This is a genomic window from Nonomuraea turkmeniaca, assembly GCF_005889735.1.
Lineage (GTDB): Bacteria > Actinomycetota > Actinomycetes > Streptosporangiales > Streptosporangiaceae > Nonomuraea > Nonomuraea turkmeniaca.
Genome location: NZ_VCKY01000039.1, coordinates 1 through 56,214, shown reverse-complemented (window position 1 = coordinate 56,214; position 56,214 = coordinate 1). Strand labels below are relative to the sequence as shown.

The following is a 56,214-nucleotide window of genomic DNA, read 5'->3' as shown; positions in this document are numbered from 1 at the left end:
GCCCACGACCGCCCGACCGCCCTCGATCAACCATCCGCCCCCGACCGCCCGACCGCCCTCGGAGGCTCGCCCGCGCGCGGAGGCGTGTCCGGCCTCGCGGGCAAGGTGCTGCCGAGCGACCTGGCCAGGCATGCGTACCTCGCGGGCGATCGCGTCGACCCAGGACAGGCAACGGACCTGCTGCTCGCCGCGGCCCGGGACGCGCGGGGCCGGATGGCGGGCGAGGAGCAGCTGGGCCACCTGCGGCGGGCGCACGAGCTGAGCGCCGCCGGGGACCCCCGCACCCACGCGATCGTGGCACTCGAGCTCGGCAAGGAGCTGCATCACATCGGCGAGGCCGACGAGGCGCGCCGGCTCTTCGAGCAGGCCGCCGCCATCGCAGCCGACCTCGACGACGCCGAGCTGCCCGCCCGCGTCGCGCTGACCCTGCGCTCCCACTATGGCCGTGACAAGGCGCTCGACCAGCTGAGACAGGCCCACGCCAGGCTGGTCGGGGGCTCTGCGCCGGACGACCGGCTCGCGCTCGACCTGGTCGTCCGCCTCGCCCAGCTGGCCAGGCAGGGAGGCGACGACGACGCGCTGGCGTTCAGCCTGTGGGCGCACCACGACATCATTTGGGGCCCGGGCACGGCCGCGGAGCGGGTGGCGCTGACCGGCGAGCTGGTCACCCTCGCCCGCCGCACCTCGGACCCGGAGCTGGAGCACTTCGCCCGAGCACTGCGCTGGGTGGCCATGATCGAGCAGGGCGACCCCCGCTACCTCGACCACTTCCACGACTACGCCGCCAAGGGCCGCCGCACCGAGCAACCGCACTTCGTCATGACCGCGGCGATCGACGCGAGCATCATCGCGGCCCTGACCGGCCGCTTCGCCGAGGCGGAGTCACTGCTGTCGGAAATCCGCCTGGACAGCCACCACGACCACATGGTCTTCATGCTCCAGCACCACCGCTGGGCCATGTCGTGGCTGCAGGGCAGGGTCGAGGAGCAGGAGGAGGTGCTCGCCGAGCTCAGAGACACCAACCACCCGTGCGCGGGACTGCTGGAGGCGCTGACGGCGTTCCAGAGCGGGGACGTCGAGATCGCCCTGCACCGCCTGGCCGAGGGCGAGCCCCACGACCGCATGTCCCAGCCGCTGTGGTTGCGCCTGCAGGCCGAGGCGGCGGCGGCCACCCAGGACCCGGAGACGTGCGCCACGGCCCGGGCCGCCCTGTCCCCGCATCGCGGGCAATGGGCGGTGGCGCTGCTGGGCTGGGACATCAGCGGACCCTACGACCTGTGGCTCGGCCTGGTGGACGCGGCGGAGGGCCGCTGGGACGCGGCCGTCGACAACCTCACCGCCGCTCACCGCTCCGCCGACCGCATGCAGGCTCGGCCGTGGTCGGTCCTGACCCGGGCCCACCTTGCCGAGACGCTGCTCACCCGCGCCTTGCCCGGCGACGTGGAAGCAGCGGAAGCGCTGCTGGACGGCGTCCGCAGGGACGCTGCCGAGCTCGGCATGCCGCACGTGCTGGAGTCCGTGCGCCCGGCCCCGCTGCGCGACGCCCCGCGGCAGCGGCTGCTCGCCACAGGCCAGGACGACGCGCTGGGCCGGCTCGGGAGCTCCTGGTCGCCCCGCCCCCGATCGCCACAACAATGGGCCGCTGAGGCGTCCGGCTCCGGGCCGAACGACACGAGCGCCGGCCCGGCCGTGAGCGAGTTCAGGCGGGAAGGAACGACCTGGTCCCTGGCGTTCGCCGGCCTGGCCGTCCACATGCCGGACGCGAAGGGGCTACGCGACCTGCGCACCCTCCTCAGCCGCCCGGGCGAGGACGTGCCCGCCGTCCGCCTGCTGGACCCGGAAGGCGGCGAGCTCGTCGTGGCCGCCCGCCGGATGGGCGGGGACGACGTGCTCGACGAGGAGGCCAAGACCCGCTACCGCCACCGCCTGACCCAGCTCGACGAAGAGATCGACCGGGCCGTGGAGCTGGGCGACGACGGGCGGGCGGCCCTGTTGGACAGGGAGCGGGCCGCGCTGCTGGAAGAGCTGCGGAGTGCGGCCGGATTGGGCGGCCGTACCCGCCGCCTGGGCGACGAGGCCGAACGGGCCCGCAAGACCGTCACGGCCAGGATCCGGGACGTTCTACGCAAACTCGACCATGCCCACCCCGCACTGGCCGCCCACCTGCGCGCGTCCGTCTCCACCGGCTCCACCTGCCGCTACCAGCCCGGCGAAGAGATCACCTGGCGCCTCTGAGCGTGGGCTTCGGCTGCCGGCAGACCTGGCTCGGTCGCGTCGCCGGGCATGGGGTATCACGGCCACGGCGCCTGCGCGAGGGCCGCATCTCCCTGGCAGGCAAGCCGCCCGCCTGTCGTTTTGGGAGACAATTGCCCGATATTGTGCGGTTCATGGCTCCACCTCCGCCCCTGCGTCTGCGTCTGCTGGGCGGGTTCGCGGCCGAGCGGCCCGGCACCGCGCCGTCGGCGGGCAGGTGGCGGAGGCCGAGCGCGAAGACCCTGGTGAAGCTGCTGGCCGTCGCCCCTGGGCACCGACTCCACCGCGACCAGATCATGGACGTCTGCTGGCCCGAGTCCGACGCGGAGGCAGCGGTCAGGAGCTTGCGGGTGGCGCTGCACGCTGCCAGGCACACCCTCGAACCCGAGCTGCCCGCCCGTACCCCCTCGTCCTATCTGCTCGGCGAAGGCGGGCTGCTCCTGCTCCACCCTGAGCTCGTCGAGGTGGACCTCGACCACGTCATGGCGCTGACCGGCGCCGCGCTGGCGGACGGCGGCCTGGCGGCCTTGGAAGAGGCACATGAGCGCCTGGCCGCCGAGCTGCTGCCCGAGGACCGCTACGCCGACTGGGCGGCCCCGAGCAGGGAGGCGCTCGACCTGCTCAGGCGCCGGGTGGTGCTCGCGCTGGCCGCCGCCGCGGTCGCGGAGGGGGCGGCGGGGCGCGCGGTCGAGGTGCTCGGTCCGGTGCTGAGCAGCGATCCCGCCGCCGAGGACGCGCACCGGGCGATGATCGAGGCCTATCTCGCGCTCGGTCGGCGGCGCAACGCGGTCGTCCAATATCACCGCTGCAGGGACGCGCTCGCCGCCGAGCTGGGCGCCAGGCCCGCGCCGGAGACCGAGCGGCTGTACCGGCGGGCGCTGGCCCAGCGCGTCAGCATGACCACCGCCCCGGACGCAGCCGCTTCGCTGCTGCCCGCGCAGGCTCGCCGCCCTTCCCGGCACAACCTGGTCGGCCGCGAGCATGCCGCGGAGCTCCTCGGCCCGGAGCGCTCGGCCACCGCCCGCCTCGTGCTGATCAGCGGCGAGGCGGGCGTAGGCAAGACGCGCCTGGTGATCGAGGCGGCCCGCAGGCACGCCGCCTCGGGCGCGCTCGTCCTGTGGGGAGCCGGGCACGAGGCAGAGGGCCACACCCCCTACGGCGCCTGGGTGGAGGCGCTCGACGGGTACCTGGCCGACAGGCCGGCCGCGGAGCGGGCCGCCGTCGGCTCGCAGTATCCCGAGCTGGCCACGCTGCTCCCCTCGCTCGGCCTGGTCCCGGCTGAGGACGGCGATCACGAGCGGGAGCGGGCGCGGATCTTCGGTGCGGTCGCCGCCCTGCTGACGGACCTGTCCGCCCGCCCGCTGCTGGTCGTGCTCGACGACCTGCACGCCGCGGACACGGGGTCGGCGCAACTCCTCTGCCACCTGGCAAGATCCACCGGCGAGCGGCCATGGCGGTTCCTCGCGACCTGGCGGGAGGAGGACCTGCCTGCCGACGACGGGCGGCGGCAGGCGCTGGAGGCCGTGCTCAGACACGGTCTGGCGCAGCGCCTGGAGCTGATGCGCCTGGGCAGGGCCGACTGCGAGCGCCTTCTCACCGAGGCGGTCGGCCGCCCCCTGACCCCGGCCGAGCTGGACTGGGCCTACGGCCTGTCGCTCGGCAACCCGCTGTTCGCGATCGAACTGGCGGGCGCCTACCTGCACGACCCCGCCGCCGCTCGTGACCACGGCGGCGTGATGACGACCGACGACGTGACGACGACCGGCGACGTGACGACGACCGGCGACGTGACGACGAGCGGCGTGGCGAGCGGCGTGGCGAGCGGCGTGGCGAGCGGCGTGGCCGACGCCGGCGTGCCCGTCGCGGTGCGCCGGCTCGTGGGCGGCCGCCTGGCACGCATGAACACGCCCGCGCGCCGGGTGGTGGAGGTGCTGGCGGTGGCGGGCGGCGACGCGCCGCTCGCGGAGGTGTTCGAGGTGGCGGCCTCGGGCCTGTACCCGCCCATGTCCAGACCCGCGGTCGCAGCCGCCCTGACGGAGGCGATCGAGGCGGGCGTCGTGGAGGAGCGCGAGGTGCTGCTCGACGGGCGGCACGTGCCCGGCCACGGTTTCCGGCATCCGCTGGTACGACTGGCCTGCGCCGAGCGCCTGAGCGGCGTCGTACGCACAGGGCTGCACGCCGCCTACGCCGACGCGGTCCTCATCCATCGGCCCGAGGCGGTGGACGCGGTGGTCTACCACCTGACGAGGGCGGGCGATCCGCGGGCGGTGCCGTACCTGTGGCGGGCGGCCAGGCGCGCGGCCTCCCTGCACGCGAACGAGAGCGCGGCCGGCTACCTGGAGCGGCTCGTCGGGCTGCTCGACGCGGCGGGCGCCGCCGGAGCGGCCGACGCCAGGCTGGCCTGGGGCGCGGCGCTGCGCAGCGTCGGACGATACGACGTGGCCGAGCAAGTGCTCTCCGAGGCGCTGGCCGCGTTCCGCGGCATGGAGGCCGCCTGCGTGCGGACGGGACTCGAGGGGGCGGGCTCCGAGCCACCCGCCGACCGCGTCTGCGCGACCGTCACTCTGCTGGCCGAGGTCCTGGTCGGCGCGGGGCAGCCCACCAGGGCCCGCGGCCTGCTCGCCGCCGCGCCGGCGACCGAGCCATCGGTGAGCGCCGCCACCAGGGCGGCCCGCCACTTGGCCGAGTCCCTGACCTGCTTCGCGACCGGCAGGTACGAGGAGAGCCTGGCCGCCGCCACGGCCGCGATGGACCGCGCCGGCGAGGCCGGACCGCTGCACGGGCGGCGGCTCCTGGTCAGGTCCCTGATCAGCCGTTCTGTCTCGCTGGCCATGCTCGGCAGGCTGCCGGCCGCGGAGGAGGCCGCCGGCCAGGCGCTCCGGCCCGCGGAGGCCACCGGCGACGCCGCCCTGGCCGGCACCGTCGTGGCCCAGCTCGGCGAGCTGGCATGCCTGGACGGCAGGCTGGGCGAGGCCAGACAGCACGCGCGCAGGGCGCTGGAGCTGGCCATCCAGGTCGGAGATCCCGCCGTCGTCGCCTTCCGCACCGGCAACCTGGGCAGGCTTCACCTGCTCGTCGGCGACTGGGCGGCGGGACTGCGCCTGGTGCGTTCGGCGGTGTCGCTGGCCCGGCCGCTCGGGCCCTCGTGGTGCCTGCCGTACACGCTGGTCAACCTGGGCACCGCCAGGCTCTGGACGGGAGACGAGAAGGGCGCGGCCGCGTGCCTGGCGGAGAGTGTGGAGCTCGCGGAGGCGACGGGCGACAGACAGGTGCTGACCGACGCCCGCACGATGCTCGCCGAGATCGCGATCCGTGCGGGCCGGCCGGAGGAGGCGTTGGTCGGCGAGGTGGAGCCGGCCGTCAGAGCACGTGCCCTGCTCGCCACGGGCGACGCCGAAGGGGCGGCGAAGGCGGCCGAAGCGGCGACGCCGGGGACGAACAGGCCGGCGGGGATCGAGGCCTCGCTCGTCCGTGGCATGGCGCTGACCGCCATGGGCCGCCGTGCCGAGGCGGTGGCGGTGCTCTCCGAGTCGGTCGAGCAGGCCGAGGCGATGCCCTTTCCGTACGGCCTCGCCCGGCTGCTGGAGGCCCGAGCGGCCGCGTCGGGCGGCACTTCGGGCGGCACGGTGGCGCGGCGCGACCTGGCCCGGGCCGCCCATCTGCGCGAGGGCTTGGCCGCCGCGGCGGGAGACCGGTAATTCCCCGGTAACGGCCGCGATCTAGGGTCCTCCCGACCCGAACACCTCGACCCAGGGAAACCCCGATGCCCGCTGACGTACCTCCCGCCGCCGTCGTCATCGACGCAGGCGGCGAGCCGTGGTCACGGGTCGTTCCCGTGCTGTCCGACCGCGTGGCGCACTTGCCGGGCGGCGGGCTCATCGATCTGGTCACCGACGACGCCGAAGTTCGCGCCGCGGCCACCGCCTGGTGCGGGCGGCGCGGTTACGAGGTGGAGGAGGCGGCCATGACCAGCGGCGCCAGAGGACTCCGCATCCGCACCGGAGATCCCCTGCCGCTGCCAGAAGACCTCTAGGGAGAGTCCGACAAAGGCCGGCCGCGCGCGGCAGGGCCTGATCTGTAAGGCACGACCTAGCCCCCCACACCCCATGGAGTTCCCTTGCATCACCCAGGACGCGCGCTGACGAAGGCGGCCGCCGCCGCTCTCGCGTTAGCGCTGGCCGCCACGCCTGGCACGGCGGCCGCTTCCGCTGCCACCCCCGAGACCGCTGCCACCCCCAAGGCCGGGTCCGCCCCGACGGCCCAGCTCGGCACCGGTCCCGCCACGGGCACGTTCACCTTCACACTGATCACCGGCGACACCGTCACCGCCACGGCGGACGCCTCCGGCATCGTCTCGTACGAGGTCAAGCACGGCCCTGGGCGTGACGACATCACCTTCGTCACCCGCTCCGACGGGCCGCGCGAACTGGCCGTCATCCCCTCCGACGCGATGCCCATGCTGGCCGCGGGCACCCTGGACCAGCGCCTGTTCGAGATCGGCACGCTCCTCGACTTCGGCTACGACGACGCCTCGCGCGCCGACCTGCCACTGATCGTGCAGGCCCCCGGCGGTCTGGCCAAAGCCCGGGCCGCGCTCGGCGCAGCCAAGGTCAAGAAGGACATCCCGCGGCTCGGCGTGACCACGATGACCACGGCCAAGTCCGAGACCGGCACGCTGTGGCAGCAGATCGCCGCGGGCGCGCGCCTGCGCTCAGGCCTGTCCAAGGTCTGGCTGGACGGCAAGACGCGGCTTACGCTCGACAAGAGCGTCCCGCAGGTCGGCGCTCCCACCGCCTGGGCGGCGGGCTACACCGGCAAGGGCGTCACCGTGGCGATGCTGGACTCCGGGTACGACTCCGACCACCCCATGCTCGCCGGGCGCGTGGCGCTCGCCGAGGACTTCACCGATGCGGGCAGCCCTGAGGACGATCACGGGCACGGCACCCACGTGCTCTCCACGATCGGCGGCTCGGCCGACTCCGGCTACCGTGGCGTCGCGCCCGATGCCACGCTGGCCGTCGGCAAGGTCTGTACGAGCAGCGGGGGCTGCCCCGACTCCGCCCTGATCGAGGGTATGACCTGGGCGGCCACCACCGCGGGCGCCAAGATCGTCAGCATGAGCCTCGGCGGGCAGGACTACGCGGGCGTCGACCCGCTGGAGTACACCATCAACCAGCTGTCCGCGCAGACCGGCGCGCTGTTCGTGGTCGCCGCGGGCAACTCGGGCGAAGCGGGCCTGTACACCGCGGAGAGTCCGGGCACCGCCGACGCCGCCCTGTCCGTGGGCGCCGTCGACCGCTCCGACGCCCTGGCGTACTTCTCCAGCCGCGGACCCAGGCTCGGCGACATGGCCGTCAAGCCCGAGATCACCGCTCCCGGCGTCGGCATCGTGGCCGCCAGGATGGGTGGCGGCTACGTCGCGATGAGCGGCACGTCGATGGCGACACCGCACGTGGCGGGCGTGGCCGCGCTGGTCGCCCAGCAGCACCCCGACTGGAACGGCGAGAAGATCAAGTCCGCCCTCATCGGCGCCGCCACCCCTAAGGCCGGGCTCACCGCGTACCACCAGGGCTCCGGCCGCGTGGACGCGGCCAGGGCGGTCGGCCAGCAGATCACCGCCTCGCCGGCGAACCTGTCGGTCAAGGCGGGCTGGGGCAGGCAGCCGGGCAGCGAAGCCGCGCACGAGGTGACCTACACCAACGACGGCGACAGCCCGGTGACGCTCGACCTGACGGTGGAGACCCCGTCCTCGACGGGTGGCGCGCCCGGCAACCCGGCCATGTTCACCCTGGACAAGCAGAGCGTCGAGGTGCCCGCCCACGGCAGCGCGGCCGTCACGGTGACGATCCACGACGTCATGCCGCGCGGCGCGCAGGCCGCGGCGCTCGTCGCCAAGAGCGGCGAGACCTCGGTGCGGACCATCCTCGCCGACTACACCCCGATCCCCTCGCGCAAACTGACGATCAACTCGCTCGACCGGGCGGGGCTGCCCGCCAAGGGCAGCGTCGAGCTGTACGAGCGCTACACGGGCGTCAATTACTGGGCCAGCCTGACCGACGGAACGGGGTCGGCCACCGTTCCCGAGGGCCAGTACTACGTCGTGCACAACGTGAGCACCCCTTCCGACGGCAGCCGCACGCTGGCGATCGTGCCGGTGACGCTGGACAGCGACAAGTCCGTGACCGTGGACTCCAGGCTGGGCACCCCGGTCGACGTCCAGGTGGACGACCAGGGCGCCGAGGGCGTGGCGCTCGTGGCCAGCGTCCTGCTGCCGCGCCTGGACGGCTCACGCTCGTACTCGATGGCCGCATCGAGGGCCATCGACTTCGGCAAGGTGTACGTCACCCCGCTCGACGACTCCTCGGCCTCCTACCGGGCGCACGCGACCTTCGCGCAGAAGGGCGCCACCATGGCTGAGCCGAGCCCGTTCTTCTACCACGTGGCCGATCGGCGCGAGGGCGGCGTACCCGCGGACCTGTCCTACAGGACCAGCCGTGACGAGCTGACCGCCGTGCGCGTCGACTACCGCGCCCAGGGCACGCCCTCGAAGGGCGAGAGCGGCTCCACGCCCCTCGACGGGCACCCGACCCAGATGATCGACCAGCCCGTCGCCTTCCCGTCGCAGGTCGCCGACTACCGGACGCCCGGCGACTGGCGCGACAGGATCAGGGTCGACGGCAGGATGGCGCTGGAGGCCGCTCCCCGTAAGTACGGCCCTGATGAGCCGAACCACCTGGTGTGGAACGCCGGGATCATCGGCCCGACCATGGCGATCGACGGCGTGGCCAGGCTCGGCAACCAGATCGGCCTCAACTCCACCTACGGCATCCAATGGTTCATCGACGGCGAGTCCGGCTCCACGGGCACCGACTGGGGCGCCACCGGCACGCTCGACCTGGAGCTCGACGGCAAGCTGATCAAGCGGTGGTCGCCCACCGGGCTGTGGCAGCCGGCGACGACCGTCCCGGCGGGCAAGAGCACCTACACCCTGCGCGGCACCGTGCTCAGGGAACGGCCTTACGCCGGGGTCTCGACCAAGGTCGAGACGGAGTGGACCTTCGGCTCCGACACCACCGACGCCATCGAGATCGTGCCGCTGATCGCGGTCCGCGCCCTGGCCAAGGGGCTCGACATGAGCAACTACGCGACGGCCGGCCACCAGACCAAGCTGGCGATCACGGTGGAGCGCAGCCCGGGCGCCGCGCCCTCGCCCGCCGGCCTGACCGGCCTGGAGGCGTCCTTCGACGACGGCGCCACCTGGCAGGCGGTCGAGGTCAAGAACGGCGAGGCCAAGATCCGCAACCCTGACACCGAGGGCTTCGTCTCGCTCCGTGCGAAGGCGGCGGACGAGGCAGGCAACACCGTGGTCCAGACAATCACGCGTGCCTACGGCGTGCGCTGATCCCCTCCGTCCAGAGGGCCGTCTCCTCCGGAGGCGGCCCTCTTTCGGCGGAGTCGGCCCCGCCAAGGTTCCAGGCACTGGTGGCTTCATCTCGCGGGTCTCCACATGTCGACTTTCCTCTGAGGAAAGTAGATGCTACTTTCCTCAGAGGAAAGTCGACTGACGATCAGGAGTGGCCCATGAACCCGCACGACGCCCAGTCCTCGCTCGACGACATCCGCCGCCTCCAGGACAAAACCCGTGACGAGTACATCCGCCAGGGATTCGCCCTCCCCTACGTGTTGGCATCGGCGGCAGGCCTCTTCATCTGGTTCACCTCGGTCGATCTCGAGCGCCCTTGGAGCACCGTTGCGAACGTGGTCGGAATCATCCTGTTCGTGGCAGCGGGCATCGTGCAGGCGCACCGCACCGCTGTCCGCAGGAAACCCGCCGTCCCGGATGTGGTGCTCTTCGCGGGATGGTTCGTCGGGCTCATGATCGCCTTCGGCCTCTTCCGGATCATTGGCTTTGTGCTGTTCGACCTGCCGGCCTCTGGGTTTGTGTCGCAGGGCACCTTCGCCGCCGCCGGGATGGCCGCGACGTACGTCGCCACCGTGCCCCTGATCCGCCGGGCCATCAGGGCGATCCTCCGGCAGGAAACCGGTCGTGTCTGATGGACCCACTGTTCGATGAGTTCCTCCATGTTCCGGCGCGGTTGTCGCTCGTCGCGTTGCTGGCGCCGGCCGACTGGGTGGACTTCGGGTTCCTGCGGGACACCCTCGAGACCAGCGACTCGGCGTTGTCCAAGCAGATCTCGGCGCTGGCCAATGCCGGGTACACGGAGGTGCGTAAAGGGCAGGAGAGCCGGACCCGGCGCACCTTCGTGCGGCTCACCCCGGACGGGCGGCGGGCGTTCGAGCGGCACGCGGCCGCGTTGGAGCGGATCGTCGCGGCCTCGCGGACACAAGCGGGTGGCTCAGCCTAGGGCCGCGCCGATCGCCGTCATGATCGGGATGGACAGGACCGTGGTGATCAGGACGGCGCTGCGGGCCAGACGCCGGCCGGCGTCGTAGTTCACGGCGTACACGTAGATGTTCTGGGCCGTGGGCAGGGCGGCGAACAGGGTGGCGGCCAGCAAGGCGCCGTCGTCGAGGCCCAGGACGAAGCGGGCCGTCACGTACGCGATCGCGGGCTGGACGACGGACTTCAGTGCCACCACAAGGGTGATGTCCCAGCCGAGGCCGCCGTTCTTCTCGGTCGCCGTGCGCTGGGAGCCGTACAGGCTGAGGCCGTAGGCGAGCAGGGCGACGGGGATGGCGGCGCCCCCGACCAGCTCGATCGGGCGCATGACCGTGACGGGGAGGGTGAAGCCGGTCAGGGCGCAGGCCAGGCCCAGGAGAGAGGCCACGGTCAAAGGGTTGCGGACGGGGAGGAGAAGGGCCGAGCGGATCGACCGGGCTCCCCTGTCGAGGATCAGGAAGGAGATCGGGGTGAGGACGATCAGCTGGAAGAGCAGGATGGGCGCGACAAGGGCGCCGTCGCCCAGCACGTAGATGGAGATGGGGACGCCGAGATTGCCGGCGTTGACGTACGACGAGGCCAGGGCGCCGATCGTGGTCTCGCGGCGGTCCCTGCGCCAGAGCAGTTTCGCCACCAGCACGTACGCCAGTTGCACGCATGCCACCGCTACGACCTCGGTCAGCAGCACCGGGGAGAGCAGTGTGCCGAGGTCGGCCCGCGAGACCGTGGCGAACATCAGCGCGGGGGTGGCGACGAAGAAGGCGAGCCGGGACAGGACCAGCTCGTCGCTGGCACGCAGTAAGCCGCCGGCGCCGACGACATAGCCGAGCACGGCAACGGACACCAGTGCGGCGAACGCCGCGACAACCCCCGACACGCTGAACTAACCTCCGAAAATCGGACGTTCAGGAGCGTATCGGGTTCCCTTAGTGCGGGTTAGGCTGCCTCCATGCGTGTAGTGGTGATCGGCGCCAGCGGCCACATCGGCACCTACCTCGTGCCGAGGCTGGTCGAGGCGGGTCATGACGTGGTCGCGGTGAGCAGAGGGAAGCGGGAGCCCTACAGCCCGCACGGGGCATGGCAGCGGGTCACCACCATCACGGCCGACCGGGATGCCGAGGACGCCGACGGGACGTTCGGGCGGCGGATCGTCGAGCTGGAGGGCGACATCGTCATCGACCTCATCTGCTTCGAGGAGGACAGCGCGCGGCACATCGCCGAGGCGCTCCACGGGCGGGTGCGGCAGTTCCTGCACTGCGGGACGGTCTGGACGCACGGTCCGAGCGCGCAGGTGCCGACGACCGAGGATCGGCCGAAAGCCCCGCTCGGGGATTACGGCAAGAAGAAGGCCGCCATCGAGGCCTATCTGATGGAGCGGGCCCATCGGGACGGTTTCCCAGTGACGATCATTCATCCGGGGCACATCACCGGGCCCGGGTGGGTGCCGGTCAATCCGGCCGGCAACGTCAATCCGGCCGTTTTCCAGGCCCTGGCCGACGGGGAAGAGCTCGCGCTGCCCAACTTCGGCATGGAGACCGTGCAGCATGTCCACGCCGACGACGTGGCCCGCATCTTCATGGACGCGATGGCCAATCCGTCCGTGGCGGTGGGCGAGAGCTTCCACTCGGTGGCGACGAGCGCGCTGACGCTGCGCGGGTACGCCGAGGCGGTGGCCGGGTGGTTCGGACGTGAGGCGCGGCTGACGTACCTGCCGTGGGAGCAGTGGAAGGCCACGGTGTCCGAGTTCGACGCGCAGGTCACGCTCGACCACATCTCCTACAGTCCGCACTGCAGCATGGAGAAGGCCGAGCGGCTGCTCGGACACCGGCCGCGGTACACCCCGCTGGAGGCCATCTCCGAGGCCGTGAACTGGCTGGCGAGAACGGGCGCCATCACCGTCTGAGCAGACCCGACGAGCCGAGGGGAAGGGGGCGCGAGCGTGCGGAAGGCCATGGCTCCATTGCTCGTCACCATCCTCGCCATCTTCTCCGCCCAGCAACTCCTCACCCCGGTCCTGGCGCCGCTCGCGCGGGAGCTGGCGCTGACGGAGACGCAGCTCGGGCTGATGATCACGATCTCGGCGGCCACCCTGACCGCGGCCAGCCCGATGTGGGGGCGGGCCATGCGGAGGATACGGCTGCGCACGGTGCTGGTGAGCGGGCTCGGGCTCGCGGGCGCCGGGCTGATCGGGTTCGCCGTGGCGGTGACGCTGGGGCTGAACGAGGTGTTGCCCCCGCCCGTCACGTTCGCCCTGATGATCGCCACCCGCGGCGTCCTGTTCGGCCTCGGGCTCGCCGCGCTTCCGGTCGCGGCGCTCACCGTGGCCGGGCTGGTCACGACCCGGGAGGCCGACCGGACGCGGGTCACCGGGCTGGTCGGCGCGGCCCAGGGGCTCTCCCTGGTGGTCGGGCCCGCGGGCGGCGGTGCGCTGGCCGTGGCGTCGCTGCTGCTGCCGCTCTACGTGTCCCCGGTGATCTGCGTGTTGCTCACGGTCTGGGTGCTGGTGGCGGTGCGGCGTGAGCCGACCAGGGCGCCCCAAAGGGTCGAGGGTCCGCGGCCGCGGTTGTGGGACGCGCGGTTGTGGCCGCTGTTCGCGATCGGCTTCTGCGTTTTCCTGTCGCTCGGGCTCGTGCAGGTGGTCCTGGGGTTCCTGATCGCCGATCGCCTGCACGTGGATTCGCAGGCCACGGCGGGCGGGGTGGGTCTCGCGCTCGCTGTGGCCGGCATCGTGATCGTCGGCGTGCAGGGTGTGCTGGTGCCGGCGCTGGGGTGGCGGGCGCTCCGGCTGATCCGGGTCGGGGCGCCGATCGCGGTGGCCGCGTTCGGGCTGCTCGCGGTCGCGCACAACCTGTGGCTGATCACCGTGGCGTTCGGGTTGCTCGGCGTGGGGCTGGGACTCGCGATGCCGGGGGTCACGGCGGCGCCGAGCCTCCTCGTCGGGTCTGAGGAGCAGAGCTCGATCTCCGGGCTGGTCAACGCCGTCATCGGATCGACGTTCGTGGCGGGGCCGCTGCTGTCCACGGCCCTGTACGAGATCGCCCCGGTGGCCCCGGTCCTCGCCGCGCTCGCGGCGGCGGCGACGGCCGTGGCGCTGGCGTGGTTCTCGCCGGCTGCCCGCCACGCCAAGACCGCGGCCGAGGCCGTCGCCGCACCCTGACACTCACCCCGTCAGCGGGCCGAACTCCTTACGCGTGTCGATCACCTCGCCGAAGAGCTCCCACCGCTCGCCCTTGAACGTCATGAGCTGCATCGACTCGATCGGGAAGCCGTCACCCTGCGCCGTGTTCATGGTCACCCCGGGGAGCAACATGTCGATCGGGACATTCTGCAGGTTCCGCACGGAGTCCCGCAGGCCCTCGCGGGTCGGGCACTTGGCCGCCTCCATGGCCTTGTGGAAGCTGTTCGCGACCGCCCAGCCGAACGTGTGGTACGGGATGTTGGGGTCGGCGCCGGGGGCGTACTGCTGCATCTTCTGCTTGTACAGCACCATCTCCGCATCGTTCTGCCAGGTCGGATCGTTGGGGTCCTTGTAGTACGAGCTGGACACGATGCCCTGCACGTTCTCGAACCCGACGGGCTTCAGCACGGTGATCGAGGCCGACACGTTGTTGATGATGTGCAGCGGGTTCCAGCCAGTGTTCTTGGCGTCGGCGGCGAGCGCCTGCGAGCCGAACTTCGGCGTGGTGATGTTGAGGAAGACGTCCGCCTTCGACTCGGCGAGGTTGCGCATCTGGGGATCGATGCTGGGGTCGGTGACCTCGTAGCTCTGCTCGGCGACGATCGTGACCCGGGTGCCCTCGATGGCCCGCTTGAAGCCGCCGAACAGGTCCTTGCCGAAGTCGTCGTTCTGGTAGAGCACGGCGACCTTGGCCTCGGGCTGCTCCGTCTTGAGGTATTGCGCGTAGACGCGGGCCTCGGAGATGTAGTTGGGCTGCCAGCCGATGGTCCACGGGTGCGTGGTGTCGGTGCCCCACTTGGAGGCGCCGGTGGCGACGAAGAGCTGCGGCACCTTGCGCTGGTTCGTGTAGTCCCAGGTCGCGGTGGTCGAGGGCGTGCCGAGCGTCTGGAACAGGGCGAACACCTGCTCCTGCTCGACCAGCCTGCGGGCCTCCTCGACGGCCTTCGGCGGCTGGTAGCCGTCGTCGCGCACGACGAACTCGACCTTGCGCCCGCCGATGCCGCCCTTCTCGGCGTTGACGTAGTCGAAGTACGCCTTGATGCCCTTGGGGATGTCACCGTACGCCGAGGCGGGGCCGGACAGCGGGTAGATGCCGCCGAGTTTGATGCTCTTGTCCGTGATGCCGGTCGTCTGCTGTCCCTGGCACTGGCCCGAGGCCGTGGTGCCGGTGCCGCCGCTGTCCCGTCCCCCGCAGGCGGCGACGGCGAGCAGCAGCAGCGCCGTACAACCGATCGCAGATACACGCATCCCTCTTACTCCTTCCGGGGAATTTTCCTGATCAAGCGCCCGGCCAGCCCGGCGAGGCCCGTCGGGGCCACGTACATCACCGCGATGATCAGCAGGCCGAAGATGACGCCGGGTGCGGCGTCGTTGATCTCCTGCGAGATGCCGGGCACGAACATCACGAACAGCGCGCCGAGCACGGGTCCGGCCATGGTGCCGAGCCCGCCCACGACCAGGCCGGCCAGCAGGGTGATGGACAGGTTGACGGTGAAGGAGTCCGGCGAGACGAACCCGATCACCCACGTGTAGACGCAGCCGGCCGCCCCGGCGAACATCGCGCTCCACGCGAAGGCGAGCGTCTTGTAGAACGACAACCGCACGCCCATGACCTCGGCCGCGATCTCGTTGTCCCGGACGGCGTGCAGCGCCCGGCCCACGCGCGACCGCAGCAGGCTGCCGGCCAGCAGGAACGCGGCGACGGCGACGGCGAGGACGAGGAAGTAGATCCACTGGTCCTCGGCCAGGCCGCTCCAGGCGGGCGGCGCCGGTTTGGCCAGCGTCAGCCCCATCGACCCGCCGGTGACCTCCTCGAACCGCTTGAGCAGGGGGACGAGGAAGATCGCGATGGCGAGCGTGACGAGCGCCAGGTACAGGCCGCGCAGCCGCATGGCGGGCACGCCGAGTACCAGGCCGAGCACGAACGCGACGGCCGCCGCGATCGGCAACGTCAAGGGGTACGGCGTGTCCCAGCGCTCCATGAGGATCGCCGCCGCGTACGCGCCCACCGCGAAGAACGCGCCGTGGCCGAGCGAGATCTGCCCGGCGTGCCCGACGAGGAGGTTCAGCCCGAGCAGCGCGACCGCGTACACCAGCACCATCGTGAGCTGGAAGACGTGGAAGGGGATGAGCTGGAACGGCGCGTAGAGGGCGGCGGCCAGCAGCGCGGCGGCGGCCACCCAGCGCCAGCGGGCCGCGTCCCACCCGAAGAGGCGCACCGAAGTGGCGCCGGCCTCGCCGGTTGCCGCGGCCGCGGTCGCGGGCGCGGCGTCCCTGGTCGCGGGGTTGGCGTCCGCTCGCCCGGTCATGCCCGCTCCACCACCGCTCGCCCGAACAACCCTTGGGGCCGCAGCAGCAGGACGCCCAGGATGATCATCAGCGGCACCCCGATCTTGAGGTCGGACCCGATGAACCCGACGTAGGCCCCGGCGAGCGTCTCCGCGACGCCCACGATCACCCCGCCGACGACCGCCCCCGCCGGGCTGTCGAACCCGCCGAGCGTCGCCGCCGCGAACGCGTAGATGAGGACGCCGCCCATCATGTTGGGCTCCAGGAACAGCAGCGGCGCGATCAGCACCCCGGACACCGCGCCGACGGTGGCCGCGAGCCCCCAGCCGAGCGCCAGCGTCCATCCCACCCGGATCCCGACCAGCCGTGCGGACGACGGGTTGGTGGCCACCGCCCGCATCCCCAGCCCGATCCTGGTGTGCTGGAAGAGCAGGTACAGCAGCACCATGACCAGCGCGACCACGCCGAGCACGCCCACCGTCGAGAAGCCGACGCTGATCCCGCCGAGCTGCAGAGCGCCTTGCGGGAACGGGTTCGGGAAGTCCTTGATCAGGAAGGTCCAGATCCACCCGGCGGCGGCGTTGACGAAGATGAACAGCCCGACGGTGACGATCACGATGGTCAGTTCGGGTGCGCCCTCCACCGGCCGGATGATCAGCCGTTCGACGAGCATGCCACCCGCGAACGACACGACCAGCGTGAGCGCCAGCGCCGCCCAGAACGGCAGGCCCGCCGCCACGCACTGCCAGGCGATGTACGTCGAGAACATGGCCAGCTCGCCCTGCGCGAAGTTCACGATCCCGGTGAACTGGTAGATCAGCACCAGGGCCAGCGCCATGCTGGCGTAGATGGCGCCCGCGCCGAGCCCTTCGACGACCTGTTGCAGGAATCCGGCCATGCCTACACCCGGTATCCGAGGTAGGACTGCGCGACCTGCTCGTCCGCCCTGATCTGCGCGGCCGTGCCGGACAACACGATCCGCCCGGTCTCCAGGACGTGCGCCTGCTGGGCGATGCCGAGGGCGAGATGGGCGTTCTGCTCGACGACGACCACGGTGGTGCGCTCCTCTTCGTTGACGGCCTGGACGATGCGGAACAACTCCCGGGTGACCAGCGGCGCGAGGCCGAGCGAGGGCTCGTCGAGCAGGAGCACCCTTGGCCGCGACATGAGGGCCCGACCGATGGCCAGCATCTGCTGCTCGCCACCGCTGAGGCTGCCCGCGGCCTGCTTGAGCCGGGTCTTCAGGACCGGGAAGTAGGTGTGGATGCGGGCGAGGTCGGCGTCCACGTCCTTCTTGCCGCGCCGGACGAACGCGCCGAGGCGCAGGTTCTCCTCGACGGTCAAGGGCATGAACGTGCCGCGCCCCTCGGGCACGTGCGCGACGCCCAGCCGGGCGACCGCGTCGGGCGAGCGCCCGGCCAGGCTCGTCCCGCCGAGCCGGACCGTGCCGCGTGCTTTGACCATGCCGGACAGGGCACGCAGCAACGTCGTCTTGCCCGCGCCGTTGGGGCCGAGGATGGCGCAGATCTCGCCCTGGCCGACGTTGAGGTCGACGCCGTGCAACACGCGGGCGTCACCGTACCCGGCGACCAGGTTCTCCACGATGAGCGCGCTCATACCGCCGTCCCCAGGTAGGCCTCGATGACGCCGGGATCGCGCTGCACCTCGGTGGGCGGGCCCTCGGCGATCTTGCGGCCGAAGTCCAGGCAGACGATGCGCTCGCAGAGCCCCATGACGAAGCCCATGTGGTGCTCGACCACGATCACGGTCAGGTCGTACGCGTCCCTGATCGCCCGCAGCGTGCCCGCGAACTCCTCGACTTCGGCCGCGTTCAGCCCGTTCACGGGCTCGTCGAGGAGCAGCAGCCGGGGACGGGATACCAGCGCGCGGGCCAGCTCCACCCGTTTCAGCGTGCCGAACGGCAGCCCGGTCGCCGGATGCCCGGCGACCTTGGTCAGGCCGAGCCGCTCCAGAACGGCGTCGGCCTCGGCGCCCAGCGCCCGCTCCTCGCGGCGCACGCCGGGTAACCGCAGCCCCGCCGTCAGGAAGCCGGCGCGGCCCCGGTGATGCGCGCCGACCAGCACGTTGTCCCGTACGGACAGGCGCGGGAACAGGCCGAGATTCTGGAAGGTGCGCGCGATGCCGAGCCGCGCGATCGCGTACGGCGCCACGGCCGTCAGGTCCCGGCCCTCGTACGTGACCGTCCCCGAGTCCGCCTCGTGCCGCCGGGTGAGGCAGTTGAACAGGGTGGTCTTGCCGGCGCCGTTCGGCCCGATGAGTCCCACCATCTCGCCGCGCGCCACTTCGAAGCCCACGCCGTCCAGCGCCGTGATGCCGCCGAAGCGAACGGTAAGATCGTGTACCTCCAGCATCCGGCCTCCTGGAGAACAATGTTCTGAATGTGGGCTCAGCGTAGGATCCGCTCGTCACGAGCCGCATTGGGCACGGTGACCCAAGATGTGTCAGGGGAGTTGTCCGCTGAGCACAGGGTGGGTCTCGGACCGGTTACGACCCGTTGACCTCCCGGCAATGGCCATGGATCATCCCCGGCATGTCCGGTGGTTTCAGCACGGAAACGTTCACTGGTGCCAAAGCGGTCCGCGCCGAGCGCGCCCGCATCATTTCCGAGCTGCTCGGCGCCGTCGCGCCGCTGGCCGACACCGCGGTCGCGGCGGTCGCCGCGGAGATTCCCGCGTACGCGGCCCAGGGCCGCGACTTCCTCGCCGACGTACGCGACCAGGTGGTCAGGCACTATCGCGCCAAGCTGGCCGTGCTGCTGGAGGAGCGTCAGGTGACGCTGGAGGACATCGCCTTCTCCCGGCGGGCGGCGATGCGCCGGGCCCGGGCCGGGGTGGCACTGGCGGACTACATGAACGCCTACCGGGTGGGCCAGCGCGTCTTCTGGGAGTCGCTGGTCGAGCGGGCGGGCCACACGCCGGCCGGGCGGGAGGCGGCACTGTCGCTGGCCATGTCGCAGATGCGGTACTGCGACTTCGCCAGCACGCACGCGGCCAACGCCTACATGGAGTTCCAGCAGTACGCCTCCGCCGAGGCCCTGCGGGAGAGCCGGGACCTGCTCGAAACATTGCTGGCCGGGGGCACGCCGACGCGTGGCAGGGAGCTGGCCGCCGCGCAGGCGCACGGACTGGCGCCGGACGCGCGTACGCCGCTGCTCGTGGTGATCGCGGTGCTCGTCGCTCCGCCCGCGGCTGCCGAGCTCGACCGGGACGCCGAGGCCAGGCACGCGGCCTGCGCGGCGATCGCCAGGACGGGCGGCAACGGCACCAGGACGCTGTCGGTCGTGCGCCGCTCGGAGATCGTGGCGATCCCGGCGCTGGGTCCGGGCACGGGGCCCGAGGAGTTGTGCGACCGGCTGCAGGCGGTGCTGGACGGGCTGGCCGGCGAAGGCATCAGGCTGGCGATGGGCGTCAGCACGGTGGCGGCGGGGACGGCGCAGATCCCGCAGGCGTACCAGGAGGCCAGGGCCGTGCTGGACTTCGTGCCCGAGGAGGGCGGGGTCGCGGCGCTGCCCAGGATCACCCCGTTCCAGTATCTGGCGCTGCGGGCCGACGACACCGCCCGCCATCTGGTGGACCCGCGCATCACCTCGCTGCTGGCGGAGGACCGGGCGCGCGGCGGCGTGCTGACCGCCACGATCAGGGCGTTCGCCGCCGCCGACCTCAACCTGCGCAGCGCGGCCGAGCACTTGCAGATCCACCCCAACACCGCCCAGTACCGGCTGCGCAGGATCCAGGAGCGCACCGGGCGCAGCCTGCGCTCGATCAACGACCTCGTCGAGCTGCTCGTGGCCATCGCACTGCAGGACTCGCTCCCCACAAACGCAGGGCGGGAAAGACTGGCCACGGCGACCAATGAGGGGCGTGGGATCTCCGACGTACGGTCGTTCCATGAACCTCGCTGACCGGCTCCACACCGCCGCGGGGCGGCTCGGTGGCAGAGCGGTTCTCACGCTGGACGACGCGGAGCTCACCTACGGCGGGCTGGCCGAGCTGAGCGCCCGCCTGGCGGGGCTGCTGCGGTGCCGCGGGATCGGCGCCGGCGACCGGGTCGCGATGATGTTGCCGAACGTGCCGGAGTTCGGCGTCGTCTACTACGGGGTGCTGCGGGTCGGGGCCGTGGTGGTCCCGCTCGACCCGCTGCTGAAGCGGCGGGAGATCGCCGCGTACCTCGGGGACTGCGGGGCGCGGCTGCTGATCGCCTGGCACGCGTTCGCGGAGACCGCCGAGGCGGGGTCCGCGAGCACCAAGACGGACTGCTTCTTCGTGGTGCCCGAGGAGTTCCGCCGGTTGCTGCGGGGCGTGCCGGCCCAGCACGAGATCGCCGCCATGAGCCCGGACGACACCGCCGTCATCCACTACACGTCCGGGACCACCGGGCGGCCCAAGGGCATCGAGCTGACCCACGCCAATCTGGGCGGCAACGCCGAGACGGTGGCCCGCATGCACGCGCTCGGCGTGGACGACGTGGTGCTCGGCGCGCTGCCGCTGTATCACACGTTCGGCCAGACGTGCTCGCTCAACGCCACCGTGCACGCCGGGGCACGGCTGACGTTGCTGCGGCGCTTCGAGGCGGGCCGGGCGCTGGAGGTGATCAGGCGCGACGGGGTGACGGTGTTCCAGGGCGTGCCGACCATGTACATCGCGCTGCTCGACCACCCGGGCGCGTCCGACATGTCGATGCTCCGCGTGTGCACGTCGGGCGGGGCCGCGTTGCCGCTGGACGTGCTGCGGGCGTACGAGTCCCGCTTCGGCTGCCAGATCATCGAGGGGTACGGGCTCAGCGAGACCTCCCCGGTGGCCGCCACGAACCGGGGCGGCGACGGCCGCAGGCCCGGCTCGATCGGCTGGCCGATCAGGGGTGTGGAGATGAAGGTCGTCGACGAGGAGGGCCGCGAGGCGCCGCGCGGTGAGATCGGCGAGATCGTGGTCCGCGGCCCCAACGTCATGAAGGGCTACTGGAACGACCCGGTGGGCACCGCCGAGGCCATCCGCGACGGCTGGTTCCACACCGGCGACCTCGGCCGGGTCGACGAGGACGGCTTCTTCTTCCTGGTCGACCGCCGCCGGGACGTGATCATCCGCGGCGGCTACACCGTCTACCCGCGCGAGGTGGAGGAGGTTCTGTACGAGCACCCGGCGGTACGGCAGGCCGCCGTGCTCGGCGTGCCGCACCCGGAACTGGGCGAGGAGATCGAGGCCGTGGTCGCCGTACGCCCCGGAGCCGGACCGGTGACCTGCGAGGAGCTGCGTGACTTCGTCCGCGAGAGGGTGGCGGCCTACAAGTATCCGCGGCGCATCTCGCTCGTGGACGAGCTGCCGATGAGCCACACCGGCAAGATCCTCAAACGCGCCCTCGCCCGATGATATGGAGGACTTTGCGTAGCAAATGAAAATCGTTACCATTGTCTGCCATGCGCCTCGATCGTCGTGCCTTCCTGTCCGCTGCCGCCATCACCCTCGCCGGATGCGCCGCCCAACCCACCGCGCGGACGGCGTCGTCGCAGCCCAGCAGGGGTGGGCGGCTGCGTGCGGCGTTCGCGGGCGGCGGGGCTCAGGAGAGCCTGGACCCGCATCTGGCCAACCTGTTCCTGGAGGCGTCGCGCTCCAAGGCGATGTTCGACAAGCTCGCCGACTACGGGACCGACGTGTCGATCGTGCCGCGCCTGGCGAGCACATGGGAGGCGGACAAGAAGCTGAGCACGTGGCGGGTCACGCTGCGCGAGGCGTCCTTCCATGACGGCAGGCCGGTACGCGCGGCCGACGTGCTCCACAGCTACGCCCGCATCGCCGACGAGAAGCGCACCTTCCGCGCCAAGGCCAACCTCGCCCTGATCGATCTGAAGAACAGCCGTGCGATCGGCGACCGCACGGTGGAGTTCGTCTTGCGGCGGCCCTACGCCGAGTTCCCCAACGTGCTGGCGGCCTTCGGCGCGTACATCGTGCCCGAGGGGGCCGACGAGTTCAGCCGGCCGGTCGGTTCGGGGCCGTTCGTGTTCGGCTCGTTCCAGCCGGGCCGGTCGCTGCTGCTCAAGAGGAACCCCGACTACTGGGACGGGGCACCGTACCTGGACGAGCTCGAATACCTGATCGCCAACGAGGAGTCCGCCCGGGTGAACGCGGTGCTCGGCGGGCAGGCCGAGTACGCGCACGATCTGACCCCGGCCACGGCCCGCACCCACCAGGACGGCGGCCGCATGGCGATCTCCCGGCTGAGCAACAGCGGCATGCAGGCGTTCGCGATGAAGGTGGACCGGCCGCCCTTCAACGACCCCCGGCTGCGGCAGGCCATGTTCCTGCTCGCGGACCGCGAGCAGATGATCGACAGTGTGCTGGCGCGGGCCGGGCAGGTGGGCAACGACCTGTTCGGCAAGGACTACCAGTACTACGCGGCCGGCATCGCGCAGCGCACCCCCGACCTCGACCAGGCGAAGTGGCTGATCGACAAGGCCGGGGCGAAGGGCATGAAGGTGCAACTCGACACGTCGGCGGCGGCCAGCGGCTTCCTGGAGGCCGCCAGTGTCTTCGCCGACCAGGCCAGGCAGGCCGGGCTGGACATGACGGCCAGACCCGGCAACAAGGACACCTACTGGGCCGACGTGCTGAACAAGGGCGTCATCTGCTGCTACCGCTCCGGCGCGATGCCGATCGAGACGCACATCTCGCAGCGGCTGCTCACCGGCTCCACCACGAACGCCACCAAATGGGCCCGCCCCGAGTTCGACGCGCTCTACGACCAGGCCGTCGCCAGCCCTGACGCGGCCAAGCGCGGCGAGCTCTACCTGGAGATGCAGCGCACGCTGCACGCCGAGGGCGGCTTCCTCATCTGGGGCTTCGCCGACTGGCTGCTCGGCGCCTCCCCCCGGCTGCGCGGGGTCGCCAACGCGCCCGCGAACACCCTGGACTGGGCCCGCTTCGACAAGGTGTGGCTGGCTTGAGCCTGGCCCGTTACACGCTGCGGCGGCTGCTGCTCGGCGTGGCGCAGGTGATCGCGGTGGCCACGCTGGTGTTCGTGCTGACGGAGGCGCTGCCCGGCGACGCCGCCGTCGTGCTGGCCGGGGACATCCCGGACGAGGAACGTATCGCGCAGCTCAGGCACGCCCTGGAGCTGGACCGCCCGGCGGCCGAGCGGTGGGCGGGCTGGCTGGCCGGGCTGGCCCGGGGCGATCTCGGCGTCTCACTCGTCTCCGGGCGGCCGGTGGCCGGCGTGCTCGCCGACGGCCTGCCGCCGACTCTGGTCCTCGCCGGCCTCACGCTGCTGCTGCTCGTGCCGATCTCGGTGGCCGCGGGCGTGGCGGCGGCGGTACGTCAGGGCAGGGCGCTGGACCGGGTGCTGACGACGGTGACCGTCGGCCTGTACTCGATCCCGGAGTTCGCGCTGGGCGTGGTGCTGGTGACGGTGTTCGCGGTGCGGCTCGGCTGGTTCCCGCCGACGGCGGTCGGCGCCCCGGCCAACCTGCTGCAGCAGCCCGCGGTGCTGGTGCTGCCGATCGCGGTGCTGCTGGCCAGGCCGGTCTGCTCGATCAGCCGGCTGGTACGTGCCGGCATGATCGACGCGCTCGGCTCCGGGTACGTGGTGCACGCCCGCCGCCTGGGCCTGCCGCGCGGGCGGGTGCTGCTGACCCACGCGCTGCCGAACGCCCTGGCCCCGGGCGCGCAGCAGCTGGCCAGGACGACGGACTGGCTGCTCGGCGGGGTGATCGTGGTCGAGTCGGTGTTCGTGATCCCCGGGCTCGGCACGTTGCTGAACGACTCGGTGGCGGCCAGGGACATTCCGGTCATCCAGGCGCTCTGTGTGGTGTTCGCGACGACGACCGTGGTGGTCAATCTGCTGGCGGATCTGGCGGCGTACCGGCTGGCTCCGGGGGCTCTGACGTGAGACGGGGTGCGGGAGTTGTGCTGCTTGCCTTGCCGCTGGTGCTGGCATTGGCCGGGCCGTGGCTGGCGGGGGTGCCCGAGCCGCGCGGCGTCTCCTTCGCCCCCGTGTCCCCCACTGGGCCGCCGCTCGGCACGGACTTCGTCGGGCGGGACGTGTGGGAGCAGGTGCTGCTCGGCGGGCGTTCGGTGGTGCTCGTGGCGGCCCTGGCGACGGCGCTCGCGTACGCGGCCGGGGTGCCGTTGGGGATGGCCGCGGCGCTGGCCGGGCGGCGGTGGGTGGACGAGCTGCTGATGCGCCCGCTGGATCTGCTGCTCGCGGTTCCGTCGTTGTTGCTGCTCATCATGCTGGCCGGGTTGTTCTCGCCGGATCCTGTCGTGCTGGTCGGGATCGTGGCGCTGATCGGGCTGCCCGAAGTGGTGCGGATCTCCCGGGCCGCCGCGCTGGAGGCGGCGAGCAGCACGGCGATGGAGGCGCTGCGGCTGCAGGGCGAGACGTGGTGGCGCCGGGCCATCGGGTACACCGGCCGGTCCATGCTCACCACGCTGCTGGCCGACGCCGGAGTCCGGCTGGTCGGCGCGCTGTACCTGGTGGCCTCGGCGAGCTTCCTCGGCGTCGGCCTCGCGCCGGACGCCGCCGATTGGGCCGTCATGGTGGATCGCAACCGTACCGGGATGTTCCTGCAGCCGTGGGCGGTGCTGGTGCCGGCGCTGCTGATCGTCGCCCTGTCCGTGGGGCTGAACCTGACGTTCGACCGGGCGAGGAGGCGATGATGTTGAGGGTCTCCGGACTGCGGGCCGAGACGGACGGGCACGTCCTGGTGGACGACGTGTCCTTCGAGCTGGCCGCGGGCGAGGTGCTCGCGCTGGTGGGCGCCTCGGGCAGCGGGAAGACCACCACGGGGCTGGCGCTGCTGAGCGAGCACGCGCCCGGGGTGCGGGTCACGGGCGAGGTACGACTCTCCGGCGGCACCGCTGCGTACGTCCCCCAACACCCGTCGACCGTCCTGAACCCGGTGCGGCGGGTGGGCAGCGTCCTGCGGGAGGTGGCGCGCCTGCAGACCGGGCCGGCCGCCAGCGGACAGGCGGCCCACGGGAGGCGGCAGCGGGCGCGGGCAGGTGACGAGCGGGTGGTGGAGGCGGCGCGGCGGGCGCGGCTGCCGGTGGAGCTGCTCGGCCGCTACCCGCACCAGCTCTCGGGCGGCCAGCAACAGCGTGTGGTGCTGGCCCAGGCGTTGCTGCTCGACCCGGCCCTGATCGTCGCGGACGAGCCGACGACCGGCCAGGACGGACTCGTCAGGGCCGAGGTCATCGAGGAGTTCCGCCGCCTGCGCGCGCAGGGCATCGCCCTGGTGCTGCTCAGCCACGACCTCGCCATGGTGCGCGCCCTGGCCGACAAGGTGGCGGTGATGCACGCGGGCCGCATCGTGGAGTCGGGCCCCGCCACCTCCGTCCTGGACATCCCTCGACACGACTACACCAGGCGCCTGCTCGCCGCTCGTCCCCAGCCCAGGGCGGCGCCAGGCGCGGGAGACGTACCGGCGCTCGAGGTGCGGGATCTCGTGGCGGCGCACCGGGGCGGCGCACCCGTGCTCACGGGGGTGAGCCTGACCGTCACGGCCGGCGAATGCCTGGCCGTCGTCGGCAGGTCGGGCAGCGGCAAGACCACGCTCGCGCGCTGCGTCGCGGGCCTGCACCGGCCGGCCTCCGGCACGATCGCCCTGGACGGCCGCGTGCTCCCCCGCCACCTGGCCAGGCGGGCCCGCGACGTCCAGTACGTCTTCCAGGACGCCAGAGCCTCCTTCGACCCGTACCGCGCCGTGTCCGCCCAGGTCGCCAGGACGGCGGTGCGGTTACGCGGCGCCACCCCCGCCGAGGCCGCGGTGGAGGCCGGGAAAGTGCTGGAGCGCGTCGGCCTGGACGAGCACACGACCGGGCGCCGCCCGTCGGCGCTGTCAGGCGGCGAGCTGCAACGTGCCGCACTGGCCCGCGCCCTGCTCGCCGGACCGCGCGTGCTCGTCTGCGACGAGATCACCTCAGGCCTGGACGCTCTCGTCCAGGCCGCGGTCCTCGACCTGCTCGACGAGCTGCGCCGCGACCTCGGCCTGACGCTGCTGCTCATCAGCCACGACATGCACGTGGTCGCCAGACTGGCGGACCGCGTCGCGACACTCGGTGGCGGCCGGCTCATTGTGGAGGAGACCCCTTGAACTCCTACGTCATCCAGCGCGCCATACCCCGCCACCTCGACGGCGCGCGGCAGATCATGCTGGACACCTTCTACCGCGACTTCGGCTACGGCTACCGGCCTCAATGGCATGGCGACGTGGTGGACCTGGAAGGGACGTACCTGCTGCCCTGCAGGCACACGCTCCTCGTGGCCCTGCACGGCGACGAGGTGGTCGGCACGACGGCCGTGCGCGCCCATGGCCCCAAGAGCCCGCCCCACCCGGACTGGCTGGCCAGGCTCTATCCGGACGGCACGACGGCGCAGCTCTTCCGCGTGTACGTGGCCCCCGCCCACCGCCGGCGCGGCCTGGCCCGCGAGATGGTCCGCCAGGCCTGCCGCTTCGTCGCGGAGTGCGGCGACTACCGGGCGATCTACCTGCACACCGACACCCGGGTGCCGGGGGCCGAGGTGTTCTGGCGCTCGCTGGCGGAGCCGGTCTTCGACGACCGCGACGGCGATCCCGAGCACCCCCAGACGCTCCATTTCGAGCTTCCGATGCCCACTTCGTGTGATAAGTCCCATTAGTTTGACCGAAATACCGCTTTTCGGCTGATAAATACGCCACGATCGTGCGGGTGAGACCCCGGATCGTCGCCCCGTTCGTCGCCCTGCTCCTGGTCTCGGCGTGTGCGCTGGAGACCGCGCGGCCCGCCGCGCCGGCCCCCTCCAGCGATCCGCCGTCGACCACCGCGACCGCCACGCCGAGCGCGTCCGGTCAGGACACCCGGCCCGCGCTGGCGGAAACACGCAGCACCAAGACCCCGGAGCTCAAGGTCGAGGTCGTCGGGCTGAACCGGGTCAAGGCAAGCACCTGGTGACCCAGCTCAGGCTCACCAACACGGGCACGGACAAGCACCTGTCGTGGCCGGGCGAGATGGGCGACAACACGTGCTCAGGCCGTGCGCCAGGCGCTGTCCGCACTCGTCACCAGGCAGGACGTACGCTTCCAGGCCAAGGGGTACGGTTCCCGCCGCCCGCTCTACAGCAACGACACCGACGAGGGCAGGCGGCGCAACCGGCGGGTCTCGGTGACCTTCGCCAAGCCGCAGGCCGCCGCGTCCGAGCAGCCGGCCACGCCCACCGCGTCCGAGCAGCCGGCCGCGCCCACCGCGTCCGAGCAGCCGGCCGCGCCCACCGCGTCCAGGCAGCCGGCCGCGCCCACCGCCTCCGCCGCCCCGGGCGCGACCGGGCTGACGGCCACCGGCAGGGCGGACGGCCAGCCGATCTCCATGGAGGTGACGGGGCTGCGGCGGCTGCCCGGCGGCCTCGGCCTGCTGACCTACCGGATCAAGAACGAGGGCAGCGCCGAGACCTGGTTCAACGAGCTGCACCATGCGCAGGACTGGATGTCGTTCAAATACCAGGCGGCCACCAACGTGACGCTGACCGACGTGGCCGCCAGGCGTCAGTACCTGCCCGGCCGGCTCCAGGTGCCGGCCGAGGGCGGGAACGTGGATGCGTACTGCGCCTGCTCGGACCTGTCCGGCGTGCGGCTGGGCACCGAGAAGTTCGGGCCCGGGGCGGAGAAGGTGTTCTGGAACCTGTTCGAGCTGCCCGAGGGCGTGGCGGCTATGAAGGTGAAGATCGGGACGTTCCGTGACCTCCAGGTGCCCGTTCAGTAGCTCAGCCGGACAGGCCGGCGACGAAGGCGGCGGGGATCAGCGCGACCGTCAGCACGACGGCCCACCAGCGGGGAGCCGGGCCCTCACGCGACAAGGCGACGCCGAGCGGCACGAGGGCGACCGCCAAGCCGGCCAGCGCGACCAGCGAGATCGGGTCGGTGCTGCCCTTGAGCACGCCCAGTGGCAGCCCGCTCGCGAGCGCCAGCGCAACGCATCTGGCCGTCCCCCCGATCCCGGGGCCGAACGCCCTGGCGCGGTAAGCGCCGATCGCCAGCACGATCCAGCCGCCCATGATCGCGACGTTGGCCGCCTTGAAGACGTGGAAGGCGCCGTACGTCGAGGACACTGCCTGCTGCGCCGCCGCCGGCCCGAGCGCGTCCACCATCCGGAACGCCAGATGGCTCGCCCCCGCGTGGAAGACCCGTCCGAACAGCCCGAGCACCACCAGCGTGCCGCCCCATGCGGCCCACCCGGGGCGCGTCGCCGCGATCATGCGGGTCAGCGCGGCCACGGCGGGCCACAGCAGCACGACTCCGGCGGCGAACAGGCTGTAGGACACGACCATCTTCGCCGGATCGGCGGCGTAGGCGGCGAGCTGGCCGGGGAAGAAGTCGTCCTCGCCCATCCGGACCAGCACCGCGGCGAGCAGCAGGAGCGGCCCGAGCACCAGCCCGGTCCCCTCGACCCAGCGGCCGGGGATCTGATTGATCGTCATGCCACCGATTGAAGCGGCGGCCGCGCCGGGGCACACGGGCGCTCGTGCGAGAGCCACGGTAGACCCAGCACTAGTTTCGATAACCTGCGTAGTTCGGTAACAACGGGACTCTTGCCACAGAAGGGACGGACACGTGCTCGACGATGTCGGCCTCCAGGCGCTCCGCGAGGCGCGCGCCTGTCACCGGACAACCTCCCCCTTCGGCGGCACCTCGCCGAGCAACTCCTGGCCAAGGGGTATCTGGCCGACGCCGAGGCCGAGTTCCGCGCGGCGCTCGTGCTAGCGCCCAAGGACGTGGACGTCACGGCCGGGCTGGCCGAGGCATTTGCGCGGCAGAGTGCCCATGGCGCGGCCTTGGCGGCGCTGGAGCCGTTCCTTGCCTCGCCCGGCTACCCGCCGCGACTGGGGATCATCGCCGCGAAGGCGCTGCTGGGGGAGGGTGAGACGGGTAAGGCGGCCTACCGCTACTACGAGGCGATCTCCAGGGACGCGTCCCTCGCGGATCCGGAGCTGGCGGCGCGCTTCACGATCCCAGCGCCGGCGGCCGCGCCGTCGCCCGGCACGCCACCGCCACCCACCCCGGCATATATGGCCGCCGGCCCCGCACCGGACGAGGCGGAGGTGGAGCGGTCGAAGCTCACCTTCGCCGACGTGGCCGGGATGGAGGCGGTCAAGGAGTCCCTCCGGGTCAAGCTCCTGCTGCCGATCCAACAGCCGGAGCTCTTCGCCGCGTACGGCAAGCGCGCAGGCGGCGGCGTCCTGCTGTACGGCCCTCCGGGAGCAGGCAAGACCCACCTGGCCAGAGCCGCGGCGGGCGAGCTCGGCGCGGCGTTCGTCAACGTCGGCCTGGCCGACATCCTGGACATGTACGTCGGCTCGAGCGAGCGCAACCTGCGCGCCACGTTCGACCTGGCCCGCCGCAACCGCCCGTGCGTGCTCTTCTTCGACGAGGTCGACGCGCTGGCCGCCCGCCGCTCTGACATGCGCCAGGCGCACACCAGGCAGCTGGTCAACCAGTTCCTGGCCGAGCTCGACGGCGTGGACCAGAACGCCAACGAAGGCGTCCTGGTCCTGGCGGCCACGAACGCGCCCTGGTACATCGACGCGGCATTTCGCCGCCCCGGCCGGTTCGACCAGCTGGTGTTCGTGCCGCCGCCGGACGCCGCGGCCCGCGCGGCCATCCTGCGCATCCTCTGCCGGGACAAGCCGCTGGCCGAGATGGACTTCGACGCGGTGGCACGGGCCACCGAGCACATGGTCGGCGCTGACCTGAAGGGTGTGGTGGACCGGGCGGTGGAGGTCAAGCTCCAGCAGTCGATCAGCGCGGGCCGCCCCATCCCGATGTCGACCGCCGACCTGATGGCCGCAGCCAAGGGCGCCAAGCCCACGTCCGTACGCGAATGGCTGGCCACCGCCCGCAACTACGTCCTGCACGCCAACGAGTCGGGCGCGTGGGACGAGCTGATGCCCTGGATCAAGGCCAAATGGTGAAGGTGGACGAGTCGCTCGAGCGCGCGCGGACGCTGATGCGGCTGCGCCGGCATGCGGACGCCGAGCGGGAGCTGCGCGGCGTGCTCGCCGTCGAGCCGCAGCAGGACATGGCGCACTGCCTGCTGGCCCTCGCCCTCGTCCACCAGGGCAAGGCGGCCGAGGCCGTGACCATGGCGCAGGAGGCGGTGCGTCTGGTCCCCGACCATTGGTATCCGCACTACGTGGCCGGGCAGGTGTACTACCGGCTCAACCTGGCCGGCCCGGCGATGGCCGCCGCCGAGGCGTCCCTGGCGCAGTCCACCGAGCAGGTGTCGGCTTGGGAGCTGCTGGCCCGCACCCACATGATCAAGGGCCAGTGGCGTCAGATCGTGGAGGCGGCCCAGCGCGGGCTGGCCGTCGATCCGCAGGTGCCGGACCTGGTGAGCCTGCTGTCGGTGGCCCACACCAAGCTGGGCGAGGCCGAGCCGGCCAGGGCCGCCGCCGCACAGGCCGTACGGCTGGATCCGGAGAGCGCCACCGCGCACCTGGCGGCCGGGCGGGCGGCGCTGGCGTTCGGGGATCCCCGGGCCGCGGCGGACTCGTTCCGCGAGGTGCTCCGCCTCGATCCCGAGTTCAGCCCGGCGAGGGACCTCCTGGTGACGGCGCTCAAGCAGCGCAACCCGCTCCAGCGGATGCTCTCGAACCTGCGGCACCGCTACCGCGGCGGCTGGCGGCTGGTGTTCCTGCTGCCCGTGGCCCCGCCGCTGATCGCCGTCTTCGTCCTCATCGCGCTGCTGCACTGGGTGGCGTGGGTCGGCGAGTCGGTGACCGTGCTGCGGCTGGCCCGCACCAGGGCCACCCGGCTGCTGTTCGAGGGCGTCGAGGGCCGCGTGGCCATGGCCTGCTGCGCCCTGGTGGTCGCCGGGGCCGGGGTGCTCGCCCTGGGGATCGCGCTCGGCCAGGAGGCCGTGGGCACGGCAGGAGCGGCGGTCATGGCCCTGGTCACCGCCGTGCAGGAGGCCACCCACACCAGTTCGCCCCGCGGGCGCGTGGTCATGTACGGCTGGACCGGCCTGCTGGTGGTGGCCATCGTCGCGGCGGTCATCGCCGGCGCGCCGGCCGTCGCGCTGCTGGGCGTGTACGCCGGGCTCGGCACGATCTGGGTGGCGGCCGGCGTGCGGCGCTTCTTCCTGGACGGCGCCGCCTCTCAGTAAATGTACGCACCGCGGGACGGGCGTTCGTTCAACGCGCCACGCCCAGGGTGGCCGGGCGAGTGCGGTGGGCCCCATAAGGGACAATCGGGATCGTGCAGTTCGGCATCCTGGGGCCCCTCGTGGTGCGATCACCCGATGGTGACGCGGTCGCCGTGGGCGGTGCCCGGCCGCGCGCTCTGCTCGCACTGCTGCTGCTCGATGCCGGACGGACGGTGAGCGTCGAGCGCCTCATCGAGGGCCAGTACGGCGACGACCCACCGGCGGGTGCCGCCAACGCCGTCCAGGCGCAGATCTCCCGGCTCCGGCGCCGTCTTCCCGCCGGCCTGATCGAGTTCCACGGGGCGGGCTACCGGCTGGCGGCCGATCGGGAGGACGTGGACGCGCACCGGTTCGAGCGGCTCGCCCGGGAGGGCCGGCGACTGCTCGCGGCTGGGCTCTTCACCGGTGCGGCCGCCCTGCTCAGGGACGCACTCGACCTGTGGCGGGGGGCGGCGCTGGCGGACGTCTCCGACGCCGCGTTCGTGGCCGCGCAGGCTCGGCGGCTGGAGGAGATGCGGCTGGCGGCCGCGGAGGACCTGATGGAGGCGGAGCTGGCCCTCCCCGAGTCCAGCCCGGTGGGGGCGCTACGGGAGCTGGTGGCCGCCCATCCGCTGCGCGAGCGGGCGCGGGGGTTGCTCATGCGTGCGCTGCTGACGGCCGGGCAGCAGGCGGAGGCGCTCGCGGTGTACGACGAGACACGGCGGCTCCTCGCCGACGAACTCGGCGCCGACCCGTCGCCTGAGCTGGCGGCCCTGCATGTGGAGATCCTGCGCGGCGAGCGGCCCCGCGAGCGGGTCACCCGGACAGCGCCGCCGACCCAGCTGACCGGCTTCGTGGGGCGGGAGGAAGAGCTGGCCCGCCTCGACGCGCTCCGCGAGGCCCGCCTGGTGACGATCGTCGGCCCGGGCGGCACGGGCAAAACCCGCCTGGCGATCGAGGCCGTCACTCAAGGCGGGAGCCGGCGCGGCGAGGATGTGTGCTTCGCCGACCTGTCGCTGGTGGACGGCGCCGGACAGGTGGCGATGGCGGTGCTCGGGGCCCTGGGGTTGCGGGCGTCCGTGCTTCGGCCGCCCATGGGGCCCGGATCGCCCGAGACCATCGAGCGCCTCGTGACGGCGCTGGCCGAGCAGGAGCTGACGCTCATCCTGGACAATTGCGAGCACGTGATCATCGAGACCGCCACGCTCGCCCGGCGCCTGCTCGCTGCCTGCCCCGGACTCACCATCCTGGCCACCAGCCGGGAGCCCCTGGGCATCACCGGCGAGCACCTGGTCCCGCTGCCGCCACTGCCCACCCCGCCCCCCGACGCCGGGCGCCCGTACGACTATCCGGCCGTGAGGTTGTTCGCCGACCGGGCGGCGACCGTGCGGCAGGGCTTCACGGTCGGGCCGGACAATCTGGACGCGGTCCGGCGGATCTGCGCCGCGCTGGACGGTCTGCCGCTGGCCATCGAGCTGGCAGCGGCCCGGGTGCGGACGTTCGGCGTGGACGAGATCGCCGCCCGCCTGGCCGAGCACGGCAGGTTCAGATTGTTGTCGCGCGGCGACCGTACGGCCGCCGCCCGGCACCAGACCCTCCATGCGGTCGTCGAGTGGAGCTGGAGCCTGCTGGACGCCGAGGAGCAGGCGCTGGCCAGGCGGTTCTCGGTGTTCGCCGGGGGCGCGAGCCTGGAGGCGGTCGAGCGGGTCTGCGGCGAGAACGCCGCCGAACCGCTCGCTGGCCTGGTGGACAAGTCGCTGGTCGAGACCGACGGCGATCGTTACCACATGCTCGACACCATCCGGCTGTTCTGCGCGGAACGGCTGGCGGAGGCAGGTGAGGAGGAGCGGCTCCGGCAGGCCCATGCCGCCTGGTTCCTGGAGCTGGCCAGGCGCGCCGACGAGCACCTGTACCGGGCCGAGCAGCTCTCCTGGCTGGCCCGGCTGTCGGCCGACAACGCCAACCTGCGGGCGGCCCTGCGGTGGAGCGTGGAGCAGGACAGGCCGACGGCGTTGCGCCTGGTGGCGGGGCTGGCGATGTACTGGTGGCTGAGCGGGCGGCGCGATCAGGCCACCGGGCCCGCCGTACGCCTCCTCGACACGATCGGGACGGGACCGCCTGACGGGCTCGGCGAGGAGTACGTGCTGACCGTGCTCCATGCCGTACCCGACTCCGGGTCGCCGCACTGGGAGCGGGCACGGGCCATCGTCGCGGCACTGGAGCGGCCGATGCGCTCCCGGTTCGGCTTGGCCCTCTGGGGGATGATCGCGGGCCCGCCGGCCGAGCTGGAAACGAATGCGCCGGGGTCCGAAGCGCTGGGCTCCGATCCGTGGAGCCGGGCGCTGGGCCGGCTCGGCCATGCCTTGATAGCGCTGATGCGCGGCGAGACCGCGCGGGCCGAGCGAGAGCTGGAGACGGTGCTGGCGGACTTCGGCGCGGTGGGTGAGCGCTGGGGCAAGGCGCAGGCGCTCGACTGGCTCGCGCTGATCGCGGGCTGGCGTGGCGACTGGGCTCGTGCCATGGGCTTGTGGAAGGCCGCGATCGAGCTGCTCGAGGAACTCGGCGCGGTGGAGGAGATGGTGGACGTGCTGGGCAGGCGGGCCGACGCCCGCCTGCGTGCCGGGGACGTGGTGAGGGCGCGTGCCGACTGCGAGCGCGCCGGGGATCTGGCGCGGGTGGTGGGCAGGCCCGGACTCACGGCCGAGGTGCGGCTGTGGCTGGGTGAGATCGCTCGATGGCAGGGTGACCTGGCCGGCGCGGCCGATCAGCTCGCCGCCGCACTGGAGGGCGCCTCGGGGAACGGCGTGTTCACCGCCTCGGGTACGAGGTCGCACGTGCTGACGGCGCTCGGCCGCCTCGCCGGGGCGACCGGCGATGTCGCGGAGGCGGGTCGCAGGCACCACGAGGCGATGGTCGCGGCGCTCGCCTCACCCCTGGCCACCGACTCCGCCGATGCCGCCGAGGGCCTCGCCGGCCACACCCTCCTCGCCGGCGGGCTGACGACCGGGGCCTCGGATCCGGCGGCCGAACCGGCGAACCGGGCGGCCGTGCATGGTGCCGCGGAGCGGGCGGCCGTGCATGGTGCCGCGGAGCGGGCGGCCGTGCATGGTGCCGCGGAGCGGGCGGCCGTGCATGGTGCCGCGGAGCGTGCGGCGGTGTTGCTCGGGCTGGCGGTGGCGCTGCGGGGCACGACGGTGGCCGGCGACCGGGACGTCGCCGAGGTCGCCACCGCCGCCACCCGCGTCCTGGGCCCGGCGGCCTTCGCGGCGGCATACGCCAAGGGCGCCGCCATGGACAGAGCAGAAGCCCTGGCAACACTGCGAGCAGGCGGCACGAGCGACGCGGACCGCACAGGCGACGCGGACCGCACAGGCGACGCCGGCGACGCAGGCGACGCGGGCCGTGCGAGCGGCGGGCGGTGAGGGAGGGGCGCTGACAGGGGGTGGAGCGGCTGTCAGCCGGTGGTCGCCGGGTTGTCAGCGTGCCCGGCGAGGCTGCCTGGCATGAGCAACGGAAACATCCTCATCTCCGGCGCCGGCATCGCCGGTCCCGCCTTGGCCCACTGGCTCGTCCGCTACGGCTTCCACGTCACGATCGTCGAGAAGACGCCGGAGCTGCGCCTCGGCGGCCAGACCGTGGACTTCAAGGGCGAGACCCACCGTACGGTCCTGACCCGCATGGGCATCCTGGACGAGGTCCGCAAGCTCCAGACCGGCGGCACCGACCAGCTGATCGTCGACGCGAACGGCCGTACGCTGGCGGTCCTGCCCGGCGAGTTCACCGGCGGCGACCTGGAGATCAAGCGCGGCGACCTGTCCAGGCTCCTGTACGAGAAGACGGCCCCGTCCTGCGAGTACGTCTTCGGCGACTCGATCACCTCGCTCACCGAAACCGCCGACGGCGTGCACGCCACGTTCGAACGCTCCGCCCCCCGCACGTTCGACCTGGTCGTGGGCGCGGACGGGATCCACTCCAACGTCCGCCGCCTGGCCTTCGGCCCTGAGTCCGACTATGTGCGGCATCTCGGCCACTACTACGCGCTGGTGGACTTGGACGAGGACTTCGGCCCGGTCCCGATGATGTACAACGAGCCCGGCAGACTGGCTGCGGTCGGCGGGCCGAAGGCGCCGGCGTTCTTCGTCTTCGCCTCCGACCGGCTGGACTACGACCGCTACGAAGCCGGCCAGCAGAAGGAGCTCCTGACGCGAGCCTACGCGGGCATGGGCTGGCGGGTCCCCGCGATCATGAGCGCGGTGCGCCGCGCCGGCGATGTCTACCTCGACTCGATCAGCCAGGTCAGGATCGACCGCTACAGCAGCGGCCGCGTGGTGCTGCTCGGCGACTCGGCGTACGGCAACACGCTGGGCGGCTTCGGCACCGGCCTGGCGGTGGTGGGCGCGTACGTGCTGGCAGGCGAGCTGGCCGCGGCCGGCGGCGATCACCACGGGGCCTTCGCGGAGTACGAGCGCCTGCTCCGCGGATACGCCAAGATCGCCAAAAACGGCAACGCCGGCCCCTTCCTCGCCCCCGGGACCCCGGCCGGGATCCGGATGCGCAACTGGATCTTCAAGTACCGCTTCCTGCTGGCTTTGATGATGAAGATGGGCGACAAGTTCGCGACCGACATCGACCTCAAGACGTATTGAACTTTTGTCACATCCGCCGCATCCAACCCCGACGTGAACAGATTTCAGCAGCTCGCAGCCCTGTCCGCCGCCGCGACCATCGCCACGACCATGATCGCCGCCCCCGCCGGCGCCCAGGCTGCCGGCCGCCCTTCGTGCCCGATTCCCGCCAACGCGAAGTCCAGGACCGATGAGCCGGCGAAGGGCTACAAGGCGCTCAAGGGCGTCCGGCTGCACTACCTCCCGAAGGGTTTCACGCAGGGCGAGGTCGTCGTCGGCAAGGACAACGGCATCACCGAGTACGGCTACGTGTGGTCGGACGGCCGGGACGACGTGGACATGAAGCACCGGTCGTTGTGGGTGCGGGTGATGTGCTGGCCAGAGGCGCGCAAGCTCGCCCAGTTGAAGAAGATGCCGGTCACGCTGGGAACCTTCGCCGCCACGAAGACCGCGAAGATCGGCGGCCGCAAGGTGCTCACCAAGGTGGGGGACGGCGCGCTGGGCCACGGCAGGTACGCCGGCTGGGTCGAGCGCGAGGGTGTCGTCGTGACCGTGATGGCCTCCGAGCCGCTCGTCCCCCACCTCGACCGGATCATCAGGTCGATCAGGCTATGAGCCGTCCCACCCCGCCCTTGATCAGGAGCTGCGGCACACTGTCGAGCAGCGGGAGATGATCCTCGGCCGGGTCGACCTGCCATTCGTGGACGGGGACGAGGCCCGGCCCGACCAGCTCGAACCCGTCGAACAACCGCAGCACGTCCTCGTGCGCGCGGAACCTGCCCTGGGCCGCCGTGCCGGCCGTCGCCATCTGGAGCTGGTTGATCGCCTCCGGGGCGCTCTCCGCCATGGCGTGGGAGATGATCAGGTAACTGCCGGGCGCCATGCGCTTCCTGAACGCCGCCACGATCCCGGCGGGGTCCTCCTCGTCCATCACGAAGTGCAGCACGCCGACCATGAGCACGCAGACCGGCTGCTCGAAGTCGATCAGGCCGGTGACGTGCGGGTCGTCGAGGATGTCCGCGGGGCGGCGCAGGTCGGCCTGGATGGAGGCGATGCCGGGGGCATCGGCCAGCAGCACCTGGGCGTGCATGCGCACCACCGGGTCATTGTCCACGTAGATCACCCGGCAGGCCGGGTTGACCTCGCGGACGGTCTCGTGGATGCTGGGCGAGGTCGGGATGCCGGTCCCCAGGTCGATGAACTGGCGTACGCCCAGCTCGGCCACGTGGCGTACGGCCCCCACCTGGAACGCGCGGTTGGCCTTGGCCACCAGGCGCGTGTCCGGGGCCACGGCGAGGAGCTTCTCGGCGACGGCTCGGTCGATGGCGAGATTGTCTTTCCCGCCAAGAAGATAGTCGTACACCCGCGCTGAACTCGGGACACTCGGGTCGACGCCGGGCGGAACGCGTTCTAGCTCGGTCACGTGAGGGCGGTCTCCTTCGCCAGGTACTCCGTGGCGCCCATCCTACTGCGCCCCCTCGCCGGGACGAGCAGCCGGAAGAGAACACGTTCTCGTTTACCCGGGCCGGGGGCGGGCGCGGAATTGTACTGCCTAGCAGGACCGTAAATACAGCCGGATGGCCGATGCGCTTTGGACATCGGCCTGTGCATCCTGGTGAGGAGGGTCCCCATCGGAGAGGAGTCACGAGGGCATGGAGAACGCGGCAGTCCGCCCGACCGTTGTCCTGGACAACGGCGTGGTCGGCAGGGTCATGCTGGCTCATCCATCTCGGCGCGATCTCGTCCTCGTGCTCGGTATGGACGGGACCCTGCTGAGCTGTCAGCTCGGCGACATCGCGTGCGTGGTGGGAGGCAAGCCGCTCTGCCGAGACGGTTGAGGGCCAAGCGCGCGGTCGCCGCTTCGGCCGGCTCTCCGAGGCGGCGGTCGCGGCTACTCGGTCAGGAAACGTTTGATCCCGTTGGCCAGGGAGGTGGCCATGCGCTGGCGAAAGGCTGGATCGGACATCTTGGCCGCGTCGCCGGGGTTGCGCATGTTGCCGCACTCGATGAACACCGCCGGCCGCTTCGACAGGTTGAGCCCGCCCAGGTCGGTGCGGGTCTCCAGCCCCTCGTGCGCGATGTAGTTCGCGTACGGCATGCCGGTGCCCTTCCGGTACGCGTCGCGGACGGCGTGGCCGAGCCGCCGGGACGGCTTGACGACGTCGTCGTTGTGCCCGGGAAGCAGCCCCGGCATGATCACGTGGAACCCGTGCCCGCTCGGCGCGGCGCCGTCCCCGTGAATGGACAGGACCGCGTCCGCCCTGGCCTCGTTGCCGATGGCGGCCCGCTCGGTGACACACGGGCCGACGCCCTTGTCGTTGGGCCGGGTGAGCACGACCTTGGCGCCCATACGCTCCAGGATCGGTTTGAGCCGCCCGGCGACGTCCCAAGTGAAGGCGTGCTCCTGGAAGCCGTCGTCGGTCTGCGTGCCGGTCGTGTTGCAGGCCTTGCGGCCGGTGATGATGTCGACCTGGCGGTTGATCTCCTCCGGGTGCGCGGCGTTGCCGCCGTTGTGCCCGGGGTCGAGCACCACGACCTTCCCCTCCAGCGCCCGCGCGGCAGGCGAGCGGGTGACGGGCGACTGAGTGGGAGGCGTCGCCGCGGGCAGCGCCGTCTCGCTCGCGGTGGGCACGGCGCCGCCGCACGCGGTGGACAGTGAGGCCAGCGCAGTGAGTGCCACGAGGTACGCGCGCATGGTCCCGACCGTACCGGGCACTCGGCGGCCCGCCCAATACCCGGCCGACCTGGGCCATTCGTATCGACTACCGGATAAAACAGCACATTAAGCGTTAATTCCGTCATTATCTGGACTTGTCATAAATGGGCCTACCCGGGCGATGACCTTTCTTGATAGATATTTCCGCTGGCGGCTACCTGCCGCGTCCCTATGCCGGTCATCCCAAAGAGCGATAGTGAGCGGACCGATTCAAGGTGCTTGCCGATGATTTCTTCCTCGTCGCCTGGGATACGACTGGCTCGGGCAGGTCTCGTTTGCACCTCCAGGGAATCGCGCTCGGCCTGGCCGGCGCCCTGATCGCGGAGCTGGTGCTGGCGCAGCGGATCTCCGTGCGCGGCGTGCGCCTCGGCATGGTCGACGCGCGACCGGTCGGCGAGAAGGTGGCCGACAATGTGCTGTCCGAAATCAGCAATTCCTCACACCACACCGACGTGCGCACATGGCTCGCGTATCTCGCACAACGATCAGTGGCGGACGTGAGCGGGCGACTGGAGTCGGCCGGGCTGCTCCAACGCGAAACCCCAAAACTGCTCAAGCGCAGACAACCCCGCTATTTCTCCACGGATTTCAGCCGCGCCATGTGGCCCGTGACGCGGCTGCGGCTGGGGCTGGTTCGGCGCCAGCCGCTGTCGCCGGAGGACATGGCGCTGGCGACGCTGGTGGACGCGTGCGATCTGACCGGCACCGTGCTCGACGAACCGTCCGACCGCCGCGTCGCCCGGCAGTACCTGACCACGCTGCTGGCCGCGATGCCCCAGCCACTCAGCGACCTGAGCCGCCAGGTCGGCGCGGCCGTGGGCGACGCGGTCCTCACGTACCGCATCTGACCGGCCCGATCCCCCGAGAACGGCACCCCCCAGAGAGGAACACGATGCGCACCGTGAAATCCGCCGAGTCCGACCCGATCAGCGGCGCACTCGCCGCCGACCGGCTCGGCGCACCCTCGGTCGTCTACTTCGTCCTGTCCGCCGCGGCGCCGCTCACGGTCGTCGCCGGGGTGGTCACCACCGCGTACGCGATCACCGGGATCACCGGCCTGCCGGTCGCGTTCCTGGTGGTGGGGATCGTCCTGGCGGTGTTCGCGGTCGGGTACGTGGCGATGGCGCGGCACATGGCCAACGCCGGCGCGTTCTACACCTACGTCACCCGCGGGCTCGGACGCCCGGCGGGCATCGCGGCCGCCTGGGTGGCGCTGATCGCGTACAACGCGCTGCAGGTCGGGTTGTACGGCGCTTTCGGCGCGGCGACGACCCCGCTGATCGAACGGTGGGCAGGCGTCACGCCGCCCTGGTGGGTGGTGTCGCTGATCGCCTGGGCGCTCGTGGCGGTGCTGGGCGTGATGCGGGTGGACGTCAACGGCCGGCTGCTGGCCGTCCTGCTCACTGCCGAGGTGGCGGTCATCCTGCTGTTCGACCTCGCCGACCTGATCAACCCGGCGCCCTCCGGCTTCTCCATGGAGACGCTGTCGCCCGGCGCGCTGTTCGAGCCCGGCGTGGGGGCGCTGCTGGTGATCGCGACGCTCGGGTTCGTGGGGTTCGAGTCGTCCGTGGTGTTCTCGGAGGAGAGCCGCGAGCCGCGACGTACGGTGCCGCTGGCCACCTACTCGGCCGTGGCGATCATCGCGGGCCTGTACGCGCTGTCGTCCTGGGCGATGACGGTCGCCACCGGCCCGGCCGCCATCGTGGCCACGGCGCAGCGTGACCAGGCGGACACCATCTTCGTGCTCGCCGCGCAACACCTGGGCGGCACGGTGGTGGACATCGCCAGGGTGCTCTTCGCGACCAGCGTGTTCGCGGCGATGATCTCCTTCCACAACACCACCGCCCGCTACTTCTTCGCGCTCGGTCGCGAGCGGGTGCTGCCTGCCGTCTTCGGCCGGACGCGGGCCCGCAGCGGCGCGCCCAAGGCAGGCTCGATCGCGCAGAGCGTGTTCGGGCTGGTCGTCATCGCGGTGTATGCGCTGCTCGGGCTCGACCCGCTGGTGCAGTTGTTCTTCTACGGCGGCTCGTTCGGCGGGTTCGGGGTGCTGCTGCTGATCTTCGTGACGTCCATCGCGATCATCGTGTTCTTCCTCCGCGAGCCGAGCGGCGAGACCGTCGCGCGGCGGCTGGTCGCGCCCGTGCCCGCCGCGATCGCGCTGGCCGTGATGGTGTGGCTGGCGCTGGACAACTTCGGGACGTTGCTGGGCGTGCCCGAGGGGGACCCGCTGGCCTGGATCCTGCCCGCGGTCTACGGCGTCGCCGTCGTCGTGGGTCTGCTGTGGGCGATCACCCTGCGGTCCAGACAACCCGCGGTCTACTCTCAGGTCGGGATGGGCGCCAAGGCGGCCACCACCCGGGACCTCACCTGATCGAACGAGAGGGGATAGGCCATGGGAGAGACCTTCGTCATGCGGCCGGACATCCGGCGTGCGGCTGAAGAGGACGCGGCACAGGTGGCCGAGCTGATCGCGACCGCGTTCGCCCAGCTCAAGGTGGTGAGCTACCTCGTGCCTGACCGCAGGGAACGCCACAAGGTCCTGACCGCCGACTTCCGGATCCTCGTGGAACACGCGCTGGAGCACGGCGAGATCCACCTCATCGACGACGGCCACGCGACCGCGGTCTGGTTCCCGCACACCGCGCCGCTGCCCGCCCCGCCCGACTACGACCGCCGGCTGGCCGAGTGCGCCGGGGAGTGGGTCGAGCACTTCCGCGTGCTCGACGGGCTGTTCGAGGAGCACCATCCGGCCGAGCCGCATCACTACCTGGCGTTCCTGGCGGTGCATCCGGACCGGCAGAACCAGGGGCTGGGCTCGGCGCTGCTGCGCCACCACCACGACCGGCTGGGCGGCGCGGCGGCCTACCTGGAGGCCAGCAGCGCCGGCAGCAGGGACCTGTACACGCGCCACGGCTACCAGGTCCGCGAGCCGTTCGCGCTACCGGACGGGACGTTGTTCTGGCCGATGTGGCGACCCGGCGGCCCGTGACGCTGGTAGGCCTCGCCGGGTTACGGCTGGGCCCTCAGCACCGTACGACCGCCCGCAGGGCCGAAGAGCTCACCCGGTCGTGAAACTTTCACCTTCTTCAGGGTGCGATGGTGCGCACCCGTTGACGCGGCGGCAACGGGACAGGAGGATCGGGAGCGCGCCATTGGGAGCGCTCCCAACCCTCCAGAGGACCTCCATGACCCGAAGCCGGGCCGCCTTACTGGCCCTTCTCACCATGGTCGCCCTGTCCCCCGCCACGGCGGCGCACGCCGCGGACGAGGGGCCCGAGCAGATCGTGAACGGCACCTTCGACGCCGGAACCGCCCCCTGGTGGGGCACCGCCAACGTCACGCTCGCCGTCGATGAGGGACGGCTCTGCGCCGACATCCCCGGCGGCACCGCCAACCCGTGGGACGTCATCATCGGCCAGAACGACATCCCGCTGGTGGAAGGCGAGACGTACGCCTACAAATTCTCCGCCTCCGCGGCCCCGGCCAAGGTCGGCAGGGCGCTGATCCAGCTTCCCGTGGACCCGTGGACGCAGTATCTGTCGGCCGCGCCCGAGATGAGCGTCTCGGGCAACTCCTACTCCTACACGTTCAGCGCCCCCGTGTCGCTGCCGAACTCCCAGGTCGTGTTCCAGCTGGGCGGCAGCGCCGAGCCCTGGAGGTTCTGCATGGACGACGTGTCGCTCAAGGGCGGCGCGGAGCCCGAGGTCTACGAGCCGGACACGGGCCCGCGGGTCCGCGTGAACATGGTCGGCTACCTCCCCGAGGCCCCCAAGAAGGCGACCGTGGTCACCACCGCGACGACCGCGCTGGACTGGGAGCTCAAGAACGCCGCCAAGGAGACCGTCGCCCAGGGCAAGACCACCCCCAGAGGCGTGGACGCGAGCTCGGGGCAGAACGTGCACACGCTGGACTTCAGCGGCTTCCGCAAGCCCGGCAAGGGCTACACGATCACGGCGGACGGCGAGACGAGCCGGCCGTTCGACATCGACGCCGGCATCTACGACCAGTTGCCCGCCGACGCGCTGAAGTTCTACTACACCCAGCGCAGCGGCATCGAGATCCTGGACAGCCTCCGGCCGGGGTACGGCAGGCCGGCCGGGCACGTCGGCGTGGCACCCAACCAGGGCGACGTGAGCGTGCCGTGCCAGCCGGGCGTCTGCGACTACTCGCTGAACGTCAAGGGCGGCTGGTACGACGCCGGCGACCACGGCAAGTACGTCGTCAACGGCGGCATCTCGGTCTACCAGCTCATGGCCACGTACGAGCGGGACAAGGCGGCCTTCAAGGACGGCCAGCTGAACATCCCCGAGAGCGGCAACGGCAGGCCCGACATCCTGGACGAGGCCCGGTGGGAGCAGGAGTTCCTGCTGAGCATGCAGGTGCCGGACGGAAAGCCGTTCGCCGGGATGGCGCACCACAAGATCCACGACCAGAACTGGACCGGGCTCCCGCTGCTGCCGCACCTCGACCCGCAGCTGCGCGAGCTGCACCCGACCTCGACGGCCGCCACGCTCAACCTGGCCGCGACCGCGGCGCAGGCGGCCAGGCTGTACGCCCCGTACGACCCCGCGTTCGCCGCCAAGAACCTGCAGGCGGCCCGCAAGGCGTGGGCGGCCGCCAAGGCCAACCCGGCCAGGTACGCCGACCCGAACGACGGCACTGGCGGCGGCGCCTACAGCGACGCCGACGTGACCGACGAGTTCTACTGGGCGGCGGCCGAGCTGTACATCACGACGGGCGAGAAGGAGTTCAAGGACTTCGTCCTGGCCTCGCCGCACCACACCGGCGACGTCTGGCGTGACCGCGGCTTCGACTGGGGCAACACCGCCCAGCTCGGCCGCCTGGACCTGGCGACCGTGCCCAACGGGCTGCCCGACCGGGCGCGGGTGCGGCAGTCGGTGGTCCAGGGCGCCGAGAAGTACCTGGCGATCCAGAAGGCGCACCCGTACGGCCTCCCGTACAACCCGCCGGACTTCGACTGGGGCTCCAACAACCTGGTGCTGAACAACATGGTCGTCATGGCGACCGCGTTCGACCTGACCGGGCAGGAGAAGTACCGGGCCGCCGTGCGCGAGGGCATGGACTACATCCTCGGGCGCAACGCGCTCAACCAGTCGTACGTGACCGGTTACGGCGAGGTGGCCTCGCAGAACCAGCACAGCCGCTGGTACGCCCGCCAGCTCGACCCCGCGCTGCCCAACCCGCCGCGCGGCACCTTGTCCGGCGGCCCGAACTCCAGCATCCAGGACCCCCTCGCGCAGCGGCTGCTCCAGGGCTGCAAGCCGCAGTTCTGCTACATCGACGACATCGAGTCGTGGTCGACGAACGAGCTGACCATCAACTGGAACTCCCCGCTGGCCTGGGTGTCGGCGTTCCTGGCCGACAAGAGCGAGCGCTCGGACTGCCGGGTCCGCTACACGGCCCACGGCTCGGGCTCGTTCACCGCTCAGGTCGTGATCGAGAACACCGGCAGGCACACCGTGGACGGCTGGAGCCTGCGCTGGTCGTTCCTGAGCGGCCAGCGGGTCCGGCAGGACTGGGGCGCCGAGCTGTCGCAGTCCGGCTCCGTGGTGACCGCCAGAAGCCAGAGCAAGATCAGGCCAGGCAAGTCCGTGGCCTTCGGCTTCACCGGCACGAACCCCTGGGGACCCAACCCGGCACCCGAGGTGTTCCACCTGAACGGCGACCGGTGTAGGTGATCCAGCACGCCCGGCGGCCTGCTCGTTGGCCGCCGGGCATTGCCGACGCTCCGTTCAACGGAATAATGTCAGCCCATGCCGAGGGGAACGTCTGAAGTCAGCGAGCCGATGTACTTCGTGCTCACCGCCCTGCGCGTGGGGCCGCTGCACGGACACGCGATCAGCAAGTCGATCAAGGAGCTGTCGGGGGGCCGGGTCCAGCCGTCGGTCGGCACCCTCTACGGCATCCTGGAACGCCTGAACGAGCGCGGCGTGATCACCGTGGACCGCGAAGAGGTCGTCAACGGCCGCAACCGCCGCTACTTCAGGATCACCGACGAGGGCCAGGCGCTGGTGGAGGCCGAGGCCAGACGGATGCAGGCAGCCGCGTCCCTCGTCCTGCGACCGTCCACCCCATGACGGCGGTCGAGCCGCCGGCCGGCCCCTGACGCCGCGGGACGCGCTCCGATGAATCCTGGCACCGTCCGGGGCCGTCCAAGGAGCATGAGGAGAATCTGGCGGATCGTGCTCCTGCCGGCGCTCGCCCTGACGCTGAGCGCCTCCGCGACACCAGCCGGCGCCATGCCCGTCTCCACACAGAACACCCAGAACGCCCAAAAGAGGGTGCTGGTCGACCTCCGCAAGCAGGGCGGCTTCGCGGGGCTCGATGATCACATGATCGTGTACCGCGACGGCTGCGTGCGGCTGGACCGGCGCACGGGGCCGGTCATCGACAAGTGCCTCACCGGCAAGGAGGAGCGCAGGCTCCGGACGTACCTGAAGAAGCTGAGGATCGGCCGGTCGGAGACGCGACCGCCGGGAGCCGACTTCATCAAATACACGCTCGCCCATGACCGGCGCCGGGCCAGCCGCTACACGCTGCCCGCCGGCTGGCAGCCGGTGGTGCGGCACCTGGAGCAGATCATGGAGAAGTACTGGGCGCCGGATTGAGGCCGCACTCCATCAAGTGATTGACCGGTTGGGGGTGGCGAACTATGTTCGGCGCATGACATCCGCGGACGGCGGGCAGGTCGCCCTCATCATCGAGGTCGCGACGCGGCTGTTCGCGGCGCTCGGCTACGACGGCACCTCGACGCGCCAGATCGCCGAGGCCGCCGGAATGAACATCGCCACCGTCAACTACCACGTGGGCGGCAAGCGGGAGTTGTACCTGGCGGTCATGGAGCGAGCTCACCAGGTGGAGAAGGCGGCGCTCGACCAGGCGCTCGACCGGCTGCCCGGCGACGACCCGGTCGTCGCCATCCACCGGCTCGTGGACGACTACCTCGACTTCTGCGTGGACAACCCCGAGATCCCCGCGCTGTGGATGCATCGCTGGCTCTCGGACGCCAGCGACATCACCGAGCTGGAGCGGGCGTACGTGCAGCCGCTGGTCACCTCGGTCGCCGCCGCGCTGCGTCCCGCTGCGGAGTCGGGCGTGATCGACGGCGCCGTCGATCTGGAGTACACGATCTGGACCGTGATCTGGTCGGTGCACGGGTTCGCCAAGGGCGGCGTGCTGGACGCCGAGGGGCGCCGACGGGGTCCGGGCGATCGAGCGGCCCTGCGCCGCTTCCGCGCCCACCTGCACCTGACCCTCCACCGCACACTCGCACTCCCGGAGGAGCCTGCGTGAACCTTCCCCTCATCGGACGGCCCGCCGAGGACCTGCTGGCCGAGGTGTCCAGGCTCAAGCAGCACGACTTACCGGTGCGCGGCGGCCAGGTGACCGCCTACGTCTACGACACCGGGCGGGCCGAGGTCAACGACGCCGCGGCGCGGGCGTACTTCGAGATGCTGGAGGTCAACTGCCTCGACCCGACCGCGTTCCCGAGCGTGGTCGAGATGGAGCGGCAGGTGGTCGGCGCGGTCGCCGACGTGCTCGGAGGCGGGCACGGCATCTTCACCAGCGGCGGCACCGAGTCGATCATGCTGGCTGTGAAGGCGGCACGGGACATGGGCGGCCGGGCCCGGCCCAAGCTGGTGGTCCCCGTCACCGCCCATCCCGCCTTCCACAAGGCCGCCCACTATCTCGGCGTCGAGGTCGTGGCCGTGCCGGTGGACCTGGAGACGTACCGGGTGCGGGCGGAGGACGTCGAGGGGGCCGTCGACGAGGACACGATCCTGGTCGTCGCCTCGGCGCCGTCCTATCCGCAAGGCGTGATCGACCCGATCGAGCAGGTCGCCGCCGTGGCCTCGGCGGCCGGCGTCCCCTGCCACGTGGACGCGTGCGTGGGCGGGTGGCTGCTCCCCTGGCTGCGCGCGGCGGGCGCCGCGGTCCCGCCGTTCGACCTGTCCGTGCCCGGCGTCACGTCGATCTCCTGCGACCTGCACAAGTACGGGTACGCCCCCAAGGGCGCCTCGGTCGTGCTCTTCGCCGACCCCGCGATGCGGCGCAAGGCGTACTTCGCGTCGGCCGCCTGGCCCGGCTACACGATCATCAACGCGACCGTCCAGAGCTCCAGGTCGGCCGGCCCCCTCGGCGGCGCCTGGGCAACCCTGCAGGCGCTGGGCCGGCAGGGGTACGAGGAGCTCGGCCGGGTCACGCTGGAGGCCACGACCCGGCTCCGCGACGGCATCGCCGCGATCCCGGGGCTGCGGGTGCTGGGCGAGCCCGAGTCGTCGCTGGTGGCCTTCGCCGGGGACGGCATCGACGTGTTCGTCCTGGCCGACGAGGCCCGGGGCCGGGGCTGGTTCCTGCAACCCCAGCTGTCGTACGCGGGCATTCCGGCCAACCTGCACATCACCGTGACCGGGGTGACGCTGGCCGGGGTCGACGCCATGCTCAAGGTGATCGCCGACTCGGCCGCCGCCGCCGCGGAGCGCGGTCCCGTCGTGCTGCCCGATGGGCTGGTCGAGCTGGTGGCGGGCCTGGATCTGGAGGCGCTGGACGACGCCACCTTCGCCGAGCTGGCCGCGTCCGTGGGAGTGGACCTGCGGCCGGGGTCGGGGCAGCCGGAGATGGCGATGGTCAACGCGGTCCTGGACGCGCTCCCCCCGGCCGGCAGGGAGGCGGTGCTGGTGCGGTTCCTGTCGGTGATCTACGGATCCTAGGCGGCGGACACGATGGCGATGCCGAGGCACATCTCGTCGCTGGTGCCGTCACCCCACACCACGTATCGCGGCGGCGTCTTCTGGAGCTGCGGCAGCAGGGCGCGCAGGCCGGCGTCGTGCGTGCAGGTCACCCGGACCACGTCGCCCTTCTTGACCTGGACGGGTGCGGGGAGCACACGAAGCGCCTGGTCGTCGAAGTTGTAGTCGGGCACGTTCAGCAATGTGCGCGCCCCCGGTGTGCCGGGGTTCAGCTCGACCTTGATGGCACGTCCGAGCAGGTGCATGTGACCGGCCAAGGCGTGCACGGTGGCCGGGCCCCCGACAGGCAGATCGCAGTGCTGCGTGGGTCCAGGCTTGGGGCGGCAGAACTCGGCGAGGTCGGTCAGCTGCTGCTCGACGTCCTTGCCGAACCTGGCGGCGACGTCCTTCACCGCGGCGGCCCGGTCGCGCAGCGGGCCCGACTCCTTCGGCGTGCACGGCAGCTCCACCGGCGCCGGGAACAACGCGGTCTCGAGCGGCGTCAGCTCCCGCTCGGCGAGGCGCAGCCGGATCCCCGAGCGGTCGGTGCCCGGCTTGCCCTCCACGCCCAGCAGGTTGTAGTGGACCTGCATGACGAGCTGGCTGCCTGGCGGCAGCTCGTAGCCGTACTCGGCGTCGAGGAGCGTCTCGTTCGTGCCGGGCGCCCAGTGGGCCACCCAGGACGCCTCGTCGACGCCCGAGTCGCCGAAGCACGTGTAGCCCTGGCCGGGGGTGGCGGCGTGAGTCGTCCGTGCCGCCGTTGGGCGGACCCGGCGTGTACGGCTCCGCCATGGTCAGCGTGACGAACCGTTCGCCGGGCCGGGGCGGGGCGGTCGTGGGCGTGGCCATGTGGCCGGAATGGCCAGAATGAGTGGATTGGGTGGGTGGAGCGGCGGTGCTCTGCCCGCCGCACGAAACAAGCAGGACGGCCACGACCACCAAGGCGGCCACCCTGATCGATCGATCCATGGCTCCACACTCACCCGGAGACGGCGGCGGAACATCCTTCCCAGGAACGTTTCCGCTCGTACCCGGGAAGGACCACCGCCTCCGACCCCAGTCGCGCTCGGCCGACCGGCTCGTCCTCCTGGCCAGGAAACTCCTGGCGCACGGTCACGGATAGACGGGACCGTAGGGGGCGGGAGGAGAGGGTGGCTCGTCGTCGTCCTCGTCGGACCACGCGAGAACCTCCGGACGGAGAATCGCCGATGCTCCGATGACCTCGAGGCCCAGCAGACGGCCTTCCGCGTCGAAGTCCAGCACCACTTCCCCCGGCATCCCCTCACGCTCCACCAGGAACTGCGACTCCGCCTCCCCTTGGCCTATCTCTTCCACCAGATAGATGTAGGCGACGTCGTTCTCGTCGTCATGTTCGATCCGCACGTCAAACCTCTCAGCGGCAGTTATTTCCTCTTGCCCTTCCAGATGGCAGAGATGATGCCACCACTCTTGTTCGTCACCACACGGACATTCTGGGTCTCATAGACAGTGGTGCCCGGCTTGTTGCCAGACTTCTTCTGCCCGTTCCGCTTCGTCTGCTCGATCATGTCGTCGCTGATGTTCCGCTGGCCCTGGCGGACGGAGGCGTGACCCGTGGTGCCGTCGGTGCTGTTGGCGGGCCCGCCGCTGCCGCCACCGCGACGGCCGCCACCACCGCGGCGGCCGTTGCCGCCAGTCCTCGCGTTCTTGTTACTGCGGCCCATGGTGGCCAGGTAGTCGCGCACGTGGCGGGGGCCGGTAGTCGCTCTCGGCCCCACGGTCGTCGGCCGCCAGCGCACGCTCCGGCCCGCCCCGGCGAATGCCGGGTTGAGTCCCGGGCCTCCCGGGCGGCGCAGGCTCTCCAGGATGCGGCGCATCGGCTCGATGACCCGCTGCCGCAACATGGGAGCCAGCACCTTCCCGGTGCCCTCGCTGCCCTCGCGCAGGATCGCGCCGACGACCCGGCGGCGGGCGAGAATGTGTGCGGTGGCCGCCGCGCCGCCGGCCACGCCGCCGACCAGCAACAGCCTGTTGACGTCGATCAGCGCTGCCGCCGCCTGGGTGGCCGCGGCGAGCTTCACCCCGGACACCACCGAGGCGGTGCCGTCAAGGATCATCGGGCCGGTCCTCATCGCGACCGAGGCCTGGGCGATATGGTCGTTCGCGACCGGGTTCCAGTGCCGAGCCATGGCGGTCGCGGAGGCGCCGCGGTAAACCTGCTGCGTGTTGCGGACCTCCGAGTCCGCTCCTTCCGCCGCGGGGAACACACGGGCGCGCGCGGCGCGGTCGGTGTTGCCTTCCGCTCTCATGTTGTCTTCGCTGATGCTCGGCCAGGGGCCGAGCATCGACATGATCCCGGCGAGCTCGGGCGGCAGGTTCACCCCCATATTTGTCCCAGGCCCTGGGTGTTCGCCAGCTCGGTGTCGCCCATGTTCCTGGCCACGGTGTGCAGGCTCTCGCCGGTCGCGCCGATCTCCCCGGACAGGCCGCTGAGCGCGGCGGCGGCGATCTGCCGGCATTCGGCGTACGCACTGGTGAACATGCCGAACAGGCCATCGTCGCCCCAGGAGGAGACGCCGTCTCCGGATTGGCCGTACGCCTGGGCTGCCGCCGTGGAGTCGTCACCGTGGATCGTGATCCGGGTGGCTTGTTGCCCCACTGCCCCCATGGACATCTCAAGTCCCGTCATGCCCAATGACCATAGCGTGACATACCGGGATCACGGGACTCTTCCCTCCATTAGCGACACTTGCTAAAGATCCACTACGGATATGTCTACACTGGGGGACTTGACTCGCTGACTGCCGGAGTACGACATGCCGATACCAGCGCCGGAAGACGACCTCGAGTACCTCGAGCAGGTGCTCGCCAAGACCAGGCAGACCATGCGCGGCCTGCGTGCGGCGCAGGCCAGGATCCTGGAGGTGGTCGGCCAGGCGGAGACCAAGGACGGGCTGATCGAGGCGACCGCGGACGGCAGAGGCGACCTGACCAGACTGCGCATCGACCCGCGGGCACTGCGGCTGGGAGAGGCCGAGCTCGGCCGGCAGGTCACGCTGGTGCTCCAAGAGGCGCAGGAGGACGCGGCGCGGCAGGCCCAGGAGATCGCGGGCACGGCGATGTCCGAGGTCCCAGAGATGCCCGCGCCGCTCGACGAGACGTTCGTCCGCGCCAGGGTCGAGCAAGTGGCTCGCGATCTTCTCTAGGCTGGAGGCAAGCGTGTACTCCCACGGGATGGACCCCACGGACATCAGAGACCGGGACCTGGACGAGATCGGGCGCCAGGGAGAGCGAATGCTGGGCTGGCTCGAGACCGCCCAGGAGGAGCTCGACAAGATCGTCGGCGTTGGGCAGGGGCCCTCCGGCCAGGTCAAGGCCGCCGTTGATCCGAACGGCAGGGTCCTGGAGGTCACCTTCGGTCCGCGCGCGCTGCGCCTGGACTCCAGGACGCTGGCGGAGGAGGTGCTGGCGGCCGTGCGCCTGGGCCGGGAGGAGTCCGAGCGTCAGGCCCGCGAACTCATGCGCGAGGCCCTGCCCGGCTTCGACCCCGCCGAGGCGAACGCCCAGCTCGGTCGCCTGCTCGACTCGTACGGCGACTGAGAAGGGCCGGCTGCTCGACCCGTACGGCGACTGAGGAGAGACCGGTCTGGATCAAGGTGGTGACGTGGGCAGGACGGCCTCGACGTGGAAGCCCCCGTCCTCGACCGGGCCGGCCTTGAGCGTGCCGCCGGCCAGCTCGACCCACTGCCGTACGTCGTGCAGGCCACCCGCGTCCTCCTGCCCGAGGCCCTCGTCCGGGGGCTTATGGCTGACGCTGATCCGGACGACGCCAGGGAGGTAGCGGACCTCGACCCGGGCGTCCGTGCCGGGCGCGTAGTCGCAGACGTTCGCCAGGGCGTCCTGGACCACCCGGTACGCCGTCCGCCCCACCGCGCCGGAGACGGGGACCGGCGTGCCGGACACCACCAGCTTCACGGGCACACCGGCGCGGGCGGACTCCGAGATCACCGAACGCAGGTCCGGCAGCGGCAGTCCCAGGTCGAAGCCCTCCCCGGTGCCGCGCCGTAACAACGCCACCATGTGACGCAGCTCGTCCAGCACCTCGAAGGCCGTGGTGCGCAGCTCATCCGCCGCCACCCTGCCGCGCTCGTCGGCCGTGGCGTCGGCCAGGGCCCCGGCCTGTAACACCATCCGGCTGACGCGGTGGGTGACGACGTCGTGGATCTCGCCGGCCAGCCGCTCGCGTTCGACCCGCTCGGCCCGCTCCTCCAGCGCCCGGTCCAGCCGTGCCCTGACCTCCGCGTACAGGCCGTACAGCACCGCCAGCGCGATCGCCACCTCGGTACGCAGGACGAGGGGCGCGGCGGCCGGCCACTCGGCCAGCAGCAGCACGGCCAGGGCGATCGTGATCACCGGCAGCCAGCGCAGGGTGCGGCGCTGCCGCTCGGCCGCGAACCGCATCGCCGCGTACACCGCGAACGGGCACGACGGCGGCCACACCAGCACCTCGTACAGCGGCGGCACGGCGGACGGGGCCAGCACGCAGAGCGCGGGCAGCGCGACCGCCGTGCCGGCGGCGATCCACGCCACGGTGAGCGGCGCTCGGCGCATCCACACCACCGGCAACGCGGCGGCCAGGAGGATCGGCAGGAGCGGGCCCGCGGAACCGGTCGTCAGCGTCAAGCCTGCCGCGACGAGGACCGCGACCACGTCGGCAGGCCGCGGACGGGCACCGTCCACCGGCTCATCGTACGATCACCGACCCGGCCTGCCCACCCTCCGAGGTCCCCCGGCTCAGACCTTGGTGATGCGGACGGCGTCGGCGATGACGTACCCCGTCGTGGAGGTCCAGCGGCTCACCCCGACCACGTTGTACGTGCCCGCGTTGAGGGAGAACGTGCCGATGTTGCGCCACGCCCCGCCCCCGGACCGCTGGTCCACCGTGATCGTCTGGTTGCCGCCCGACGCCGCCACGATGTGCGGTGTCGCGCTGTTGTACCCGGAGCTGGCCGGATACCAGATCTCCACCCGATAGCTGCCCGCGCTCGGGATGGACGCCTGAAACCAGGCGGGATCACTGGCCGCGACCGGGTCGGCGAAGCGGTAGTCGGTGCCGTGCAGCTGCGTCGAGTACGTCGAGGTGCCCCAGGTGGCGCTTGCCGTGAAGCCGGACCCGGCATTGTCGACCACCACGCTGAACGCGGAACCGCCGGAGGCCGGCTTGCCCGCACTCGGCGCGCTCTCCTGGTGCGTCCGGTTGAGCGCGGTCACGTAGTAGGTCTGCGTCCCACTGGCGGTCGTGTCGGTGAACGTGGTCTTCCTGGTGGTGGTGATCAGGTTGCGGGCATCGGCGAAGAAGCACGGATCGGCCGCGGAGGGAGAGCCGGCCACGCGGTAGACGGCGTACGAGGTGCCCGACCCGGTCCAGGCCAGCTGGACGCCGTTGGAGACCTGGGTGGCGGAGGTGATGGCCGGCGCGGCGGGAGCGGCGGCCGAGCCGCGGGCGGGCGGCAGCGCCGGTTTGGTGTAGTGGGCGTTGACGAGCCTGGTGATCGCGCCGATCCGATCGGCCTTGACGTCCTTCGCGCTGAAGTAGACATCACCGACGACCTCGGGATGTTTCCTGTTGTCGGTGAGGTGGTCGCTGAGCTCGGCCGGGTCCTGCCAGGCGGCGTCCTGGCCGGAGGCGCCCGCGCGGTAGGCGGCCTGGCCGACGACGAGCTGCACGCCGGTGCCCCGCACCACGTCGGACCACCAGGCGGTGAGCACCTCGTAGGCGGCGGTGGAGAAGCCGATGTGCCAGTAGATCTGCGGCGAGATGTAGTCGACCCAGCCCTGCTTCACCCACTGCCGGCTGTCGGCGTAGATGGCGTCGTACGACTGCAGCCCCGACGTGCGCGAGCCGAGCGGGTCGGTGCCGGAGTTGCGCCAGATGCCGAACGGGCTGATCCCGAAGGACACGTGCGGCTTGGCGGCGTGGATGCGCTGGTCGAGCTCCCGGACGAGGAGGTTGACGTTGTCGCGCCGCCAGTCGGCGACGTTGCTGAACGAGCCGCCGTACTGCTGGTAGGTGGCCGCGTCCGGGATGCTCGCGCCGCTGACCGGATAGGGGTAGAAGTAGTCGTCGAGGTGCACGCCGTCGATGTCGTAGCGGGAGACGGCGTCCATGATCGCGTCCTCGATGAAGTCGCGTACCGCCGGGATGCCCGGGTTGTAGTAGAGCTTGCCGCCGTAGGCGAAGCGCCAGCCCGGATTCTGCCGCGCCGGGTGCGTGGAGACGAGCCTGGTCGGGTCGTCGTGGTTGGCGATCCGGTACGGGTTGAACCAGGCGTGGAACTCCAGGTTGCGGGCGTGGGCCTCGTTGACCATGAACGCCAGCGGATCGTACCCGGGGTTGCCGCCCTGGGTGCCGGTCAGCCACTGCGACCACGGCTCGTACGGCGACGGCCAGAACGCGTCGGCGGTCGGCCTGACCTGCACGACCACGGCGTTCATGCGCTTGGCGACGGCCAGGTCCAGCCAGGCCCGGAACTCGGCCTGCTGCGCCGAGGCGCTCAGCCCGGTGCGGCTGGGCCAGTCGATGTTCGCGACCGACGAGACCCACATGGCCCTGAGCTGGCGTTTGGGGGTGGCGGGATCGGTCGTGCAGGCGGCTGCGGCGGAGGTCGGTGTGACGATGCTGACGAGTGCGGCCGTGAGTGCCGCTAAGACGGTACGCAGAAGCGCGGTCACGAAGGGAAGTTTCAGGTCTACGAGACTAAAGCGCAATAGTCTTCACGAAACGAATGGGCGGAAAGTTTCACCTAACACCGAAGTAATGTCAATTATCGACATCAGTCAGGACATGCCATACGTTGCACCCGTCACCCTTGTGAACGAGGAGCACCCATGACTCTCGCCCGCACGCGATTAGCAGCCCTCGCCACCTCGATTCTCGCCGTCCTCCTCATCGCCGCAGGCCAGCCGGCCATGGCTGCGCCGACCAGCGGGGCCAAGGACGCTCCGCTGCCCGCCGCGTTCGCCAAGGCGGCAGCCGAGCACGACGTGCCACGCGACCTGCTCGTCGCCCTCGCCTACGCCGAGACCCACCTCGACGGCCACAACGGCGAGCCCAGCGCCAGCGGCGGCTACGGCATGACGCACCTGGTCAGCAACCCGACCAACCACTCACTCGAGAAGGCCGCCGAGCTCACCAAGCTCCCGGTCGAGCAGCTGAAGACCGACGACGCGGCCAACATCCTCGGCGGCGCCGCGGTCCTGCGCTCCCACGCCGACGCGCTCGGCCTCGACGAGACCGCCAGGAAGGACATCGGCCGCTGGTACCAGGCGGTCGCCAAGTACTCCAACGCCTCCTCCCCCGAGCTGGCCCGCCTGTACGCCGACGCCGTGTACGAGCAGCTCGGCCTCGGCATCGACGCCCGCGGCGTGCAGGTCAAGCCGCAGGAGGTCACCGCCGACCGCGGCGCGTACGCCAAGACCCGCGACCTGAACGCGCAGGCCGAGGTCGCCAGCCCCGACTACCCGCCGGCCGCCTGGGTCGCGGCCAACTCCGGCAACTACCGCGTCGCCAACCGCGAGACCGACTACAACATCGACCGCGTGGTCATCCACGTGACCCAGGGCTCGTACGCGGGCACCATCTCCTGGTTCCAGAACCCCAGCGCCAACGTCTCGGCCCACTACGTGGTCAAGTCGTCCAACGGCGCCATCACCCAGATGGTGCGGGACAAGGACGTCGCCTGGCACGCGGGCAACTCGACCTACAACAACCGGTCCATCGGCATCGAGCACGAGGGCTTCGTCAACGACGCCTCGTGGTTCACCGACGCGATGTACCGGGCCTCGGCCAGCTTGACGCGGGCGCTCTGCGACAAGTACGGCATCCCGAAGACCCGTACCGGCATCATCGGCCACAACGAGGTCCCCGGCGCGACCCACACCGACCCCGGCTCGCACTGGAACTGGACCACGTACATGAACTACGTGACCGGTGGCGGCACCCCGTCGTGGACGACGACCGTGGACAACACCACGGCCGGCCAGTTCACCGCCAGCGCCAACTGGGGCACCTCCGCCTACTCCAGCCAGCGCCACGGCGCCGACTACCGCTTCGCCGACCCGGTCGCCGCCAGCGACCCGGCGTGGTGGTCGGCGGCGATCCCCAGCGCCGGCACGTACCGGGTCGAGGTCTGGCATCCGGCTGATCCCGGGTACAACAGCTCGACGCCGTACATCGTGGCGACGTCGAGCGGCAACCAGACCGTGTACGTCGACCAACGCTCCGGCGGCGGAGCCTGGCGCAGCATCGGGACGTTCACCCTCAACGCGGGCACGTACAACGTGGTCGGCGTGAGCAGATGGACGTCCGGCACAGGCCTCGTCATCGCCGACGCCGTCCGCATCAGCCGGGTCTGACACCCTCCACGCGGCCCGCGCCCGCTCCGGCGGCGCGGGCCGTAGCGCCGTCCCGGATGCATCACGCTCCGTAACGGACAGTGAGATCATTCCCGGAGGGTCACTCCCGCCGGATGGCGGCGGGGCCGCCGGTTTCCCACCGGGTGAGCGTCGTCCGATGGCCGGCCTGGGCGCCGGTGCGCGGGTCGATCTTGAAGGTGCCGTACAACGTGGTGGTCTCCAGAGCACCGGCGACGGTCCACAACGCCCCCCGCTCGGTGCTCCCCGCTGCCGCGACGCAGTGCGCGGCGATGATCGCGGTGGCCGCGGCCTGCACGGCGGGATAGCCGGGCGACGTCCCGGCCCGCTCCCGGTAGGCCTCGACGAACTCCCGCTCGCCCACCCCGATGGCAGCCTCGCCACCACATCCCGGGAACCACTGCCCGACCCCGTAGACCCCCCGAGGAT

Annotated in this window: 49 protein-coding genes and 1 pseudogene; 34 read left to right on the top strand and 16 right to left on the bottom strand. The window is 71.5% G+C overall.

The features are described from left to right. From ETD86_RS56910 to ETD86_RS14320, 6 genes and pseudogenes are all read left to right on the top strand, one after another. Nucleotides 1–2,235 (top strand): annotated as a pseudogene (locus tag ETD86_RS56910) (ATPase); the annotation flags it as partial. Nucleotides 2,236–2,387: 152 nt separating this feature from the next. Then, nucleotides 2,388–5,951 carry an ATP-binding protein gene (locus ETD86_RS14340; RefSeq protein WP_138666641.1) on the top strand — a complete coding sequence of 1,188 codons (3,564 nt, stop codon included), beginning with the start codon at nucleotides 2,388–2,390 and terminating at the stop codon, nucleotides 5,949–5,951. A 65-nt stretch (nucleotides 5,952–6,016) separates the two neighbouring features. Then, nucleotides 6,017–6,286 carry a hypothetical protein gene (locus ETD86_RS14335; protein ID WP_138666640.1) on the top strand — a complete coding sequence of 90 codons (270 nt, stop codon included), beginning with the start codon at nucleotides 6,017–6,019 and terminating at the stop codon, nucleotides 6,284–6,286. Nucleotides 6,287–6,370: 84 nt separating this feature from the next. After that, the gene (locus ETD86_RS14330) at nucleotides 6,371–9,655 is read left to right on the top strand and encodes a S8 family serine peptidase (RefSeq protein ID WP_138666639.1); all 3,285 of its coding nucleotides are present in this window, start codon (nucleotides 6,371–6,373) and stop codon (nucleotides 9,653–9,655) included. Between the two features lie 179 nt (nucleotides 9,656–9,834). Then, on the top strand, nucleotides 9,835–10,308 hold the full coding sequence (locus tag ETD86_RS14325; protein ID WP_138666638.1) for a hypothetical protein: 474 nt from the start codon (nucleotides 9,835–9,837) through the stop codon (nucleotides 10,306–10,308). Beyond that, entirely contained in the window at nucleotides 10,308–10,619 is a 312-nt protein-coding gene (locus ETD86_RS14320) for a winged helix-turn-helix domain-containing protein (RefSeq protein WP_138666637.1), read from the top strand. Before ETD86_RS14325 ends, ETD86_RS14320 begins: the two co-directional genes overlap by 1 nt. Here ETD86_RS14320 and ETD86_RS14315 read toward each other — a convergent pair. Further along, nucleotides 10,611–11,531: an AEC family transporter gene (locus ETD86_RS14315; protein ID WP_138666636.1), complete on the bottom strand. Its 921-nt coding sequence runs from the start codon at nucleotides 11,529–11,531 to the stop codon at nucleotides 10,611–10,613. The genes ETD86_RS14320 and ETD86_RS14315 overlap by 9 nt on opposite strands. A 72-nt stretch (nucleotides 11,532–11,603) precedes the next feature. On the opposite strand from ETD86_RS14315, the gene ETD86_RS14310 reads away from it, so the two are divergent. Next, nucleotides 11,604–12,557, top strand: coding sequence for an NAD-dependent epimerase/dehydratase family protein (locus tag ETD86_RS14310; RefSeq protein ID WP_138666635.1), 954 nt, complete (start codon nucleotides 11,604–11,606; stop codon nucleotides 12,555–12,557). A gap of 48 nt (nucleotides 12,558–12,605) precedes the next feature. Further along, complete coding sequence (locus tag ETD86_RS14305; protein ID WP_170223077.1) at nucleotides 12,606–13,811, top strand: MFS transporter; 1,206 nt, start codon at nucleotides 12,606–12,608, stop codon at nucleotides 13,809–13,811. A 3-nt stretch (nucleotides 13,812–13,814) separates the two neighbouring features. On the opposite strand, the gene ETD86_RS14300 is transcribed toward ETD86_RS14305, so the two are convergent. Genes ETD86_RS14300 through ETD86_RS14280 form a run of 5 tightly spaced genes read right to left on the bottom strand, consistent with a single transcriptional unit; the run spans nucleotide 13,815 to nucleotide 18,493 of the window. Continuing rightward, the gene (locus ETD86_RS14300; RefSeq protein ID WP_138666633.1) at nucleotides 13,815–15,080 is read right to left on the bottom strand and encodes an ABC transporter substrate-binding protein; all 1,266 of its coding nucleotides are present in this window, start codon (nucleotides 15,078–15,080) and stop codon (nucleotides 13,815–13,817) included. 5 nt (nucleotides 15,081–15,085) lie between these two features. Further along, nucleotides 15,086–16,141, bottom strand: a complete 1,056-nt coding sequence (locus ETD86_RS14295) for a branched-chain amino acid ABC transporter permease (RefSeq protein ID WP_138666632.1) — start codon at nucleotides 16,139–16,141, stop codon at nucleotides 15,086–15,088. Continuing rightward, the gene (locus tag ETD86_RS14290) at nucleotides 16,138–17,019 is read right to left on the bottom strand and encodes a branched-chain amino acid ABC transporter permease (protein ID WP_138666631.1); all 882 of its coding nucleotides are present in this window, start codon (nucleotides 17,017–17,019) and stop codon (nucleotides 16,138–16,140) included. Before ETD86_RS14290 ends, ETD86_RS14295 begins: the two co-directional genes overlap by 4 nt. A gap of 2 nt (nucleotides 17,020–17,021) precedes the next feature. Further along, a complete protein-coding gene (locus ETD86_RS14285; RefSeq protein ID WP_138666630.1) occupies nucleotides 17,022–17,738 on the bottom strand; it encodes an ABC transporter ATP-binding protein in 717 nt (238 codons plus the stop codon). Continuing rightward, nucleotides 17,735–18,493: an ABC transporter ATP-binding protein gene (locus tag ETD86_RS14280; protein ID WP_138666629.1), complete on the bottom strand. Its 759-nt coding sequence runs from the start codon at nucleotides 18,491–18,493 to the stop codon at nucleotides 17,735–17,737. The genes ETD86_RS14285 and ETD86_RS14280 overlap by 4 nt, the downstream gene beginning before the upstream one ends. Nucleotides 18,494–18,672: 179 nt before the next feature. Here ETD86_RS14280 and ETD86_RS14275 point away from each other — a divergent pair, with 179 nt between their 5' ends. From ETD86_RS14275 to ETD86_RS56905, 9 genes are all read left to right on the top strand, one after another. Then, a complete protein-coding gene (locus ETD86_RS14275) occupies nucleotides 18,673–20,043 on the top strand; it encodes a PucR family transcriptional regulator (protein ID WP_138666628.1) in 1,371 nt (456 codons plus the stop codon). Next, nucleotides 20,030–21,505 (top strand): long-chain-fatty-acid--CoA ligase, encoded by a 1,476-nt coding sequence (locus tag ETD86_RS14270; protein ID WP_138666627.1) that lies wholly within the window; start codon nucleotides 20,030–20,032, stop codon nucleotides 21,503–21,505. The genes ETD86_RS14275 and ETD86_RS14270 overlap by 14 nt, the downstream gene beginning before the upstream one ends. 47 nt (nucleotides 21,506–21,552) lie before the next feature. Continuing rightward, nucleotides 21,553–23,076, top strand: coding sequence for an ABC transporter substrate-binding protein (locus ETD86_RS14265; protein ID WP_138666626.1), 1,524 nt, complete (start codon nucleotides 21,553–21,555; stop codon nucleotides 23,074–23,076). Beyond that, the gene (locus ETD86_RS14260) at nucleotides 23,073–24,017 is read left to right on the top strand and encodes an ABC transporter permease (RefSeq protein WP_138666625.1); all 945 of its coding nucleotides are present in this window, start codon (nucleotides 23,073–23,075) and stop codon (nucleotides 24,015–24,017) included. The genes ETD86_RS14265 and ETD86_RS14260 overlap by 4 nt, the downstream gene beginning before the upstream one ends. Before the next feature lie 17 nt (nucleotides 24,018–24,034). After that, nucleotides 24,035–24,787, top strand: a complete 753-nt coding sequence (locus ETD86_RS14255; protein WP_246147901.1) for an ABC transporter permease subunit — start codon at nucleotides 24,035–24,037, stop codon at nucleotides 24,785–24,787. Beyond that, a complete protein-coding gene (locus ETD86_RS14250) occupies nucleotides 24,784–26,223 on the top strand; it encodes an ABC transporter ATP-binding protein (RefSeq protein WP_246147900.1) in 1,440 nt (479 codons plus the stop codon). The genes ETD86_RS14255 and ETD86_RS14250 overlap by 4 nt, the downstream gene beginning before the upstream one ends. After that, nucleotides 26,220–26,768 (top strand): GNAT family N-acetyltransferase, encoded by a 549-nt coding sequence (locus ETD86_RS14245; protein ID WP_211370035.1) that lies wholly within the window; start codon nucleotides 26,220–26,222, stop codon nucleotides 26,766–26,768. Before ETD86_RS14250 ends, ETD86_RS14245 begins: the two co-directional genes overlap by 4 nt. Nucleotides 26,769–26,818: 50 nt before the next feature. Further along, nucleotides 26,819–27,061 carry a hypothetical protein gene (locus ETD86_RS55100; RefSeq protein WP_170223076.1) on the top strand — a complete coding sequence of 81 codons (243 nt, stop codon included), beginning with the start codon at nucleotides 26,819–26,821 and terminating at the stop codon, nucleotides 27,059–27,061. An 81-nt stretch (nucleotides 27,062–27,142) separates the two neighbouring features. Continuing rightward, nucleotides 27,143–27,865 carry a hypothetical protein gene (locus ETD86_RS56905; RefSeq protein WP_138666624.1) on the top strand — a complete coding sequence of 241 codons (723 nt, stop codon included), beginning with the start codon at nucleotides 27,143–27,145 and terminating at the stop codon, nucleotides 27,863–27,865. A 1-nt stretch (nucleotide 27,866) separates the two neighbouring features. On the opposite strand, the gene ETD86_RS14235 is transcribed toward ETD86_RS56905, so the two are convergent. After that, the gene (locus ETD86_RS14235; RefSeq protein ID WP_138666623.1) at nucleotides 27,867–28,580 is read right to left on the bottom strand and encodes a hypothetical protein; all 714 of its coding nucleotides are present in this window, start codon (nucleotides 28,578–28,580) and stop codon (nucleotides 27,867–27,869) included. 111 nt (nucleotides 28,581–28,691) lie between these two features. Between ETD86_RS14235 and ETD86_RS14230 the strand changes: the two genes are divergently transcribed. From ETD86_RS14230 to ETD86_RS14210, 5 genes are all read left to right on the top strand, one after another. Then, nucleotides 28,692–30,071: an ATP-binding protein gene (locus ETD86_RS14230; protein WP_138666622.1), complete on the top strand. Its 1,380-nt coding sequence runs from the start codon at nucleotides 28,692–28,694 to the stop codon at nucleotides 30,069–30,071. Then, on the top strand, nucleotides 30,065–31,264 hold the full coding sequence (locus ETD86_RS14225) for a tetratricopeptide repeat protein (RefSeq protein WP_170223075.1): 1,200 nt from the start codon (nucleotides 30,065–30,067) through the stop codon (nucleotides 31,262–31,264). Before ETD86_RS14230 ends, ETD86_RS14225 begins: the two co-directional genes overlap by 7 nt. Nucleotides 31,265–31,356: 92 nt before the next feature. Beyond that, nucleotides 31,357–34,704: an AfsR/SARP family transcriptional regulator gene (locus ETD86_RS14220; RefSeq protein WP_138666620.1), complete on the top strand. Its 3,348-nt coding sequence runs from the start codon at nucleotides 31,357–31,359 to the stop codon at nucleotides 34,702–34,704. Nucleotides 34,705–34,785: 81 nt separating this feature from the next. Then, complete coding sequence (locus tag ETD86_RS14215) at nucleotides 34,786–35,928, top strand: FAD-dependent monooxygenase (RefSeq protein ID WP_138666619.1); 1,143 nt, start codon at nucleotides 34,786–34,788, stop codon at nucleotides 35,926–35,928. A 33-nt stretch (nucleotides 35,929–35,961) separates the two neighbouring features. Beyond that, nucleotides 35,962–36,522: a hypothetical protein gene (locus tag ETD86_RS14210; RefSeq protein WP_138666618.1), complete on the top strand. Its 561-nt coding sequence runs from the start codon at nucleotides 35,962–35,964 to the stop codon at nucleotides 36,520–36,522. On the opposite strand, the gene ETD86_RS14205 is transcribed toward ETD86_RS14210, so the two are convergent. Next, complete coding sequence (locus tag ETD86_RS14205) at nucleotides 36,512–37,330, bottom strand: SAM-dependent methyltransferase (RefSeq protein ID WP_138666617.1); 819 nt, start codon at nucleotides 37,328–37,330, stop codon at nucleotides 36,512–36,514. The genes ETD86_RS14210 and ETD86_RS14205 overlap by 11 nt on opposite strands. Nucleotides 37,331–37,559: 229 nt before the next feature. Between ETD86_RS14205 and ETD86_RS14200 the strand changes: the two genes are divergently transcribed. Further along, a complete protein-coding gene (locus tag ETD86_RS14200) occupies nucleotides 37,560–37,745 on the top strand; it encodes a hypothetical protein (RefSeq protein WP_138666616.1) in 186 nt (61 codons plus the stop codon). Nucleotides 37,746–37,798: 53 nt separating this feature from the next. On the opposite strand, the gene ETD86_RS14195 is transcribed toward ETD86_RS14200, so the two are convergent. After that, on the bottom strand, nucleotides 37,799–38,602 hold the full coding sequence (locus ETD86_RS14195; protein WP_138666615.1) for an N-acetylmuramoyl-L-alanine amidase: 804 nt from the start codon (nucleotides 38,600–38,602) through the stop codon (nucleotides 37,799–37,801). A gap of 236 nt (nucleotides 38,603–38,838) precedes the next feature. Between ETD86_RS14195 and ETD86_RS14190 the strand changes: the two genes are divergently transcribed. The 8 genes from ETD86_RS14190 to ETD86_RS14155 all read left to right on the top strand — a co-directional run bounded on the left by ETD86_RS14190 (nucleotide 38,839) and on the right by ETD86_RS14155 (nucleotide 47,355). Then, entirely contained in the window at nucleotides 38,839–39,471 is a 633-nt protein-coding gene (locus ETD86_RS14190; RefSeq protein WP_138666614.1) for a GOLPH3/VPS74 family protein, read from the top strand. Nucleotides 39,472–39,524: 53 nt separating this feature from the next. Further along, nucleotides 39,525–40,994 (top strand): APC family permease, encoded by a 1,470-nt coding sequence (locus ETD86_RS14185; RefSeq protein ID WP_246147899.1) that lies wholly within the window; start codon nucleotides 39,525–39,527, stop codon nucleotides 40,992–40,994. 21 nt (nucleotides 40,995–41,015) lie between these two features. Further along, complete coding sequence (locus tag ETD86_RS14180) at nucleotides 41,016–41,612, top strand: GNAT family N-acetyltransferase (protein WP_211370034.1); 597 nt, start codon at nucleotides 41,016–41,018, stop codon at nucleotides 41,610–41,612. Nucleotides 41,613–41,808: 196 nt separating this feature from the next. Then, nucleotides 41,809–44,322 (top strand): glycoside hydrolase family 9 protein, encoded by a 2,514-nt coding sequence (locus tag ETD86_RS14175; RefSeq protein WP_138666612.1) that lies wholly within the window; start codon nucleotides 41,809–41,811, stop codon nucleotides 44,320–44,322. Nucleotides 44,323–44,397: 75 nt separating this feature from the next. Beyond that, the gene (locus ETD86_RS14170; RefSeq protein WP_138666611.1) at nucleotides 44,398–44,721 is read left to right on the top strand and encodes a PadR family transcriptional regulator; all 324 of its coding nucleotides are present in this window, start codon (nucleotides 44,398–44,400) and stop codon (nucleotides 44,719–44,721) included. A gap of 84 nt (nucleotides 44,722–44,805) precedes the next feature. Further along, nucleotides 44,806–45,252, top strand: coding sequence for a hypothetical protein (locus ETD86_RS14165; protein ID WP_138666610.1), 447 nt, complete (start codon nucleotides 44,806–44,808; stop codon nucleotides 45,250–45,252). Nucleotides 45,253–45,307: 55 nt separating this feature from the next. Next, on the top strand, nucleotides 45,308–45,937 hold the full coding sequence (locus tag ETD86_RS14160) for a TetR/AcrR family transcriptional regulator (RefSeq protein ID WP_138666609.1): 630 nt from the start codon (nucleotides 45,308–45,310) through the stop codon (nucleotides 45,935–45,937). Further along, nucleotides 45,934–47,355: a pyridoxal phosphate-dependent decarboxylase family protein gene (locus ETD86_RS14155; RefSeq protein WP_138666608.1), complete on the top strand. Its 1,422-nt coding sequence runs from the start codon at nucleotides 45,934–45,936 to the stop codon at nucleotides 47,353–47,355. Before ETD86_RS14160 ends, ETD86_RS14155 begins: the two co-directional genes overlap by 4 nt. Here the strand turns inward: ETD86_RS14155 and ETD86_RS14150 are convergent. The 4 genes from ETD86_RS14150 to ETD86_RS14135 all read right to left on the bottom strand — a co-directional run bounded on the left by ETD86_RS14150 (nucleotide 47,352) and on the right by ETD86_RS14135 (nucleotide 50,041). Further along, nucleotides 47,352–48,050 carry a monooxygenase gene (locus ETD86_RS14150; RefSeq protein ID WP_211370033.1) on the bottom strand — a complete coding sequence of 233 codons (699 nt, stop codon included), beginning with the start codon at nucleotides 48,048–48,050 and terminating at the stop codon, nucleotides 47,352–47,354. The two genes, ETD86_RS14155 and ETD86_RS14150, sit on opposite strands and share 4 nt — an antisense overlap. A 436-nt stretch (nucleotides 48,051–48,486) precedes the next feature. After that, the gene (locus ETD86_RS14145; protein ID WP_138666607.1) at nucleotides 48,487–48,756 is read right to left on the bottom strand and encodes a DUF2283 domain-containing protein; all 270 of its coding nucleotides are present in this window, start codon (nucleotides 48,754–48,756) and stop codon (nucleotides 48,487–48,489) included. A gap of 20 nt (nucleotides 48,757–48,776) precedes the next feature. Continuing rightward, complete coding sequence (locus tag ETD86_RS14140) at nucleotides 48,777–49,733, bottom strand: hypothetical protein (RefSeq protein ID WP_138666606.1); 957 nt, start codon at nucleotides 49,731–49,733, stop codon at nucleotides 48,777–48,779. Next, nucleotides 49,730–50,041, bottom strand: a complete 312-nt coding sequence (locus tag ETD86_RS14135; protein WP_138666605.1) for a hypothetical protein — start codon at nucleotides 50,039–50,041, stop codon at nucleotides 49,730–49,732. The genes ETD86_RS14140 and ETD86_RS14135 overlap by 4 nt, the downstream gene beginning before the upstream one ends. 127 nt (nucleotides 50,042–50,168) lie before the next feature. Between ETD86_RS14135 and ETD86_RS14130 the strand changes: the two genes are divergently transcribed. Further along, nucleotides 50,169–50,558 carry a YbaB/EbfC family nucleoid-associated protein gene (locus ETD86_RS14130; protein ID WP_138666604.1) on the top strand — a complete coding sequence of 130 codons (390 nt, stop codon included), beginning with the start codon at nucleotides 50,169–50,171 and terminating at the stop codon, nucleotides 50,556–50,558. Between the two features lie 28 nt (nucleotides 50,559–50,586). Continuing rightward, the gene (locus tag ETD86_RS14125; RefSeq protein WP_138666603.1) at nucleotides 50,587–50,952 is read left to right on the top strand and encodes a YbaB/EbfC family nucleoid-associated protein; all 366 of its coding nucleotides are present in this window, start codon (nucleotides 50,587–50,589) and stop codon (nucleotides 50,950–50,952) included. Between the two features lie 51 nt (nucleotides 50,953–51,003). On the opposite strand, the gene ETD86_RS55090 is transcribed toward ETD86_RS14125, so the two are convergent. Further along, entirely contained in the window at nucleotides 51,004–52,092 is a 1,089-nt protein-coding gene (locus ETD86_RS55090) for a sensor histidine kinase (protein WP_170223074.1), read from the bottom strand. 54 nt (nucleotides 52,093–52,146) lie between these two features. Further along, nucleotides 52,147–54,084 (bottom strand): family 10 glycosylhydrolase, encoded by a 1,938-nt coding sequence (locus ETD86_RS14110; protein ID WP_138666602.1) that lies wholly within the window; start codon nucleotides 54,082–54,084, stop codon nucleotides 52,147–52,149. 156 nt (nucleotides 54,085–54,240) lie between these two features. On the opposite strand from ETD86_RS14110, the gene ETD86_RS14105 reads away from it, so the two are divergent. Then, nucleotides 54,241–55,767, top strand: a complete 1,527-nt coding sequence (locus ETD86_RS14105) for a golvesin C-terminal-like domain-containing protein (RefSeq protein ID WP_138666601.1) — start codon at nucleotides 54,241–54,243, stop codon at nucleotides 55,765–55,767. Between the two features lie 100 nt (nucleotides 55,768–55,867). On the opposite strand, the gene ETD86_RS14100 is transcribed toward ETD86_RS14105, so the two are convergent. Further along, nucleotides 55,868–56,214, bottom strand: a 347-nt coding sequence (locus tag ETD86_RS14100) for an ABC transporter substrate-binding protein (protein WP_170223073.1), incomplete at its 5' end; no start/stop codon positions are given.

What these genes read in the sequence shown, in the direction of transcription:
- ETD86_RS14340 (WP_138666641.1), top strand. Translation starts at nt 2,388, where the DNA reads ATGGCTCCACCTCCGCCCCTGCGTCTGCGTCTGCTGGGCGGGTTCGCG.
- ETD86_RS14335 (WP_138666640.1), top strand. Translation starts at nt 6,017, where the DNA reads ATGCCCGCTGACGTACCTCCCGCCGCCGTCGTCATCGACGCAGGCGGC.
- ETD86_RS14325 (WP_138666638.1), top strand. Translation starts at nt 9,835, where the DNA reads ATGAACCCGCACGACGCCCAGTCCTCGCTCGACGACATCCGCCGCCTC.
- ETD86_RS14320 (WP_138666637.1), top strand. Translation starts at nt 10,308, where the DNA reads ATGGACCCACTGTTCGATGAGTTCCTCCATGTTCCGGCGCGGTTGTCG.
- ETD86_RS14310 (WP_138666635.1), top strand. Translation starts at nt 11,604, where the DNA reads ATGCGTGTAGTGGTGATCGGCGCCAGCGGCCACATCGGCACCTACCTC.
- ETD86_RS14305 (WP_170223077.1), top strand. Translation starts at nt 12,606, where the DNA reads ATGGCTCCATTGCTCGTCACCATCCTCGCCATCTTCTCCGCCCAGCAA.
- ETD86_RS14300 (WP_138666633.1), bottom strand. Translation starts at nt 15,080, where the DNA reads ATGCGTGTATCTGCGATCGGTTGTACGGCGCTGCTGCTGCTCGCCGTC.
- ETD86_RS14295 (WP_138666632.1), bottom strand. Translation starts at nt 16,141, where the DNA reads ATGACCGGGCGAGCGGACGCCAACCCCGCGACCAGGGACGCCGCGCCC.
- ETD86_RS14290 (WP_138666631.1), bottom strand. Translation starts at nt 17,019, where the DNA reads ATGGCCGGATTCCTGCAACAGGTCGTCGAAGGGCTCGGCGCGGGCGCC.
- ETD86_RS14285 (WP_138666630.1), bottom strand. Translation starts at nt 17,738, where the DNA reads ATGAGCGCGCTCATCGTGGAGAACCTGGTCGCCGGGTACGGTGACGCC.
- ETD86_RS14280 (WP_138666629.1), bottom strand. Translation starts at nt 18,493, where the DNA reads ATGCTGGAGGTACACGATCTTACCGTTCGCTTCGGCGGCATCACGGCG.
- ETD86_RS14275 (WP_138666628.1), top strand. Translation starts at nt 18,673, where the DNA reads ATGTCCGGTGGTTTCAGCACGGAAACGTTCACTGGTGCCAAAGCGGTC.
- ETD86_RS14270 (WP_138666627.1), top strand. Translation starts at nt 20,030, where the DNA reads ATGAACCTCGCTGACCGGCTCCACACCGCCGCGGGGCGGCTCGGTGGC.
- ETD86_RS14265 (WP_138666626.1), top strand. Translation starts at nt 21,553, where the DNA reads ATGCGCCTCGATCGTCGTGCCTTCCTGTCCGCTGCCGCCATCACCCTC.
- ETD86_RS14250 (WP_246147900.1), top strand. Translation starts at nt 24,784, where the DNA reads ATGATGTTGAGGGTCTCCGGACTGCGGGCCGAGACGGACGGGCACGTC.
- ETD86_RS14235 (WP_138666623.1), bottom strand. Translation starts at nt 28,580, where the DNA reads ATGACGATCAATCAGATCCCCGGCCGCTGGGTCGAGGGGACCGGGCTG.
- ETD86_RS14225 (WP_170223075.1), top strand. Translation starts at nt 30,065, where the DNA reads ATGGTGAAGGTGGACGAGTCGCTCGAGCGCGCGCGGACGCTGATGCGG.
- ETD86_RS14215 (WP_138666619.1), top strand. Translation starts at nt 34,786, where the DNA reads ATGAGCAACGGAAACATCCTCATCTCCGGCGCCGGCATCGCCGGTCCC.
- ETD86_RS14200 (WP_138666616.1), top strand. Translation starts at nt 37,560, where the DNA reads ATGGAGAACGCGGCAGTCCGCCCGACCGTTGTCCTGGACAACGGCGTG.
- ETD86_RS14195 (WP_138666615.1), bottom strand. Translation starts at nt 38,602, where the DNA reads ATGCGCGCGTACCTCGTGGCACTCACTGCGCTGGCCTCACTGTCCACC.
- ETD86_RS14180 (WP_211370034.1), top strand. Translation starts at nt 41,016, where the DNA reads ATGGGAGAGACCTTCGTCATGCGGCCGGACATCCGGCGTGCGGCTGAA.
- ETD86_RS14175 (WP_138666612.1), top strand. Translation starts at nt 41,809, where the DNA reads ATGACCCGAAGCCGGGCCGCCTTACTGGCCCTTCTCACCATGGTCGCC.
- ETD86_RS14170 (WP_138666611.1), top strand. Translation starts at nt 44,398, where the DNA reads ATGCCGAGGGGAACGTCTGAAGTCAGCGAGCCGATGTACTTCGTGCTC.
- ETD86_RS14165 (WP_138666610.1), top strand. Translation starts at nt 44,806, where the DNA reads ATGAGGAGAATCTGGCGGATCGTGCTCCTGCCGGCGCTCGCCCTGACG.
- ETD86_RS14160 (WP_138666609.1), top strand. Translation starts at nt 45,308, where the DNA reads ATGACATCCGCGGACGGCGGGCAGGTCGCCCTCATCATCGAGGTCGCG.
- ETD86_RS14135 (WP_138666605.1), bottom strand. Translation starts at nt 50,041, where the DNA reads ATGACGGGACTTGAGATGTCCATGGGGGCAGTGGGGCAACAAGCCACC.
- ETD86_RS14130 (WP_138666604.1), top strand. Translation starts at nt 50,169, where the DNA reads ATGCCGATACCAGCGCCGGAAGACGACCTCGAGTACCTCGAGCAGGTG.
- ETD86_RS14125 (WP_138666603.1), top strand. Translation starts at nt 50,587, where the DNA reads ATGGACCCCACGGACATCAGAGACCGGGACCTGGACGAGATCGGGCGC.
- ETD86_RS14105 (WP_138666601.1), top strand. Translation starts at nt 54,241, where the DNA reads ATGACTCTCGCCCGCACGCGATTAGCAGCCCTCGCCACCTCGATTCTC.